This window comes from Chromobacterium vaccinii (assembly GCF_001855275.1).
In the GTDB taxonomy this organism is placed as follows: Bacteria; Pseudomonadota; Gammaproteobacteria; order Burkholderiales; family Chromobacteriaceae; genus Chromobacterium; species Chromobacterium vaccinii.
Window position 1 is genome coordinate 556,729 of record NZ_CP017707.1, and the last position, 54,973, is coordinate 611,701.

General features: G+C 61.1%; 60 protein-coding genes (1 of these 60 cut by a window edge). 33 read left to right on the forward strand and 27 right to left on the reverse strand.

Annotated elements, in window-relative coordinates:
• Positions 1–130: 130 nt before the first annotated feature.
• From BKX93_RS02685 to BKX93_RS02695, 3 genes are all read right to left on the reverse strand, one after another.
• On the reverse strand, positions 131–1,141 hold the full coding sequence (locus BKX93_RS02685) for a BMP family lipoprotein (RefSeq protein ID WP_083340409.1): 1,011 nt from the start codon (positions 1,139–1,141) through the stop codon (positions 131–133).
• Positions 1,142–1,433: 292 nt separating this feature from the next.
• Positions 1,434–2,234, reverse strand: a complete 801-nt coding sequence (locus BKX93_RS02690; RefSeq protein ID WP_070978601.1) for a siderophore-interacting protein — start codon at positions 2,232–2,234, stop codon at positions 1,434–1,436.
• Positions 2,235–2,243: 9 nt separating this feature from the next.
• On the reverse strand, positions 2,244–2,843 hold the full coding sequence (locus BKX93_RS02695) for a PadR family transcriptional regulator (protein WP_052717343.1): 600 nt from the start codon (positions 2,841–2,843) through the stop codon (positions 2,244–2,246).
• 200 nt (positions 2,844–3,043) lie between these two features.
• On the opposite strand from BKX93_RS02695, the gene BKX93_RS02700 reads away from it, so the two are divergent.
• Complete coding sequence (locus BKX93_RS02700) at positions 3,044–4,678, forward strand: methyl-accepting chemotaxis protein (RefSeq protein ID WP_046166687.1); 1,635 nt, start codon at positions 3,044–3,046, stop codon at positions 4,676–4,678.
• A 3-nt stretch (positions 4,679–4,681) separates the two neighbouring features.
• Here BKX93_RS02700 and BKX93_RS02705 read toward each other — a convergent pair whose 3' ends face one another.
• Positions 4,682–5,596 carry a TIGR02285 family protein gene (locus tag BKX93_RS02705; RefSeq protein ID WP_046158108.1) on the reverse strand — a complete coding sequence of 305 codons (915 nt, stop codon included), beginning with the start codon at positions 5,594–5,596 and terminating at the stop codon, positions 4,682–4,684.
• Between the two features lie 282 nt (positions 5,597–5,878).
• Between BKX93_RS02705 and BKX93_RS02710 the strand changes: the two genes are divergently transcribed.
• The 5 genes from BKX93_RS02710 to BKX93_RS02730 all read left to right on the forward strand — a co-directional run bounded on the left by BKX93_RS02710 (position 5,879) and on the right by BKX93_RS02730 (position 11,451).
• A complete protein-coding gene (locus BKX93_RS02710; protein WP_046158107.1) occupies positions 5,879–6,379 on the forward strand; it encodes a metal-dependent hydrolase in 501 nt (166 codons plus the stop codon).
• 171 nt (positions 6,380–6,550) lie between these two features.
• Positions 6,551–7,531, forward strand: coding sequence for a secretion protein HlyD (hlyD, locus tag BKX93_RS02715; RefSeq protein ID WP_070978602.1), 981 nt, complete (start codon positions 6,551–6,553; stop codon positions 7,529–7,531).
• Positions 7,528–9,246: an ATP-binding cassette domain-containing protein gene (locus tag BKX93_RS02720; RefSeq protein ID WP_070978604.1), complete on the forward strand. Its 1,719-nt coding sequence runs from the start codon at positions 7,528–7,530 to the stop codon at positions 9,244–9,246. The genes hlyD and BKX93_RS02720 overlap by 4 nt, the downstream gene beginning before the upstream one ends.
• Positions 9,243–10,355 carry an ABC transporter permease gene (locus tag BKX93_RS02725; RefSeq protein ID WP_046166691.1) on the forward strand — a complete coding sequence of 371 codons (1,113 nt, stop codon included), beginning with the start codon at positions 9,243–9,245 and terminating at the stop codon, positions 10,353–10,355. Before BKX93_RS02720 ends, BKX93_RS02725 begins: the two co-directional genes overlap by 4 nt.
• Positions 10,356–10,359: 4 nt before the next feature.
• Complete coding sequence (locus tag BKX93_RS02730; RefSeq protein WP_070978606.1) at positions 10,360–11,451, forward strand: ABC transporter permease; 1,092 nt, start codon at positions 10,360–10,362, stop codon at positions 11,449–11,451.
• A 6-nt stretch (positions 11,452–11,457) separates the two neighbouring features.
• On the opposite strand, the gene BKX93_RS02735 is transcribed toward BKX93_RS02730, so the two are convergent.
• Entirely contained in the window at positions 11,458–12,069 is a 612-nt protein-coding gene (locus BKX93_RS02735; protein WP_046158102.1) for a TetR family transcriptional regulator, read from the reverse strand.
• Positions 12,070–12,184: 115 nt separating this feature from the next.
• Between BKX93_RS02735 and BKX93_RS02740 the strand changes: the two genes are divergently transcribed.
• The 3 genes from BKX93_RS02740 to BKX93_RS02750 all read left to right on the forward strand — a co-directional run bounded on the left by BKX93_RS02740 (position 12,185) and on the right by BKX93_RS02750 (position 15,819).
• Positions 12,185–13,558, forward strand: a complete 1,374-nt coding sequence (locus BKX93_RS02740; RefSeq protein ID WP_083340410.1) for an MATE family efflux transporter — start codon at positions 12,185–12,187, stop codon at positions 13,556–13,558.
• A 66-nt stretch (positions 13,559–13,624) separates the two neighbouring features.
• The gene (locus tag BKX93_RS02745) at positions 13,625–14,836 is read left to right on the forward strand and encodes a M24 family metallopeptidase (protein WP_070978608.1); all 1,212 of its coding nucleotides are present in this window, start codon (positions 13,625–13,627) and stop codon (positions 14,834–14,836) included.
• Between the two features lie 275 nt (positions 14,837–15,111).
• Positions 15,112–15,819, forward strand: a complete 708-nt coding sequence (locus BKX93_RS02750) for a hypothetical protein (protein ID WP_145929233.1) — start codon at positions 15,112–15,114, stop codon at positions 15,817–15,819.
• A 62-nt stretch (positions 15,820–15,881) separates the two neighbouring features.
• Here BKX93_RS02750 and BKX93_RS02755 read toward each other — a convergent pair whose 3' ends face one another.
• From BKX93_RS02755 to BKX93_RS02785, 7 genes are read right to left on the reverse strand one after another with little or no spacing between them, the layout of a single operon-like run.
• Positions 15,882–16,955 (reverse strand): acyl-CoA desaturase, encoded by a 1,074-nt coding sequence (locus BKX93_RS02755; protein WP_070978612.1) that lies wholly within the window; start codon positions 16,953–16,955, stop codon positions 15,882–15,884.
• A complete protein-coding gene (locus tag BKX93_RS02760) occupies positions 16,943–18,040 on the reverse strand; it encodes a sterol desaturase family protein (RefSeq protein ID WP_070978614.1) in 1,098 nt (365 codons plus the stop codon). The genes BKX93_RS02755 and BKX93_RS02760 overlap by 13 nt, the downstream gene beginning before the upstream one ends.
• Entirely contained in the window at positions 18,037–18,660 is a 624-nt protein-coding gene (locus BKX93_RS02765; RefSeq protein WP_070978615.1) for a phosphatase PAP2 family protein, read from the reverse strand. The genes BKX93_RS02760 and BKX93_RS02765 overlap by 4 nt, the downstream gene beginning before the upstream one ends.
• A complete protein-coding gene (locus tag BKX93_RS02770) occupies positions 18,657–19,946 on the reverse strand; it encodes a F390 synthetase-related protein (RefSeq protein ID WP_070978616.1) in 1,290 nt (429 codons plus the stop codon). The genes BKX93_RS02765 and BKX93_RS02770 overlap by 4 nt, the downstream gene beginning before the upstream one ends.
• Complete coding sequence (locus BKX93_RS02775) at positions 19,940–20,752, reverse strand: MBL fold metallo-hydrolase (RefSeq protein ID WP_070981660.1); 813 nt, start codon at positions 20,750–20,752, stop codon at positions 19,940–19,942. Before BKX93_RS02775 ends, BKX93_RS02770 begins: the two co-directional genes overlap by 7 nt.
• Positions 20,745–21,764 (reverse strand): NAD-dependent epimerase/dehydratase family protein, encoded by a 1,020-nt coding sequence (locus BKX93_RS02780; RefSeq protein WP_070978617.1) that lies wholly within the window; start codon positions 21,762–21,764, stop codon positions 20,745–20,747. Before BKX93_RS02780 ends, BKX93_RS02775 begins: the two co-directional genes overlap by 8 nt.
• Positions 21,752–22,723 (reverse strand): 3-oxoacyl-[acyl-carrier-protein] synthase III C-terminal domain-containing protein, encoded by a 972-nt coding sequence (locus BKX93_RS02785; RefSeq protein WP_046158240.1) that lies wholly within the window; start codon positions 22,721–22,723, stop codon positions 21,752–21,754. Before BKX93_RS02785 ends, BKX93_RS02780 begins: the two co-directional genes overlap by 13 nt.
• A 337-nt stretch (positions 22,724–23,060) precedes the next feature.
• Here BKX93_RS02785 and BKX93_RS02790 point away from each other — a divergent pair, with 337 nt between their 5' ends.
• Entirely contained in the window at positions 23,061–23,939 is an 879-nt protein-coding gene (locus BKX93_RS02790) for a CHAD domain-containing protein (protein WP_083340413.1), read from the forward strand.
• Between the two features lie 277 nt (positions 23,940–24,216).
• Positions 24,217–24,450: a hypothetical protein gene (locus BKX93_RS02795; RefSeq protein ID WP_144408724.1), complete on the forward strand. Its 234-nt coding sequence runs from the start codon at positions 24,217–24,219 to the stop codon at positions 24,448–24,450.
• Positions 24,451–24,570: 120 nt separating this feature from the next.
• On the opposite strand, the gene BKX93_RS02800 is transcribed toward BKX93_RS02795, so the two are convergent.
• Both BKX93_RS02800 and BKX93_RS25025 read right to left on the reverse strand, forming a co-directional pair.
• Positions 24,571–25,173, reverse strand: a complete 603-nt coding sequence (locus BKX93_RS02800; RefSeq protein WP_070978619.1) for a DUF2726 domain-containing protein — start codon at positions 25,171–25,173, stop codon at positions 24,571–24,573.
• Positions 25,174–25,216: 43 nt separating this feature from the next.
• Positions 25,217–25,516: a hypothetical protein gene (locus BKX93_RS25025; RefSeq protein ID WP_070978621.1), complete on the reverse strand. Its 300-nt coding sequence runs from the start codon at positions 25,514–25,516 to the stop codon at positions 25,217–25,219.
• Positions 25,517–25,984: 468 nt separating this feature from the next.
• Between BKX93_RS25025 and BKX93_RS02810 the strand changes: the two genes are divergently transcribed.
• The 10 genes from BKX93_RS02810 (at position 25,985) to BKX93_RS02855 (ending at position 33,635) form a co-directional block, all read left to right on the forward strand.
• Positions 25,985–27,007 (forward strand): replication initiation factor domain-containing protein, encoded by a 1,023-nt coding sequence (locus BKX93_RS02810; protein WP_186009482.1) that lies wholly within the window; start codon positions 25,985–25,987, stop codon positions 27,005–27,007.
• 70 nt (positions 27,008–27,077) lie between these two features.
• Entirely contained in the window at positions 27,078–27,386 is a 309-nt protein-coding gene (locus BKX93_RS02815; RefSeq protein WP_070978624.1) for a hypothetical protein, read from the forward strand.
• A 232-nt stretch (positions 27,387–27,618) separates the two neighbouring features.
• Complete coding sequence (locus BKX93_RS02825) at positions 27,619–27,831, forward strand: major capsid protein (protein ID WP_070978628.1); 213 nt, start codon at positions 27,619–27,621, stop codon at positions 27,829–27,831.
• Between the two features lies 1 nt (position 27,832).
• Complete coding sequence (locus tag BKX93_RS02830; protein WP_070978630.1) at positions 27,833–28,150, forward strand: hypothetical protein; 318 nt, start codon at positions 27,833–27,835, stop codon at positions 28,148–28,150.
• A 58-nt stretch (positions 28,151–28,208) separates the two neighbouring features.
• Entirely contained in the window at positions 28,209–29,615 is a 1,407-nt protein-coding gene (locus tag BKX93_RS02835; RefSeq protein ID WP_070978632.1) for a virulence factor TspB C-terminal domain-related protein, read from the forward strand.
• Entirely contained in the window at positions 29,615–29,893 is a 279-nt protein-coding gene (locus BKX93_RS02840; protein ID WP_021476140.1) for a DUF2523 domain-containing protein, read from the forward strand. The genes BKX93_RS02835 and BKX93_RS02840 overlap by 1 nt, the downstream gene beginning before the upstream one ends.
• Positions 29,894–29,897: 4 nt before the next feature.
• Positions 29,898–31,064, forward strand: a complete 1,167-nt coding sequence (locus tag BKX93_RS02845) for a zonular occludens toxin family protein (protein ID WP_070978634.1) — start codon at positions 29,898–29,900, stop codon at positions 31,062–31,064.
• Between the two features lie 209 nt (positions 31,065–31,273).
• Positions 31,274–31,792, forward strand: coding sequence for a DUF3304 domain-containing protein (locus BKX93_RS24425; RefSeq protein WP_145929234.1), 519 nt, complete (start codon positions 31,274–31,276; stop codon positions 31,790–31,792).
• 4 nt (positions 31,793–31,796) lie between these two features.
• On the forward strand, positions 31,797–33,350 hold the full coding sequence (locus tag BKX93_RS02850; RefSeq protein WP_070978635.1) for a T6SS phospholipase effector Tle1-like catalytic domain-containing protein: 1,554 nt from the start codon (positions 31,797–31,799) through the stop codon (positions 33,348–33,350).
• An 18-nt stretch (positions 33,351–33,368) separates the two neighbouring features.
• Positions 33,369–33,635: a hypothetical protein gene (locus BKX93_RS02855; protein WP_145929235.1), complete on the forward strand. Its 267-nt coding sequence runs from the start codon at positions 33,369–33,371 to the stop codon at positions 33,633–33,635.
• A gap of 196 nt (positions 33,636–33,831) precedes the next feature.
• Here BKX93_RS02855 and BKX93_RS23345 read toward each other — a convergent pair whose 3' ends face one another.
• The 3 genes from BKX93_RS23345 to BKX93_RS02865 all read right to left on the reverse strand — a co-directional run bounded on the left by BKX93_RS23345 (position 33,832) and on the right by BKX93_RS02865 (position 36,314).
• The gene (locus BKX93_RS23345) at positions 33,832–35,271 is read right to left on the reverse strand and encodes an ATP-dependent nuclease (RefSeq protein ID WP_222103281.1); all 1,440 of its coding nucleotides are present in this window, start codon (positions 35,269–35,271) and stop codon (positions 33,832–33,834) included.
• A 79-nt stretch (positions 35,272–35,350) separates the two neighbouring features.
• A complete protein-coding gene (locus BKX93_RS02860) occupies positions 35,351–35,803 on the reverse strand; it encodes a hypothetical protein (RefSeq protein ID WP_145929236.1) in 453 nt (150 codons plus the stop codon).
• A 76-nt stretch (positions 35,804–35,879) separates the two neighbouring features.
• Positions 35,880–36,314 (reverse strand): helix-turn-helix domain-containing protein, encoded by a 435-nt coding sequence (locus tag BKX93_RS02865; protein ID WP_083340416.1) that lies wholly within the window; start codon positions 36,312–36,314, stop codon positions 35,880–35,882.
• 110 nt (positions 36,315–36,424) lie between these two features.
• On the opposite strand from BKX93_RS02865, the gene BKX93_RS02870 reads away from it, so the two are divergent.
• The 10 genes from BKX93_RS02870 to BKX93_RS02915 all read left to right on the forward strand — a co-directional run bounded on the left by BKX93_RS02870 (position 36,425) and on the right by BKX93_RS02915 (position 44,553).
• Positions 36,425–36,769, forward strand: coding sequence for a single-stranded DNA-binding protein (locus BKX93_RS02870; protein ID WP_070978643.1), 345 nt, complete (start codon positions 36,425–36,427; stop codon positions 36,767–36,769).
• Positions 36,770–36,771: 2 nt separating this feature from the next.
• Entirely contained in the window at positions 36,772–36,990 is a 219-nt protein-coding gene (locus BKX93_RS02875) for a hypothetical protein (protein WP_070978645.1), read from the forward strand.
• 2 nt (positions 36,991–36,992) lie between these two features.
• The gene (locus BKX93_RS02880; RefSeq protein WP_083340417.1) at positions 36,993–38,765 is read left to right on the forward strand and encodes a replication endonuclease; all 1,773 of its coding nucleotides are present in this window, start codon (positions 36,993–36,995) and stop codon (positions 38,763–38,765) included.
• An 89-nt stretch (positions 38,766–38,854) separates the two neighbouring features.
• The gene (locus BKX93_RS02885) at positions 38,855–39,067 is read left to right on the forward strand and encodes a major capsid protein (protein WP_070978628.1); all 213 of its coding nucleotides are present in this window, start codon (positions 38,855–38,857) and stop codon (positions 39,065–39,067) included.
• A 1-nt stretch (position 39,068) separates the two neighbouring features.
• Entirely contained in the window at positions 39,069–39,386 is a 318-nt protein-coding gene (locus BKX93_RS02890; RefSeq protein WP_070978648.1) for a hypothetical protein, read from the forward strand.
• Positions 39,387–39,444: 58 nt separating this feature from the next.
• Positions 39,445–40,845, forward strand: coding sequence for a virulence factor TspB C-terminal domain-related protein (locus tag BKX93_RS02895; protein ID WP_070978650.1), 1,401 nt, complete (start codon positions 39,445–39,447; stop codon positions 40,843–40,845).
• The gene (locus tag BKX93_RS02900) at positions 40,845–41,123 is read left to right on the forward strand and encodes a DUF2523 domain-containing protein (RefSeq protein ID WP_021476140.1); all 279 of its coding nucleotides are present in this window, start codon (positions 40,845–40,847) and stop codon (positions 41,121–41,123) included. The genes BKX93_RS02895 and BKX93_RS02900 overlap by 1 nt, the downstream gene beginning before the upstream one ends.
• Before the next feature lie 3 nt (positions 41,124–41,126).
• Positions 41,127–42,278, forward strand: coding sequence for a zonular occludens toxin domain-containing protein (locus BKX93_RS02905; protein ID WP_070978652.1), 1,152 nt, complete (start codon positions 41,127–41,129; stop codon positions 42,276–42,278).
• A 211-nt stretch (positions 42,279–42,489) separates the two neighbouring features.
• The gene (locus BKX93_RS24430) at positions 42,490–43,008 is read left to right on the forward strand and encodes a hypothetical protein (RefSeq protein ID WP_145929237.1); all 519 of its coding nucleotides are present in this window, start codon (positions 42,490–42,492) and stop codon (positions 43,006–43,008) included.
• On the forward strand, positions 43,009–44,553 hold the full coding sequence (locus BKX93_RS02915) for a T6SS phospholipase effector Tle1-like catalytic domain-containing protein (RefSeq protein ID WP_070978656.1): 1,545 nt from the start codon (positions 43,009–43,011) through the stop codon (positions 44,551–44,553). It begins immediately after the preceding gene.
• A 173-nt stretch (positions 44,554–44,726) separates the two neighbouring features.
• Here the strand turns inward: BKX93_RS02915 and BKX93_RS23350 are convergent, their stop codons facing one another.
• From BKX93_RS23350 to BKX93_RS02935, 3 genes are all read right to left on the reverse strand, one after another.
• Positions 44,727–45,851 carry a DUF3800 domain-containing protein gene (locus tag BKX93_RS23350; protein ID WP_145929238.1) on the reverse strand — a complete coding sequence of 375 codons (1,125 nt, stop codon included), beginning with the start codon at positions 45,849–45,851 and terminating at the stop codon, positions 44,727–44,729.
• Positions 45,852–45,921: 70 nt separating this feature from the next.
• Positions 45,922–46,374, reverse strand: a complete 453-nt coding sequence (locus tag BKX93_RS02925; RefSeq protein ID WP_145929239.1) for a hypothetical protein — start codon at positions 46,372–46,374, stop codon at positions 45,922–45,924.
• A gap of 243 nt (positions 46,375–46,617) precedes the next feature.
• Positions 46,618–47,307, reverse strand: coding sequence for an NAD(P)-dependent oxidoreductase (locus BKX93_RS02935; protein WP_046158224.1), 690 nt, complete (start codon positions 47,305–47,307; stop codon positions 46,618–46,620).
• 300 nt (positions 47,308–47,607) lie between these two features.
• On the opposite strand from BKX93_RS02935, the gene BKX93_RS02940 reads away from it, so the two are divergent.
• The gene (locus BKX93_RS02940) at positions 47,608–47,943 is read left to right on the forward strand and encodes a hypothetical protein (protein ID WP_083340418.1); all 336 of its coding nucleotides are present in this window, start codon (positions 47,608–47,610) and stop codon (positions 47,941–47,943) included.
• Positions 47,944–47,958: 15 nt separating this feature from the next.
• On the forward strand, positions 47,959–48,897 hold the full coding sequence (locus tag BKX93_RS02945; protein ID WP_070978663.1) for an acyltransferase domain-containing protein: 939 nt from the start codon (positions 47,959–47,961) through the stop codon (positions 48,895–48,897).
• Positions 48,898–48,968: 71 nt separating this feature from the next.
• Here the strand turns inward: BKX93_RS02945 and fabD are convergent, their stop codons facing one another.
• The 7 genes in view from fabD to BKX93_RS02980 are tightly spaced (at most 52 nt apart) and all read right to left on the reverse strand, a layout consistent with a single transcriptional unit that may run on beyond the window.
• Positions 48,969–50,099 carry an ACP S-malonyltransferase gene (gene fabD, locus BKX93_RS02950; protein WP_070978664.1) on the reverse strand — a complete coding sequence of 377 codons (1,131 nt, stop codon included), beginning with the start codon at positions 50,097–50,099 and terminating at the stop codon, positions 48,969–48,971.
• A gap of 35 nt (positions 50,100–50,134) precedes the next feature.
• Positions 50,135–51,370 (reverse strand): beta-ketoacyl synthase N-terminal-like domain-containing protein, encoded by a 1,236-nt coding sequence (locus BKX93_RS02955; protein ID WP_070978667.1) that lies wholly within the window; start codon positions 51,368–51,370, stop codon positions 50,135–50,137.
• Positions 51,357–51,596 carry an acyl carrier protein gene (locus tag BKX93_RS02960; RefSeq protein ID WP_021476122.1) on the reverse strand — a complete coding sequence of 80 codons (240 nt, stop codon included), beginning with the start codon at positions 51,594–51,596 and terminating at the stop codon, positions 51,357–51,359. Before BKX93_RS02960 ends, BKX93_RS02955 begins: the two co-directional genes overlap by 14 nt.
• 32 nt (positions 51,597–51,628) lie before the next feature.
• Complete coding sequence (locus tag BKX93_RS02965) at positions 51,629–52,378, reverse strand: polyketide synthase (RefSeq protein ID WP_070978669.1); 750 nt, start codon at positions 52,376–52,378, stop codon at positions 51,629–51,631.
• On the reverse strand, positions 52,375–53,163 hold the full coding sequence (locus tag BKX93_RS02970) for an enoyl-CoA hydratase/isomerase (RefSeq protein ID WP_070978671.1): 789 nt from the start codon (positions 53,161–53,163) through the stop codon (positions 52,375–52,377). Before BKX93_RS02970 ends, BKX93_RS02965 begins: the two co-directional genes overlap by 4 nt.
• Positions 53,151–54,410 (reverse strand): hydroxymethylglutaryl-CoA synthase family protein, encoded by a 1,260-nt coding sequence (locus BKX93_RS02975; protein ID WP_070978672.1) that lies wholly within the window; start codon positions 54,408–54,410, stop codon positions 53,151–53,153. Before BKX93_RS02975 ends, BKX93_RS02970 begins: the two co-directional genes overlap by 13 nt.
• A gap of 52 nt (positions 54,411–54,462) precedes the next feature.
• Positions 54,463–54,973: the 3' portion of an MBL fold metallo-hydrolase gene (locus tag BKX93_RS02980; RefSeq protein WP_052729381.1), read on the reverse strand. Its footprint extends 191 nt past the window's final position; only the last 511 of its 702 coding nucleotides appear in the window; its start codon lies off the right edge, out of view — the gene reads right to left on this strand; it ends in the stop codon at positions 54,463–54,465.

Consider the following 54,973-nt stretch of genomic DNA (forward strand, 5'->3'; position numbering starts at 1 on the left):
TGATGAGTGACAGGTCACGGCAAAATAAACGAGGGGGCGCAAGAATACCATAAACAGGGCATTTGCGCTGAAAGCAGAAGCGACTGGGCAATAAAAAAAGCCCCGCATGCGGGGCTTTCCTGCACGAGGCTCAGTTCACCGGGCAGCTGTTGGCTGCGCGGTAGTCCACCACCTTGATCTTGCCGGCGATGATATCCTTGCGCGCGGCGACGATCTTCTTTTCCATTTCCGGCGTGATCAGCGCGCGGTTGTACTGGTCCAGCGCCCAGTCCACGCCGTTTTCCTTCAGGCCCATCAGCTTGGTGCTGGGCTTCCACTTGCCGTCTTTGGCGTCGCGCATGGTTTCGTACACGGCGTTGTCCACGCGCTTGACCATGGAGGTCAGCACGGTGCCGGGCTGCATGTAGTTCTGGTTGCTGTCCACGCCGATGTAGTACTTGCCGGAGGCCTTGGCGGCCTGGATCACGCCCACGTTCGACAGCGCGGCCGCGGCGAAAATCACGTCGGCGCCGCGGTCGAACTGGCTCTTGGCCAGTTCATTGCCGCGGGACGGGTCATTGAAGGCGGTGTGGGTGGTGCCCAGCATGTTCTGCAGCACCACGGCCTTCGGATTCACGTAGCGCGCGCCCTGCGCGTAACCGCAGCCGAAGGCGCGGATCAGCGGCACGTCCATGCCGCCCAGATAGCCAACCTTGCCGGTCTTGGATTTCAGCGCGGCGGCCATGCCGACCAGGAAGGAGCCTTCCTGTTCCTTGAAGGCGATGCTCTGCACATTGGCCCCCTTGGCCACCGAGTCCACCAGCGTGAACTTGGTGTTCGGGAATTCCTTGGCGACGGTCTCGATCGATTGGGTGTAGGCGAAGCCCACCGCCACTACCAGGTCGGCGCCTTTGCGCGCCATATTGCGCAGCACTTGTTCCTTCTGCGCATCGTTGCTGGGCTGACCTTCGCGGTAATTGATCTTGAACTCTTTCTTGAAGCGTTCGGCGCCGGTATAGGCCGCTTCATTGAAGCTCTTGTCGAACTTGCCGGCCTGGTCGTACACCACGGCCACGTTGAAGTCCTTGGCCAGCGCGGAGCCGGCGAGCAGGGCGGCGGCTGCGGCGCATCCTGCGGTCTTGATCGCAAACGTCATTTTCATCAGCTTTTCTAGTAGTAGTTTTCGAGATGGCTTGCCCGCGAGCCTGTCGCGGGCGCTTCAACGAGGGGACATGCCGTGCCGGGGAGAGGGAGGCCTCGCGCGGCAGGATGCGACGAGGCGGGCGCCGCGCCGTCGTCAGACAGCGCATGCAACCCGCCCATTGAAGCGGCGAAATTCTACCCAGCGCCACCCCTCGTGTAAACCAATATAGACGAAACGCGCGCAAAAACCGTCGGCTCAGCCTTTCGGCATCCGCGGCGACCGCTTTGCGATGCGGGTCGCATCGCCGGCGTCACTCCTCGCTGATGCTTTCATGCGAGCCGGCGTCGCCGCGCTTCCAGTAGCCGGCCACCCGCATTCTGTCCTTGGACAAGCCGCGCTGCTTCAGTTGCTGGTGGATGGGGCGCATCTCGCCGCTTTCGCCCGCCGCCCAGACGAAGCCGGCGCCAGAGGGCAGGTCGCGCCCGTCCAGCGCTTGCTCCAGGCTCTCGCTCCGGCTCCGGTAGCGCCAGACGACTTCCACCCCGGCCGGCGCGGCCAGTTCGAAGCGGCAATCCGGACTGTCGGCCAGGATCAGCGCCAAGCCCCGCGCATCGTCCGGCAACTCCTCCAGCCTGCGGGCGATGGCTGGCAGCGCGGATTCGTCGCCGAGCAGCCAGTGCCAGTCGAAACCAGAGGGGATGACGCGCGAGCCGCGCGGACCGCCGATGCCCAGCTTGCCGCCGGGCTTGGCGCTCAAAGCCCAGTCGGCGGCGATGCCGCCCGCATGGACGACAAAATCGATATCCAGCTCTCCGGCGGCCGCGTCGTAGCGGCGAGGGGTGTAGTCGCGCATCGGCGGCTTGGGCTTATCGGCTGGGAAGCGGATGCCGCCATCCTCGGCGATGGCGGGCAAGGCGGGTTGTTCCGCGCCGGGCTCGGGGAAGAACAGCTTCACGTGGTCGTCGAAGGACGCGGAAACGAAGCCATCCAGGTCATCGCCCGCCAGGGTGATGCGCAGCATGGACGGAGACAGCCGCGATACACGCGCCACCTGCAGCAGACGGAAACGCAGGGGATGGCGCAGGCGTTGGATTTCAAGTTCGGTATTCATAAGATTTCCTCAGGATTTTTCCGCGCCGGCGATTTCGGCGACGGCGCGTTGCAGGATGGCCGCGATGCGGCGCTGTTCGTCAGGCTCCGCCTGGTCTCGTAGCAGCAGCGCGTGCTTCAGCGCGCGCCTGGCCTCGATCAGCTCGCGGGTCCAGCCTGCCGCGCCGTCCTCGCCGATTTCCTCGCCGGCGTAGGCGCGCCGCGCCAGCTCCATCTTGCGGCCGATGTGGGTCAGCTTGGCCAGCGTCAGCTCCACGTGTTCGCGATGGAGGGCCAATCGTTCCCGGCCGGCATCCGCGATGGCGTAGCACTTCCGCTTGCCGTGGCTGGCGGCGGTGACCTGGCCCGCTTCCTCCATGCGAGTGAGGGCGGGGTAGGCCACCCCTGGGCTGGGGCTGTAATAGCCGTTGGAGCGGGAGGCCAGCTCCTTGATCAGTTCGTAGCCATGACAGGAGCGCTCATTGATCAGAGCCAGCAGCAGCAGTTGGAGATCGTCGGAACCGAACTTGCGTCCGCGGGCCAGCGCGCCGTCATCGCCGCCGCGACGGTGCGATCCGCGCATCGCCCGCAGCATGCGGCGAATCGGGTATCGGTATGGATTGCATGGCATGGCTGGCCCTCTCTTCTGGATGGTATATTTTAAGATATATATCGTAAGATATAAAGTCAAGAAGGAAAGCCAAGCTGGCGAGCGGATCAAACCTCAGCGCCATTTCCATGACAAAAATCAACAAAATACATTTGAATATTGAAATTGAATAATGGCATCGGTTATCGTTGGCAGTTGTTTACAAATTCCGTGAGCGAAACATGGCCAGAACCCTTTCCTTGAAACGGCGGCTGTTGCTGCAGACCGTCAGCGCGATCGTCCTGGTCTGCGTGCTGGGCGCCTTGCTGATGAATGCCCTGCGCCAGCAGATGATGGACGACAGGCACGACCAGGTGCGCAGCCAGGTGGAAAACGCCGCCAGCCTGGTGGCGATGCATGAAGAACAGGCCGCCGCCGGACTGGTGCCGGAGGCGGAGGCGCAGAAAATGGCGCTGCAGGAGCTGGCGAGGCTGCGCTTCGACGGCGACGAGTACTTCTTCACGCTGGACCGCAATTTGAAGTGGCTGTCGCACGGCATGAATCCCAAGCTGGTCGGCAAGGACATGCATAGCGTCAAGGACGGCGCCGGCGCCAATATCGGCGCGCTGTTCGAACAAACCATGCGCAGCGGCGGCGGCAAGGGCTTCGTCAACTACGTATGGGACAAGCCGGGCGCCAGCTCGCCGCAGCCCAAGCTCGCCTATTTCCAAAGCTCGCCGCGCTGGGGCTGGGTAGTGGGCACCGGGCTGTATCTGGATGACATCAACGCCACGCTGACGCGGCAGCTGCTGAGCGTGGGCGCGCAGGTGCTGCTGTTCATGGCAGTCAGCCTGTCGCTCGGCTGGTGGGTGTATCGCAGCGTGATGCGGGAGTTGGGCACGGAGCCCTCCGAAGCCGCCGACATCGTGCGCGAGATCGCCGCCGGCAAGCTTGACCGGGAGATACAGGTGGGCGCCGGTCATCAGGACAGCCTGCTGGCCCATATCCGGGAAATGCAGGGGCAACTTCGCCAACTGGTGGGCGACATCATGCGCGACGCCGAAGAGCTGGGCCGCCTGAACGCCGACGTGGTGGATGGCGCGCGCATGGTGGCCGGCAACTCCCAGGGGCAGAGCGAGGGCGCCGCGGCGATGGCGGCCTCGGTGGAGCAGCTGACCGTCAGCATCAACCATATCGCCCAGCACGCGTCCGACGCCCGCGCGGTATCTCAGGACTCCGGCCACCTGTCCGAAGCCGGCAGCCAGGTGATCGCGCGCGCGGTGGAGGAAATGCAGGGCATCAGCGCCACCGTGGACTTGACCGAAGCCGCCATCTCCGAGCTGGCCAGCAAGACGTCCACCATCTCCAACATCATGCAGGTGATCAAGGACATTGCTGATCAGACCAATTTGCTGGCGCTGAACGCCGCCATCGAGGCGGCGCGCGCCGGCGAGACTGGCCGCGGCTTCGCGGTGGTGGCTGACGAGGTGCGCAAATTGTCGGAGCGCACGGCCAAGGCCACCGAGCAGACGGCGGACATGATCGCGGAGATCCAGGCCAGCTCGGACCTGTCTCGCAGGAATATGAGCGATACGGTGGCCAAGGTGAAAACCGGCCTGGAGCTGGCGGAGCAGGGCGGCGAGCTGATCCAGCAGATTCGCGGCAGCGCCAGCCAGGTGGTGCAGGTGGTCAACGACATCTCGCACGCGCTGCAAGAGCAAGGCACCGCCAGCCAGGACATCGCCCGCCACGTCGAGCAGATCGCCCAGGTGGCGTCCGGCAACGCGGTCGCAGCCACCCAGGCGTCGGAAAGCATACAGCGGATAGACGAGGTGACCGGCAACCTCAGGCTGTCGGTCGCGCAATTCCAGGTGTGATGCTCAAGGCCTCGCCAGCGAGTAGCGCGCGGGGTCAGCAGCCCGCGCGCGCTGGCGATAAAAGCGGTCCAGTTCGGCGCGATAACGCTGCGCGGATTCGGGAGAAAGCCAGCGATCCTGCGCCTGGCGGTAAGCCGGGTCGGAAACGACCTCGCTCAGAAGCTGGTCTATTTTCATCACCGCCATCCTTCCCCAGCGAGTGCGCGGGCAGGCGATGCCCACCGGGATCAGCGCCGCGCCGGCGATGGGCAGGCTGGTCAGCGGATGCTCCCGGCTCTGCTCGTCCCGGTATTTGAAGTTGGGCTCGTAATCCAGCGTGTAGTCGGCGCGCCCCAGTTCCAGCAGTTTGAACAAGCCGTCGTTGGACGGGAGATTGGGAATCTCCCTGACGTTCGATCCGCCCTTGCTCTCCGCCAGCAGGCGGTCGATTTCAGCGGTGTAGCTTCTGCCGGCGGCGGTGATGCCGCGCACCCCGGGCTTGCGGATCAGCTTGTCGAGCACCGCCTCTCCCGCCTCGTTCAGCGGCGCTTGCGCCGCCGCCTCCTTGCGGATCACCAGCCGCAGCGGCAACTGCATGTGGGTCAGCGTGAAAAAGGCGAATTTCTCCCGCTCTGGCGTCGGAATCAGGTTCATCCTGCATAGCTGGCTGCCGCGCTGAAGTTCTAGCGTGCTGCGCGCGGTGCTCATCACCATGAAGCGATGCTCGGCCTCCGGCCAGCGCGCGATGATCAGCTTCAGGTAGATGTCGTTCTGGCCGGTGGTGGGTTTGCCGTCGCGAATGATGAAGTTGGGCGCCCAGTCGGACAATACCCAGGTGATCTGGTAGGGCTCGCTCGCGTGGGCTGCGGCGGAGGCAAGCGCCAGCAGGGCGAAACGAGCCAGATTGCGCCATGAGATGGCGGGCGGGAACACGAGCATCGACACTCCACGCGGCGCCAAGGCCGCTGAATTCATTCTAGACCGTCGATTTTCAGCAACCAATTCCTCGGCGGACGGTCTGTTCCTGCCTTACTGACGGATTTCGCGCAGTCTGCCTTGCCGCGACGGCGCAGACTGGGCTTTTCAGATGGCCGCTTTTGCTTCCGCCGCCCGACTGCAGTAGCATGTGCGCCCCGCGCGAGCGCGCGGCAGGGCAACGAAGCAACAGGCCGCAAAGGCAACAACAATAATGACTGACAATTTCCGCGGCGGGGTGGCGCCATGATGGTGGCCACCCATGTCGCATTCGGCGCGTTCTGCGCGGTTTCCGCGGCGCTGATCCTGCACTTGCCCGCCATGATGGCGGTGTTGCTGCTGGCCGGCGGGCTGGCCGGCTCGCTGCTGCCGGACATCGACCACCCCCAGAGCTGGCTCGGCCGGCGCATTCCCTTTCTTTCCCGCCCCATCGCCTATCTGTTCGGCCACCGCGGCATCACCCATAGCCTGCTGGCGGTGGTCGGCGTGTTCTACGCCAGCGCCGCCTGCCTGCATGGCTGGGACGTGCGGCTGGGCCATGCGATGCCCATGGTGCTGGGCCTGTGCGTCGGTTACGCCTCCCACCTAGTGGGCGATTGGCTGACGCCCGCCGGCATTCCGCTGCTGTGGCCGATCCGGGTGCGTTTCCGGGCGCCGCTGATGCTGCTGCGCCCCAAAATGGCCGAGCCCATCATGACGGTGCTGCTATGGTTCGGCGCCGGCTTTTTGATGTCCCGCGCGCTCTAGCTGTTGCATCCGCGCCCCGGAAATCGTTCCGGCTCCTGGATCGCACGCGGAATGCCATGCGCGGCGGCTCCGCGCGGGTATGCTATCGGCTAGCCGCCGCATTCTGACTGCTTGGGCGGCGGCGAGGCCGGATGGCGGATGCGCCCGCTTTCGGCCGGAACAGGGGGCGGAATGAAAAAATGGATGGCGCCCGCGGCGGCGTTGCTGGCGGCCGCGCTGGCGGGGGGCTATTACCTTTACCAGAGAGAGGCCGAGGCCGCGCGCCAAGGCACGCTGTACGGCAACGTCGACATTCGCGAAGTGGTCCTGGCCTTCCGCGTCTCCGGCCGACTGGCCTCTGTGCTGGTGGACGAAGGCGACAGCGTGCAGCCGGGGCAGATCCTGGCGCGGCTGGATGTCGAGCCGCTGAAGAACAGCCTGAACGCCGCCCTGGCCAACGAGGCGGCGCTGACGGCGCGCAACGCGCTGATGCGCAAGGGCAATCGCGGCGAGGACATCGCCCAGGCGCGCGCCAGGCTGGAGGCGGCCCAGGCCGCCGTGATCCAGTCCGAGAGCGAATACCGGCGCCAGCTCGACCTGGTGCCGGCCGGCGGCAGCAGCCGGCAATTGCTGGAGGCCGCCCGCTCGCAGCGCGATCAGTCGCTCGCCCAGCGAGACGCCGCCGCCCAACAGCTGAAGGCGCTGGTCGTAGGCTTCCGGCCCGAGGAGGTCGCCGAATCCGATGCCCAGCTGAAGCAGGCCCGGGCCAGCGTCGCCTCCGCGCGCCTGGCGCTGAAAGACGCCAGCCTGCAATCCCCCAGCGCCGGCATCATCCTCGCCCGCGCGGTGGAGGCCGGCAGCATGGTTCAGGCCGGCACCCCGGCGTTCACGCTGTCGCTGCGCCAGCCGGTATGGGTTCGCGCCTATGTCGGCGAATCCCAGCTAGGCAAGTTCTCCACTGGAACCGAAGTGCGGATCTCCAGCGACGGCCGCCCGGACAAGACCTATCGCGGCGTGGTGGGTTTCGTGTCGCCCACGGCCGAGTTCACGCCCAAGTCGGTGGAGACGCCTGATCTGCGCACGGCGTTGGTCTACCGGATACGCGTGGTGGTCGGGGATGCCGACGCCGCGCTCAGCCAGGGCATGCCGGTGACGGTGAGGCTGGCGCAGTGAGCGCCGCGATTCGCGCCGTCGAGCTGGGCAAACGCTTTCCCGGCGCGGCGGCGGACGCTGTGTCCGGCGTGGATCTGGACATTCCGCCCGGCTGCGTGGCCGGACTGGTGGGGCCGGACGGCGCCGGCAAGACCACGCTGCTGCGCATGCTGGCCGGCTTGCTGACGCCCAGCGCGGGGGAGGCGAGCGTGGCCGGGCTGAATCCCGTCGCCGACAGGGACGCGCTGCGGCGGAGCATAGGCTATATGCCGCAGAAGTTCGGCCTGTACGAAGACCTGACCGTGCAGGAAAACCTGGACCTGTACGCCGATTTGCGGGAAGTGCCCATCGCCGAGCGCGAGCGGGACTTCGCGCGCCTGCTGGCGCTGACCGATCTCGCGCCGTTCACGGGCCGCCACGCCGGCAAGCTGTCCGGCGGCATGAAGCAGAAGCTTGGCCTGGCCTGCTCGCTGCTGGGCAGACCGCGCGCCTTGCTGCTGGACGAGCCCGGCGTCGGCGTCGATCCGATCTCCCGGCGCGAGCTATGGAAGCTGATCCGCGCGCTGTCGGCCGACGGCATCACCGTGCTGCTCAGCACCGCCTACCTCGACGAGGCTGAATCCTGCGACAGAGTCTACCTGATGGCCGGCGGCCGGATCCGCGCCGGCGGGCCGCCCGCCGAACTGACCGCGTCGCTGTCCGGGCGCTGCCTGCAGCTGTCCGGCATCGCGGGCAACCGCCGGCGCCTGCTGCAGCGCCTGTTGCGCCAGCCGGCGCTGATGGACGGCACGATACAAGGGCACAGCCTGCGCCTGTTGCTGCGCGACGAAAGCCGCTGGCCCGACCTGGCCGCGGCGGAGGCGGGACCCGATGCCAAACTGCAGTCTGCCCGGCCCAGGCTTGAAGACGCGTTCATCAGCTTGCTGGGCGGCGGCCCGGGCGGGGACTCGGCGCTGGCGGAAGTGATGCCCGACCTGCCGCGCCGCGGCGACGAAGCCGTGATCGAGGCCCGGCGGCTGAGCAAGCGCTTCGGCGACTTCCGCGCCGCCGACGACATCAGCTTCGCGGTGCGCCGCGGCGAGGTGTTCGGCCTGCTGGGGCCGAACGGCGCCGGGAAGTCCACCACCTTCAAGATGGAATGCGGCCTGCTCAAGCCCAGCGAGGGGCAGGCGCTGGTCATGGGGCTGGACTTGAAAGCCAGTCCCAGCGCCGCCCGCCAGCAGCTGGGCTATATGGCGCAGAAGTTTTCGCTGTACGCGCAGCTGACGGTGCGGCGCAACTTGATGTTCTTCTCCGGCGTCTATGGCTTGGCGGGAAAGACGCAGCGCGACAAGGTGGCGCAGATGGAGCGGGTGTTCGGCCTGGGGCCGCACATGGACAGCCCGGCCGGCGAGCTGCCGCTGGGCTTCAAGCAACGGCTGGCACTGGCCTGCGCGGTGATGCATGAGCCGCCGCTGCTGTTTCTGGACGAGCCCACCTCCGGCGTCGATCCGGTCACTCGCCGGGAGTTCTGGACTCACATCAACGGCCTGGCGGAAAAAGGCGTCACCGTGCTGGTGACCACCCACTTCATGGATGAGGCCGAGTACTGCGACCGCATCGCGCTGGTCTATCGCGGCCGGCTGCTGGCGCTGGATACGCCGGACGCGCTCAAACGCCGCGTGGAGAGCGCGGCCTTGCCCGATCCGACGATGGAGGATGCCTTCATCCAGCTGGTGGAGGAGGCCGACCGATGAACCTGCGCCGCCTGGCCGCGCTGTGCCGCAAGGAGAGCTATCAGATCGTCCGCGACCCTAGCAGCATCCTGATCGCCTTCATCCTGCCGGTGGCGCTGTTGTTCATCCTGGGATACGCGGTGAATCTGGACTCCGCCCACATCCGGCTGGGTTTGCTGCGCGAGGATGGCGGCGGCGCCGCGCAACGGCTGGCCGCAACGCTGTACGCGACGCCGGCGCTGGACGTGCAGCCGCTGCGCTCCCGTCCGGAAATGGAGGAGAAGCTGGCCCACGGCAAGATACGCGGCGCGGTGGTGATTCGTGAGGGTTTCTCCCGCGACTGGGGCGCTGGGCGGGGAACGGTTCAGTTGCTGACCGACGGCGCGGAGCCGAACACCGCCAACTTCGTCGCCGCCTATGTCCAGGGCGCCTGGCTGCGCTGGCAACAGGCCGAAGGCGACGAGCGCGCCCAACCCATCACGCCAGCCATCGATATCCGCCAGCGCTTCTGGTTCAACCCCAGCGCGGAAAGCCCCAATTTCCTGGTGCCCGGCACCATCGCCATCGTGATGACCATCGTCGGCGCGCTATTGTCTTCGCTGGTGGTGGCGCGGGAATGGGAGCGGGGCACGATGGAAGCTTTGCTGGCCACGCCGGTGAGCCGCGCCGAACTGCTGCTGTCCAAGATATTGCCGTATTACGCGCTGGGCATCGCCGCCATGCTGCTATGCCTGATCGTCGCCGTATTCGTGATGCGGGTGCCGTTCCGCGGGCCGCTGTGGCTGCTGTGGCTGATGTCCTCGCTGTTCCTGGCTAACGCGCTGGGCATGGGTCTGTTCCTGTCCACGGTGATGCGCACCCAGTTCGACGCCGCCCAGGCCGCGCTGACCGCCGGCTACTTGCCGGCGCTGATGCTGTCCGGCTTCGTGTTCGAGATTTCCAGCATGCCGGCGCCGCTGCAATGGCTGACGCGCATCCTGCCGGCGCGCTATTTCGCCAGCACGCTGCAGACGCTGTTCCAGGCCGGGGTGATTCCGCCCCTGCTGTGGTTCAATGCCGGCAGCCTGATTCTGTTGGGCGCGTTCTGGCTGGGGCAGACCGTGCGCAAAACCCGCCGCACCCTGGACTGAAGCTATGTGGCAACGATTGCTGTGGCTGATCATCAAGGAACTGCAGGCGCTGGCCGGCAACCGCCAGGGGCGGCTGTTGCTGGTGGTGCCGGTGCTGCTGCAGCTGCTGGTGTTTCCCTTCGCCGCCACGCTGGAGGTCAAGCATGCCAGCCTGGCGGTTTACAATCAGGATGCCGGCGCGGCTTCGCAAGAGCTGGTGAAGCGCCTGGCGGCCAGCGCCACGTTCGACCATATCGTGCCGATGCGCAGTCATGAGGCATTGCGCGACTGCGTAGACCGGCAATGCGCGCTGCTGGCGGTGGTGTTTCCGCAGGACTTCTCGCGCGCGCTGGCCGCCGGCCGCCCGGCCACGCTGCAGGTGATCGTGGATGGCCGCCGCTCCAACAGCGGGCAGATCGCCAGCGCCTATATCGGGCAAGTGGTCGCCGCTTACCAACAGGAGCGGGCCGGCCCGGGGCCGCTCCTGTCGGTGCGCAATCTGTACAACCCCAATCTGGAGTTCCAGTGGCACGTGCTGCCCAGCCTGGTGGCTATCATCACCACCATAGGCTGCCTGATCGTCACCGCCTTGTCGGTGGCGCGGGAGCGCGAGGAGGGCACTTACGACCAGTTGCTGGTGTCGCCGCTGACGCCGGCCTACGTGATGGCGGGCAAGGCGGTGCCCGGCGTGCTGGTGGCGCTGCTGCAGGGAGGGCTGATCGCCATCGCCGCGGCCTGGGTCTACCGGGTGCCCTTCGGCGGCTCCATTTTCCTGCTGCTGGCCAGCATGGCCAGCTATGGGCTGGCGCTGGCCGGGGTGGGGCTGTTCATCTCGTCGATCTGCCGCACCCAGCAGCAGGCGTTTCTGGGCGTGTTTTCCTTCATGGTGCCGGCGGTGATCCTGTCAGGCTACGTATCGCCGATCGAGAACATGCCGGACGCGCTGCAATGGCTGGCGCGGATCAACCCGCTCAGCTACTTCATCCCCATCTTGAAGGGGGTGTTCCTGAAAGGCTATGGCTTCGCCGACGCCTGGCCGTGGCTGCTGCCGCTGTGGCTGATCGCCGTGGCCACGCTGAGTCTGGCGCTATGGCGCTTCCGGCGCCATGTCGAGTAGCGGCGCTCAGCGCATGATGCTGGCCGCGTGCGGCAGTCCCTGCAGCGCGCCGCGCAGAATCCGTTCGCAGCGGGGCAGAGCGTCGGGGCTCGCTTCCAGCAGTTCGTACAAGCCCAGAAACAGGCAGACCAGATAGTCCGCCGCCAGCCCGATGTCCAGCGAGGCGGGCAGCTCGTTCTGGGCGATGGCCCGCCGCAGCTGCCTGCGCGCGTAATGCGTGGTCAAGCGGTCCGCCAGTTCGCGCCGCCGCAACACGCTGCGGTTTTCCTCGATCTGCTCGCACTTCTGATACAGGATCTGGTACACCCGCTGCGGCGAACCCGGCTCCAGGAACTGGGCCAGGTAGTAAACGCCGGCCGCCACCAGCGTATCGCCGGCGGACTCGCCTTGAGAGGGGAAGCGCAGCGCGTCCAGCGCGAACGCGCGGTCTATCATCGCCTGGCACACTTCCATCTTGTTGTCGTAATGCCCGTACACCGCGCCGCGCGACACCTTCGCCGCGTCGGCGATCTCGGCCATGGTGGCGTTGGCGATGCCCTTGTCCAAAAACACCCGCTCCGCGCCATCCAGTATCGCGTCCCGGGTTTTCTGCGAGTCTTCCTTGGTTTTGCGGGCCATCCGTCTGTTCTTTCATGTCATTGTCCGTCACATTGTGTCATTAATCAATCAATCATGCATGATTAATTAAGTGCTAGAATGGCCATTCCTCATCGCTCTTTACTGTAACGACGCCATGCACAATACCAATACCCACATCCGTGATCTGGACACGCTTCCGGTCTCCACGCTGTTCTGGCGCTACGCCATCCCTTCTATCGCCGGCATGCTGGTAACCGGCCTGTATGCGGTGGTAGACGGCATTTTTGTCGGCCACTACGTAGGCAGCCACGGCCTGGCGGCGATCAATCTGGCGTATCCGCTGGTGATGCTGCAAGTGGGCCTGGGCGCGATGATCAGCATGGGCGCTGCCACCCGGATCGCGATCCAGCAAGGCGCCGGCGACATGCGCGCCGCGCGCGGCACTTTGCTGGCGGCGCTGGCGCTGCTGGCTTTGCTGAGCGCGCTGATCCCCGCGCTGGGCCTGCCCAATATCGATCTGCTGCTGTCCTGGCTGAAAGCCGACGTTCAGCCCCAGGTGGCGGAACAGGCGCGCGGCTATCTGCTGCTGATGCTGTCCGGCGCCGGCTTGACCATGGGGCCGATGCTCCTGACCTATCTGGTGCGCAACGACGGGCGGCCCAAGCTGTCCACCGCCTTGATGACGCTGGGCGCGCTGCTGAACATCGGCCTGGATTATCTGTTCGTCGGCGTGATGGGCAAAGGCCTGGCCGGGGCGGCCATCGGCACGCTGCTGGCCGAGGCCGTAGTGCTGATTTTGGCGCTGGCGTATTTTTTCAGCCCGCGCGCGGCGCTGCGCATCCAGCTGGGCCGGCTGCGGCCGGATTGGCAGGGGTTGTGGCCCATTCTGGCGCTGGGCGCGCCCAGCCTGCTGATGGAGCTCAACCTGGCCCTGCTGCTGTTCGCGCACAACCGCCAGCTGCTGGTGTGGGGCGACGATCTGAGCGTAGCCGCCTATGCGGTGGCGGGCTACAGCGAGTCGCTGTTCACGCTGGTGATCCATGGCTTGGCGGTGGGCATGCAGCCGCTGCTGGGGCACGCCATCGGCGCAGGCCAGCCCGAACGGGCGCGCGCGGCTTTGCTGCATGGATTGAAAGTGGGCCTGGCCATCGGCGTGGCCGCATGGGCGGCGGTCCAGCTGTTTCCAGCCTGGATCGCCGGCTGGTACAGCGACGGCAGCAGCGAATTGATAGAAGCCGGCAGCCGCGCGCTGCGCCTGCATCTGCTGGCCATGCCGCTGGATGGACTGGTCATCGTCGGCGCGACAGCCTTGCAAGCCATGGCGCTGACCCGCCTCGCGCTGGGCGTGACCGTGGGCAAGACTGCGCTGCTGCTGCCAGCGCTGGCCTTGCTGCCGATGGCCATGGGCCTGGACGGCGTATGGCTGGCCATGCCTCTGGTGAACCTGCTGCTTGGCGCGGCGGTCGCATTGCTGCTATGGAAGCAATTCGACCAGTTGCAAGGCGCAGCCGGCATTCGGCATGCATAACGGACGGAAATGATATTTGATTTATGTCATATTGATATCTCAAATCCAGAAATGGGAGGGGACGATATGGCGCATTTCGAACAGCCACGCCAGCAAGAGATGGCGCGCCGCGACCAACTGTTGCGCAACCGCCTGCTGGAGGCCGGCATCCAGCAATATGTGGCTAGCGGCACGGAGAGCATCTACTACCTGTCGGGCATCAGCTACGAACCGCTGGAGCGCCCGTTCTTCCTGATGCTGGACGCCGCCAGCGGCAAGCGCAAGCTGCTGGTGCCCCAGCTTGAGCATGCGCACCTGAAGCAGGCCTGGAATGTCGCGGAAGAGGATGTTCACAGCTACCGCGAGTACCCGGCGCCGGCGGGGCAGCGTTGGGAGGACGCGCTGATTCCGCTGCTTTGCGACCGCTTTGCCTTCGACCCCGCCACGCCGCTGCACCACGCCGAATTCATGCAATCGGTGGGCGGCCGCGCCGACGACGCGCTGGACAGGATACGGATGGTCAAATCGCCATGGGAGATCGCCAAGCTGGCTCGCGCCGGACGCTACGCGGCGGAAGGAGTGAACCAGCTGCTGCGCGGCGTTTACGACGGCGTGTCCGTGGCGGAGGGCTATGCCACCGGCCAGCAGCTGCTGCGGCGGATCATCCGCGAGGAGCCGGATTTCGACCCGCTGTGCACCCGGGTGCTGCTGGCGCCCTGGCCGGCGCCGCTGAGCGCGCAGCCGCATGCGATTCCGCAGTTGTCGCAACGGCTGAAGGATGGCCCCCACGTGGTGATTTCCGTCGTGCGCCTGGACGGCTACACCGCCGAATGCGAGCGCACCTTCTTCACCCGCCCGCCCACAGCGGCCCAACGCGAGCGCTTCCAGCTGATGGGCGAAGCGCGCAGTCTGGCGATGTCCATGCTGAGGCCGGGCGTCGCCTGCGGCGAGATCGATGAAAAGGTCAACGACTTCCTGCAGGACAAGAGCTTTGGCGATTGGCGCTTGCGGCTGCACCGCTGTGGCCATGGCCTGGGCTTGGGCAATCACGAAGCGCCCTGGCTGGCGCAGGGCAGCGCCGATGTATTGCAGGCCGGCATGGTGGTATCGATAGAGCCGGGCATCTATCTGGCGAATGAGGGAGGCTACCGCCATTCCGATACGTTGGCCGTCACCGACGAAGGCTGGATCAACCTGACCGGCCAGGCGGCGGTGGAGCTGGAGGCGTTGACCATTGCGGCGGCCAAGCCGGCCCAGAGAATGAAAGGCTATTTCATCCGCAAAATGGTTTCAGCCTAGTAGATATATCCTCTTGGATTTTCATCAATAAAATTAAACCCATCAAAATATAACTAGGCCAGTCTTTGACTGGCCTTTTTTCCTATTTCAGTCACTCAAACGTTTGAATTAATATTTGTGGCGAATATTTGCCGTTTTATTGCAATAAATTTCATGTTATTCGCAGTGAAAGTGATATTTTCCATTCAAATAAAATAGGGGCTAACATGTCTGAAATGGGAAAGTCCGTTGTCGTTGCGCCATCCTTGATGGATGCGCCCGACAGGGAAAAACTGGTGGATGAGTTATATCTGGTGCATTGCGATATATTCGATGGCGTCAGCAAGGAGGATTTCGCCAGCTATGTCGTATATTCCAAAGCCAACGAAACGCGCATTCTGATTCACAAGAACGCGCAGGGACAATCGGTTGGTTATTGCGCGATCCATTTCTTCGAACAAAACCTGGAAGGACGGCAGTCCACCGTGATTCGGATGGAGGCAGGGCTGATGCGCGCCTACCGCGGCAAAAACCGCAACGCGCCATTCGTTTGCCGCCAGGTGCTGGCTTACCGCCTGACCCGTCCTGGCCGCCGGGTCTATTACCTGGGCGCTTTGGTGCACCCATCCAGCTACATGCTGCTGGACAAGTACGCCACCCGGGTATGGCCCAGCGCCCAGCAATCCTCTGAGCTGGATTACGGCGGCGTGATCGTCCAGCTGGCGCGCCTGTTCGGCCTCAAGCCGGTGGACCCGGACAAGCCGGGCGTGGTCCACGTGGGCTGGCAAACGCGGGACAACGAGGGCGACCGCAGGCAGTGGCAAGCCAGCCCCAACTCGGCGGCCCAGTTCTACATCCACCGCAACCCCGGCTATACCAAGGGTCATGGTTTGCTGACGCTGGTGCCGATCACGCTGGGTTGCATGGCGCACGCCACCGGACGCATGCTGTTGAACCGTCTGAGCCGGCTGTTCGCGCCGTACCCGCACGGCAGCCGCGGCTAGAAAACGAAACGCCCGCGCAGCTGCGCGGGCGTTTTTTTATCCAGGCGGACATCTCATAACTTTTATTCGGGCCGTCGTCCCATTCCCCGCAAGAAGTTCTGCTGCGCGCGCCAGAGTCCCTGATAACCGATGCGGCGATAGGGCAGGCCATGCCGGCGCGCCTGCTCTTCGACGATGCGGGCCAGCGCCGGATAGTGGCGATGGCTGTAGGCCGGGAACAGGTGATGGGTAAGGTGCAGATGCAAGCCGCCCAACAAATGCCCCAGCGCCCGCGGCCTGGGCTGCCAGTCGCAGCAGGTCAGGAACTGGTGCTCATGCCAGGTGTGCGGCATTTCCGCGCCTTCGGGCCGGAAAAACTCCACTTCGGCCCAGTGGGTGCCCAGGATCATCGCTACCAGAAAACAGGACGCCGCCATCAAGCCGGCCAGATAGCAAAGCAGCAAGCCGCCCCAACCAATCGCGCCAGCCGGCAGGAAATACCAGGGCAACGCCAACAACAGAACCAGATGTCCCAGCTTGCTCAGCAGGAATCCGCCGACAGGAACGGGCTGATTGTCGTATTTTCGCAGCTTGCTTTTGCCCAGCAGGTCCAGCCAATCACCGTACCAGCACAGGTAGGGCAGGGACAGGGCCGCCACTAGCGGCCAGTAGCGGTGCTGGAAGCGGAACTGCGGCGCCCAGTCCTGGAACGGCGTTTGCCGCAGGAAAGGGTTGGGCTCGATATCCAGGTCGTAGCCGTCGATATTGGGGTAGGTATGGTGCAGGTGCACATGCCGCCGGGTCCAGATGTCGGCGTCGATGCCCATCGGCAGGCTGGCAGCGCGGGTCAGCCACTGGTTGAGCCTTGCGTTGCGAAACAGGGCGCCATGGGCGGCATCGTGCAAGGTGTTCATCGCCAGCAGCATCGCCATGACGATGGCTGCGATGTAGGCCGGCGCGAACGACCACGCCGTCGTCGCGCGCAAAGCCAGCGCATAGCAAGCCAGGCTGAGCGCCGCCAGCGCCGCGCCTTTAAGCCCCACGCGCCAATCGGCGTGGCGATGGTCGCCGCGCTCGGCCAGGTAGGCCTGAGCTGCGCGCTGCAGGTCGATGCGGAACGGCAGTTGCGCCGACGATTGGAATCTCAGTTTGCCCATGCGGCCTCCCGCAGGCGCAGCCCGGCCAGACCATGGACAAGCAACAAAGCCAGCAAGGCCAATGCCCAGCCGTCGCGCATGCCGAACAAGCCGGCGCACAGCGCCGGCATCGCCAGCGTCAGCGCCAGCCAACCCATCCAGCCCCAGCGCCGCTCATCCGACATGCCGCCGATGGCGATGGTGCCGGCCACCAGGCAGGCGAATACGCTCCATTGGCCGATGGCGTCCCAGCCGGCCACCCGCTCCACGTAATAGATCACCATGCCGAACAGCAAAATCCCGCCGGTGGCGATGTAGGCGGCGGGCATCCGCATCGCGCGCCACCCGGACGGAGCGAAACGGCGCCGGAACCAGGCTTGCAGCCCCTGGTTGCTGGCCCAGAAAGGGTTGTAGCCGGGCGAAGCCCCGTTCACGCCGTAATGCAGCGGGATGTCGTCGCGCTCGGGCTGATAGCTGCCGAACAGCTTGTCCCAGATCAGGAAGGTGCCGCCGAAGTTCTTGTTCAGGTACACCGGATGGGTGGCGTGGTGGACGCGATGATTGGACGGCGTCACCAGCACCCGGTCCAGCCAGCCGCTCTTGCCGACGAAGGCGTTGTGGTTGTACAGCTGCACCGCGTAGTGGAAGGACGACGCCGCGACGAACATTTCCAGCGGCAGCCCCAGCACCGCCAGCGGCGCGACGAAAAGAAACGAGGTCAGCGACGAATACCAGGAGTTGCGTATGCCCAGCGACAGGCTGAAATGCTCGCCCTGGTGATGCACCACGTGCACCGCCCAGAAGATGCGCCAGGTGTGGTGGGCGCGATGCATGCAGTAAAAGCTTAGGTCCCAGGCGACGAAGGCGAATACCCACTGCCAGAACACCGGCAGCCGGTCCGCCAAATGCAGGTTGGCGTATTGCAGCAGCAAGCCGAAGCCCGCCACCTCCACGCCGCGAAACACCCACATCACGATGTGGCCGGAGTTGAGGTTGAAGATGATTTCGCGCCAGGGGATGGCCTCGCGGCGCCAATGGCGCAAGGCGAACAGCTCCAGCAGCACAACCGCCAGCATGACGGTGAAGGTGAGGGCGAATACGTTCATGTGCGTCGATAGGAAAAAGAGAAAACAGTGGCCGGCCGCGCCGCCAGCAGGCCGCAAAGCAGCCCCAGCGCCACGCCGGCGGACAGGTCGATGAACAGATGGCGGCGCAACTGGATCACGGAGAACAGAATGGCCAGCGCCCACGCCAGCGACAGCCATGAGCTCAGCTTGCGGCGGCCATCCCACAAGGCCCAGGCGGCCAACGCGGTCAGCGCGCCATGCAGGGAGGGCAGGCAGTTGTGCGGCGTGTCGAAACGCAGGAAGAAGCGCAACGCCTCGGCATGCCATCCATCGCCGAGGATGGGCGGATAAGCCAGCGTGGTCGGACACAGCAGGAAGGCCGCGCCTGCGGCCAGCGCGCACCACTGCATCGAACGCTGCAGCCAAAGCAAGCGTTCCGCACGGGCGAACAGGTAGGCCGCGGGCACGATCAGGAAAAACGACGCGTACAGCCAGATCGCCACCGGATCAAAGGGAATCCAGCGATCCACGGCCAGCTCGGGCAGGACGATCGCGCGCCGGGGCCACAGGCTGCCCAGCGAGTACGCGCAGCCAACCGATGCCCAGCCCAGCAGCATGTGGCGCAGCCTGGGTGGCAGCCAGTCCAGCGCGCGCCTCATGCGAACTCCCTGACGATGCGCCGGCGCTTGCGCGTGGCATCCATCGGCGGCACCTGATCCGACAGCCGCCACCGCAACGACTCGGCGTCCACGCCCAGGTCCGCCAGCGTCCGCTCCAGGCGATGGCGGATGGCCGGCAATGCCGCTGCCGGCACCTCGGCGTCCAGCGCCAGTTCGGCCGGCCCGGTCTGACGCAGCCGGTAATCGGCCTCTAGCGGCAGGGCGGTCGCCAGCGCGCGGCCCATCACGTCGGCGAACACCGTCAGCTCGCCGCCATCGCGGCCCGGCAGGCGCAACATGTCGTCGCAGCGGCCTTCCACCGCGTCCAGCGCCATCGCCGCCCGCCTACAGGGACAGGGCTCGGCGCGCGCCTGCAAAACATCGTTCAGCCGATAGCGGACGATGGGCTGGGTGCGGCGGCTGAAGTCGGTGATCACCGGCACGAAACGGCGCTTTTCCTCATCCAGCCATTCGGGCTCGACATGGATGTATTCCTCGTTCAGATGCAGCGTGCCGTATTCGCAGCTGCTGGCCAGGAAACCCTCGGTCGCCTGGTAGATTTCGTGCACGCAGCCGAAAGCCTGCTCGATCACTGCGCGATCCTGCGGCTCCAGCACCTCGGCGATTGAATACGCCCGCTTGGGGGACAGGCGCAGCCGTCCGTCCAGCTGCGCCAGCGCCAGCGCGCGCAGCACCTGGGCCGGCGCCAGCAGAATGGTGGGCGCGTAAGCGTCAAGCGGCGGCAAATGCCCATCCAACGGCTGGAACAGGTCGAAAAAACGGAAAGTCAACCAGCGGCTGCGCACCGCGCCGTAGAGATTGCTGTTGGCGCGCAGGAACAGCGCCACTTTTTCGCCTGCCAGCAGGCCATCTGGCAACGCCTTGGCCAGCATGATGCCGGCCCATCGCGCCTGCTCGCCCTTGCTGACGACGAAAGCGCCGCGTTGGCCGGAGGTGCCGGACGACAGGCCAACCGTATGGCCGTTCAACGCGGGGGAAAAGTCTCGGCTGCGCTCAGCGCGCAGTGCGGCGTCCATCACATCGGCCAGCCTCAGTCCCGCGGTGTTCATATCGTCGAAATGCTCGAGCATCGCGGCTTTGTCCATCTGGGGCCACTGCGTGAAGGGCAGGGCGCCCAGCCTGGCGAAATAGGGGCTGCGCCGGCGCAGCCCGGCCAGAAAGCGGCCCATCTGCCGGGCTTGATGGCGCTCCAGCGCCGCGCGGTCGCGAAAACGCAGCCGCCGCGTCCGCCAGTAGGCGGCCAGGATGCGGATCAGCCTCAGCATGCGGTGTCGGCCTCCTGGTGCGTCAGCAGAATCTCCACGCGGCCGCCCCGGTGCAGCGCGTGAAGCCTGGCCAGCGTGTCGTAATAGGCGCGGCGGCTGTGTTGCACCAGGAAAGACAGCTCGGACGGACCGCGCATCTCCCGGTAGCCTTCTTCCGCCCAGGACGCGTCCGACGCCAGCAGCGTCCAGCCTGAATCGCCCAGCACAAAAGCGCCCAAGTGCCCAGCCACATGTCCCGGGAGATCCACCACGAACACTTCTCCGCTGCCGCTGACGTCGCGGCCATGGCCGAACGGCGCCAGCTCTGCGGGCAGCGCCTGCAAGGGAAGCGTCTCGATAAAGGACAGACGGTTTTCCATATCGGCCGGCAGCAGGCCAGGCAGAAAGGCCTGCCGCACCGCGGCCAGCCCGCTCAGACCCCGCACCGCGCGCCAGCCTTGCTCCGAGGCCATGACGCGGGCCTGGGGAAAGTCCCGCAGGCCCGCGATATGATCGGCATGAAAGTGCGACAGCAATAATGTGTGTATATCGTTTGGGCTTATGCCGCGTCCGCGCAGTTGCTCGCGCAGCGATCGGGCGTCGTCGAAATGCACTGGCGTCACCATCGGATACAGCCGATAGGCGCCGCGGCGGCTGGCATCGAAAAAATGCTCGGAATAACCGGTGTCCCAAAGCAATAGGCGATCCCGGGTTTCGATCAGGTAGGCGCGCGAAGGGAAGCAGCGGCTAGCCAGCCCCGCGCCTTTCAGCGCCATGCAGGCCGGATGGGTGCAATGCCCGACGCTGAACGCGGTGACGCTAGCCATGTCCATGCTCCCTCAACCAATTCGCCGTGCGCGCCAGGCCTTGGTCCAGACTGTACGGCGGCAGATAACCCAGCACATCGCGCGCGCGAGTATTGTCCAGCGTCATGTCGAAATGGATCGCGCCCAGGCTGTAAGGCGTCAATGCCGGCTCCTTGCCCGTGACTGCGGCCCACAGCTGCGCGAGGCGGCTGGCCGCGCTCAGCAAAGGGTAAGGCAGGCTGACGATGCGCAAGGGCCGGCCCAGCTCCTGGGCGAACACCCGCGTCAGCACATCGCGCAGCACGGCCGGTTGCTGATTGGTGATGTTGAACGCCTGCCCGCTGGCAAGGCTGGGATGCGCGGTGGCCAGCCACATCGCGTGGACCACGTTGCCGACATAGGTCAGATCCAGCGTCACCGCGCCGCCTCGCGGCAGCGGCAGGCGTCCGCCGCGTTGGCTCAGCATGCGCGCCAGCCTGGGCATCAACACCTGGTCGTGCTCGCCGAAGATGGCGCGCGGCCGCAAGATCGTGGCACGCAGCGCGGGATAGGCGCGCGTAGCTTGTAGAACCTTGTCCTCGGCCAGCGCTTTGGTCCGCGCGTAGGCGTTGACGTAACGGCGCGGCCGGAACGATTCCGGCACCGTGTAACGGTGCTGAAAGTCGAAATACAAGGCTGGAGTGGAAATATGGATGAAGCGGTTGGCGCGCGATTGCCCCGCGGCCTTAAGCAGCTTGTCGGTAGCATGAACATTGGCGGCGACGAAATCGACCTCCCGGCCCCAAGGCGCGGAAAGGGCGGCGCAGTGCCATACCGCGTCCACGCCCTCCAGCAGGCCGGCCAACTGGCCTGCATCGGCGGCAGCCAGGTCCAGCGCGACGAATTCAGCCCCCAGGCCAGCCAGCTCGACGCCCGCCTGCCGATTGCGGCCGGTGGCGCGCACCGCGCAGCCCTTGCCCAACAGGCAAGCGACGGCGTTGCGCCCTAGGCCGCCCGTGGCGCCGGTGACCAACACCCGCGTCACAGATCCCATACCAACCCGCCCAGATTCAATCCCGCCGCGGTGCCCACCATCAACAAACGCTTGCCGGCGCAGGCGCGGCCATCGACAAAGGCCTCATGCAGGGCGGTCGGCATGGAAGCGGCCACCTGGTTGCCGTGCGAGGCGTAGATGTCGACGATGCGGCCAGCCGCGATGCCCAGCCGCTTGGCCATGTGCTGCATGCCCAGGTGGCTGGCCTGGTGCGGCACCACGCAGTCTATGCTGTCCAGTCCGCCCGGAGTGGCGTCCATCAACGCGTCCAGAAAATCCGGCATCAGCCGCGACGCCAGCTTGAAAACGGCCTTGCCGTTCATGTCGAACAGGAAGTCGCCGTCGACGACGCCCCGGCGCGGGTTGCGCTGGGTGCCGCCGGCGCGAATCTCGCAGAAATTGCGGCCTTCCGGATAGGTGGCCAGCTTGAAAGTCCGCAAGCCGCGCCCAGCCGCGCCGCGCTCGACGATGGCGGCGGCCGCGCCGTCGCCGAAAATAAGCGAGGCCTCCGGATTGGCCCAGTCCAGCCCGCGCGAGGCCAGATCGGCCGATACGATGGCGATGCGGCGATACGCGCCGGAGAGCAGCAGGCTGTCCGCCACTTGCAGCGCGGACAGAAAGCTGAGGCAGCTGGCGTTGACGTCGAAGGCGGGCAGTCCGGCTGGCAAGCCAGCCGCATGGGCAATGAAGCTGGCGGTGCCGGGCAGCGCCTGCTCCGGAATGCCGCAAGCGCCGATCAGCAGATCGATGCCGGCCACGCTTATTTCCGCGCGGTCCAGCGCATCCTTCAGCGCGCGGGCGCCGAGTTGGCTCTGGGATTCATGATCGCCGGCGAAATGCCGGGTGTGGACGCCGCTTTTTTTCAAACTTTGGCCGCGGCGGCAGCCAAGCTTCACATCGAGGTCATCAGCGGTGACGAGCTGGCTTGGCAGCGTCTTGCCGGTTGCAATCAAATTCATTCAGGTTCAAGGTGCAGTTTAGATTTGCTTGCATTTTCATGTATTGCAACATTCTCACACAAGCTTATCCATATCAAAACCATGTGGGTGCAACGATAAATCCTGAGTAAACCGCTGACGGGCAATGCCAATCATCATAACTGTCAATTAGTACAGTTGTAGGCTTGTTGTTATGGTTTTAAGCATTGTTTTCAGCCACGACGGCCATGCAGCAGTCGGCGACGATTCGCAATACATTGAAAAATACTCATGAATCAAAACGAGGACAGGAAGGGTCTCCTGGGGGAGCAAGCTCAGTCATGAATACCCGCATCGCCGATCAGTCGAGACAGGCGCCATGGCAAAAAAACACTTCGAACGACAACAGCGTCCATTTTTCTACTCGATGCGCAGCCGCACCCTGGCGCGCATTCCACGCTTGCGCCCCGCAATGAGCTGCGCGGCGGCGCTGAAACGCATCGTTCTGGAGTGCTTGCGCCAACTCATGGCCAACACGCCAAGCATTTGCGAAGGGAATGACGCCGAGCCTATCCATCAGGGCAGGGTAGCCATCCGGCGGCTGAGAACGGCTCTCAAAACCTTTGCGCCGCTGATCCGCGGCCGGAGGTGGAAAACCATAGCCGGCGACCTGAAATGGCTGGCGGGCATATTCGGCAAAGCGCGCGATCTGGATGTGCTGACACTGGAAACATTGCCGGCCATTCAGGTCGGCCTATCCAGCGAAACGATGAAACCCGCCCTGGTCGCCCTGAGCGCCGCCCGACGGGATGGCCGGGCGGCCTGCCGCGTGGCGCTGGCTTCCCGTCGATGGCGCACGCTTCCAACCCGCCTGCTGGATGGTCTAACCAGCCTGCCGCCCTCGCATCTCGACAATCTGCCGCGATTCGCCAGCCACGCGCTGGAACGCCAGCGGGCGAGCATGCACAAACTATGGAAACAAAAAGGACATTCCGCCGAACAGCTGCACGAACTACGCAAGCAAGGCAAAAAACTACGCTACGCCATCGAGTTCTTTTCAGACCTGGAACTCGATGGCAACCACAAGCGCTTTCTGAACAAGTTGCGCGGCTTGCTGCAAGCCTTGGGCGATTATAACGACGCCGTTTCCGCCAAAGAGTGGTGCAAACACCTTGAACCGGAAGGTCTCCGGATTCTTCTGGAACAACGGTTGGACGAACGAGCCGGCCAAGCAAAGACGAAGATGCTTGCTTACTAAAACAATCAAGCATCAGCGTGACCCACGGGCAGGCAATTCGCTTGTCCTTTAAGACTGGCTAGGATAAGAGTCCGCCAGCTCTAAGCGAGACATCGATGGCGGGAAAGTTGCAGCTGGTTACGACCAGACTAACTGAGAGCAGGGCGCTAGCATCTAGCCGGCAACGATTTGAAAGCAACGCCCCGCCTTTGGCGGGGTTTCATAAGTGTTTCCTCGTACATCCCTATGCTTTCGCCAGCGCTAGATTGGAAGTATGTCCTCACAAAAGGTGGGCACCATGCAAGGCTTGATTGTTGATTTCATGGGTGGCGCATCTGACAAGCAGCACCGGGTCGTGGCTGATGAGGCCGAGCTAGATCGGCTAGGGTATCGGGCTTATCTGACTACGCGCGACAAGGCTGGAGAAATTCATACCCTTGCCGTCCCGCTTGCGTGGACTGAAGACGAAGCAAGCTGGGCCATCCTGGAAAAGATGTCCTTCAAGAGCCTGGGCAATCCGGTGATGTGGTGACATTGCCGCAGAGCCGGCGAAGCCGGCCTAGACGGGTGACTGGTATTACCCGTCTTTTTCCCCATTTTGACCAAAATCCGCCCGTTTTTGCCCTGGTTTTGAGTGATTAAAATTCCAATGTCATCTACCAGTATCCCGCTCCACGGCGCGCAGCGGAACCGGGTCACGGCGCGGGGCAGGGGGCTGTAACGTCACGCCTGCCGCCATTGGCTGCGGGCTGGCCATGCCGCGCAGCCTCATGGCGATCCGTGCGATGTCCTCTTGCTTCGCCGGGCCGGCAATCCGCAGCGCCTTCAGTCCAACGCTTTCCACAACGCCATCCCGCGCGCGGTCTTTGTCTTGCTTGCCCTGGTGCGACCGATCATCCAATTCCAAGATGGCCAGCATGGTGAGGTCGTCTTTGCAGATGACGAAATCGGCCACTTTCTGGCTCATGGTCATCCACAGCTTTCTGTTTTCGGACTGCGTGCCGCCTGTCACGTTGAGGATCTGGCTAAAGGCGACTTGCGGGAACACGATGAAGTCTGGCCCCAACTCCTTGACCAGCAGCTTGTAGCAATCAATCTCGCGGCCTGTCAGCAGTTGCTTCCTTTTGAGGAAGAAGCGGCTCTTACTGGCTTGGGCATGGCCTGGGCGGGGCGTTCCTGATGTTTTCTTTAGGGCCAGAACGATGAAGGCGAGAAGGGCCAGAAGCAGCAGGACAAAAACAAGTAGGTAGCTCACGATAGGACTCCGGCAAGGAAAACCTTCATTGTCTACCTTTTTGTCATTGCCAATCCTGGGCGATCCCCGCCTTGACGCCGAACTTTTTCCGAAAATCAGCCCAAATCTCCCGCCGTTCCTCGTTTTTCTCGCGCTCCATCTGAGCGGCTGCAATCACTTCCATCCCGTCAATACCAAGCGTCTTTGCGACCATGATGCACGTGAAGTCATCCATGATTCGCTCGCCCGATCTATAGCTGCAGATGGCTTGTTTGCTGATCTTCAGGGCCGCTGCCGCTTTCGAGTCGTTTTCAACTCCTAGCTTTTCAATCGCGTCCTGTAGGTATTCGATGCTCGGCTTCATGGTGTCAGTACCCCCTTGTGTTGTCCTCATGTGTGGACTTAGCATTGCGCAAAGTCCTCACCCGTGGACTTGAGCATATTACCAATTCTAGCAGGGGAGGAAGATATGGGGCGCAATAGCCATGTGGTTCTTGAGGCGCATGATGTCCGCCGCGAGACAGGCACAGAGCCGCGCTATCGCGCCATATTCGACCCCGACATGCCGATTGCCATGCCGAACATGGCCAAGAAACGCGATCTGCGCTACTGGCTTTCGTTGCCGCGCATTGGCGCATGGGGCGGCGCGGGACGTGATAGCGAGCGCCAGCGAGCAGCACGGCGCGCGCTTCCCCCCACTAGTAACACGGGGGGAAAGTCTGCACCGCAGGCAGAGGCGCAGGACCTCAGCCCGGAACTGCAGCAAATCAGCCTCGTTTTGGAGAATGGCGAGATCAAGCAAGTGATGGTGCGGGCAGGGTGGGGCGATGACTTGGCGCACATCGACCAAGTGTCGTTCACGATCCATGAATCGACCTGTCACGTCATCGCCGGCCACATGATGGTGGCGGATGATGAATACATCCTGACCATGTCACAGAGGCTGTTCCAGATATTCGGCTTCGGCGTCTCCCACAAGCGGCCGAAGGGGATGAACTTCTACCGGGACACCTGGGTGCTCGGCCAGGAAGACGTTTGCTACGGCAATCTGTCCTTCGGCGGCCAGCGCAATACGATGTTGATCCAGCTGACAGCCACCGGCTGCAATGCGGCTAACTCGGGCTGGGAAAAGCGCCTGTACGACTTCCTGCAGCATGAGGCTGAAAATCCGCGCCTGACGCGGGTGGACTGCGCTTACGACGACTTCAACGGCGACTACAACGCCGACGTGATGAATGAAGAGGTGAGGGCGGGCCGATTCAACTGCGGCGGACGCAATCCCTTCGTGGAACGGCACGGCGATTGGGACAACCCGGACGGCTCCGGCCGGACCCTCTACGTCGGCAAACGCAAGAACGGCAAGTTCTGCCGGGGATACGAGAAGGGCAAACAGCTGGGCAGCCCGTCCAGCAACTGGTTCCGCGTCGAGGTCGAGTTCAAGGGCGTGGACCGCATCATTCCGCTGGAGATCCTGCTCAACGCCGGCAGCTATCTGGCCGGAGCCTATCCCGCCTTCGCCCGCTTCAAGGGCATGAAAACCCCGGAACGCATCGAGACCATCATCAAGGGCCAGGAATACAGCCTTGACCATCACTTGCACTATGCGGCGCTGCAGGTGGGGCGGCTGGTGAATTACATGCGAGAGGTGGCGTCCTGGTCGGTGGAATCCATCGTCGAACGCCTCGCCCGGCCCGAAGCCGGCTATCCGCAACGCCTGAAGCTGGCGCACATCAGCTGCGAGCTCGGCAATCAAGACTTCGTCCACGACTACGCCCATGTCGATTACGACACCGACGCCTTTGTCAGGATGGCGCGGGAAGAGTGGCACGCCGGCGCCCGCTTCGCCCACGCCTAACCCATCACCCTCAGCGATTACGGCGGATCGCTGGCAGCAGGGAAGACGCCATCCATAGGAGATTTCCAGCATGCGTTTCCAAACTCAAATGAAGGTCATCGGCGCGAAGCGCTTCAAAGACACGGTAGACGGCACGCTCTACGACAACACCAAGCTGTTCGTCGAGGTGCCGCTCAATGACCAGAACGGCAACGCCGTCGGCACGGCCGCGCAAGAAATGGCCTGGGGCGACTCCGCCAACTTCGAAAAGATCAAGAACTTGCCGTTCCCGTTCCTGGCGATGTGCGAGCTGGAGATGGTGACCAACGGCAAGACCTCCAAGACCGTGATCGTCGGCGTGACGCCCGCCAAGGGCGCAGCCGCGCAAGGGCAGGGCTAACCATGATCGGCCCCGTCTGGGTAGTGCAGGACAAGGACACGGGACAGTTCCTGTGTCCATTGGATGGTGACGTCGGGTTCACCAAGTTTCTGTCGGGCGCGGGTCGATTTGACAACCCCGAATCAGCGATCGACACCGCTCGCTTCATTCTCGGCAATTCGTTTGTGGTGTGTAGTTTTTTCGATGATGTGTCCAAGTGCTACTCGTAGCACGCCAACTCTAGGAGAAAAACATGAAATTCCGTGAAATCGCTCGCCGCTACGGCTCCCGCGCCGCTCTGGCCGCCGCCATGACCACCGTCGCCGCCTCCGCGCTGGCGGAAGTGCCGGAAGAGGTCAAAGCCTCCATCACCAGCGCCGGCAAGGACGCCGCCATCCTGGGCGGCTTGGTGCTGGCGGTGATCGTCGGCATCTTCGGCTTCAAGTGGCTGCGCAAGGCGCTGTGACATGGGCTACAGCGTCGGCACGGCCTGCTATTCGAATCTGGCTGACGCGGCAGACGCCTACTACAGCGCCACCGCGCCGCACCTCTCGGATGACGGCTATTCGGCTTTCGAAAAAACCGGGGCCGGCTGGCAGCTGAACACCTACCAAAACGGCCCGCAACGGGCCGTTTTAACTTCCAGCGTCGGCATTTCGCCCCAACTGCCGGAATGCAACCCGGCCGAACAGGTTCGCGACGGCGTGGCGCTGGGCTGGTTGGTGCTGCTGCCGGCCTTCATCGCCTGGGGCATCGTTGTGCTGAGAAGGACCTTGCAAACATGAGCGTCTACTTCCTGGCGGGCTTCCTGTCCGTAATCCTGGCTGGCTGGGTGATCCTCAAATGACCACCCCGCCCATCCTGTTCCTGGCCGTGCTGCTCGGCCTTCTTGTTCCCCCGGCGCAGGCCGGCGGCTATCAGGTCGGCACCTATTACCGCTACGGCGACCAGATCACCCGCAAGGCCACCACCGCGGCGGATAAAGAACGCCTGTCCGGCACCATCATGAAGGTGTATCTCGACGACCGAAAATCTCTCGGCGTCACGACGCAGATCGCTTACGGCATGGAATCCAATATGATTCAGGGCCGGATGTTCGATCACTACAAAATCCCGGCGAAATCCTTGTCCGAACGCATCGGCCCGGCACTGCGCAAGAACATGCGCGGCGGGCTCGGCGGCATGATCGGCGGCGCGGCGGCCAGCATCGCCATCGATTACGCCATCGAAAAGGGCTGGGAGTGGATGGGCGACGCCCAGGAATGGACCCGGCCCACCAATGCCGGCTCCACCGGCACCGGCAGCGGACGCGATCCTTACCAGGGTTACAACCCCGACTATCCGGTGGCGTGCTGGGATTACCCGAAGGCGAAATCGCTCTCCACCTGCCTGGATCGGTTTTACGACGATCATAAAAACAGCTGCAACCGACAATACTACTTCCCCTCATACGAGACCAAACCCGACGCGGTGGTGGTTTCGATATGCGGCGGCGTCGTGGCCGATCTCCACTTCAAACAGACTGACCCCAGCATTCCCCTCCGCACGCCGGTCCCGCGAAGCAAGGTGAACGACGCCGATGTCGATGCGATGGCCGACGATGTCATTCTGAAGCTGTACAAGCCGCTGATTGAGGCGGTGGCCAAGGATGGCACGATCTTGGAAATGGACGATGCCGGCGAATCCAGCGTCAGCGGCGATCCGGTGACCGGCCCCAAGACCGTCACCGGCTCCAGCACCGAAACCCGCCCCGACGGCTCCACCGTCACCACGCAAACGCAGACGCAAACCACCTACAAGCCCACCGGGGGCGGTCTGATGGGCAAGCCCATCGGCTTCGAGCAAACTACCACCTCGACCACCACGGTCAACAGCTGCACCGGGGCCGGCAGCTGCTCAACGTCCACCTCGACCAGCACCACCAACAAGCCCGCGCCGGAACCCTCCGCCCCGGAAAAGACCGATTGCGAGAAATTCCCGGACTCCATCGGCTGCAGCAAGTGGGGCGATCCGCCTACCGTGCCGATCCCGGAGGAAAAGCGGGAAGTCTCGTTCTCCCCGAAAAGCTTCTCCATGCCGGCAACCTGTCCGCCGAATTACGAATTCACGCTGTCGAACGGCCAGCATTTCTCGTACTCATTCGAATGGTTCTGCAAGTACGCCAGCGCCATCCGGACCTTGATCATCCTGGCCGCGCTCATCAGCGCCTACTTCATCATCTTCAGCGCCAGAAAGGGGGAGGGTAGCTAATGGCCACCATGAGTTCGTTCCTGGTCGGCATGGTCAAGCCCATCATCGGCCAGATACTGGTCAGCCTGGGCCTGTCCGTCGTCACCTACACCGGCATTCAACTGATCGTCGATCAGCTCAATCAGGCGATACAAGCCAATCTCAGCGGCATTCCGTCCATCGCAGCCAATCTGCTGGGCCTCGCCGGCCTGGGCGAAGCGCTGGGCATTGTCATCGGCGCGTTTGCCTTCCGCCTGTCCATGAACGTGTTCAAACGCATCGAATTCAAACGGAGCTAGAGCCATGCTGACGCTGATTACCGGAGAGCCAGGGGCGGGCAAGACCGCGCTGGCCGTATCGCTGCTGATGGAAGAGGTCGGCAACCGGCCGCTGTTCGTGATGGGCATCCCCGAGCTGAAGATTGCCCACGAACCGACGCCGCCCATTGCCGAGTGGACCAAGCTACAGCCGCTGCCAGAGGACCCGAGCCTGTTCCGCCCCGTCTTCACCTTCCCGCCGAACGCCATCATCGTCATCGACGAAGCGCAGAACGTCTACCGGCCGCGCTCGGCCGCCTCCCGCGTGCCGGACATCGTCGCCGCGTTCGAGACCCACCGCCATACCGGCGTCGACTTCTGGTTGATCACCCAGGGGCCGCACCTGATCGACTCCAATATCAAATCGCTGATCGGGCGCCATCTGCATATCCGCAATATGGCGCTCGGCCGCCAGCTGTATGAATGGTCGGAATGCGGCGACCCCAAGTCCAAGGCCTCGCGCGACGTTGCCGCCCGCCGACGCTACAAGCTGCCCAAGAAAGCGTTCGAGCAATACAAGAGCGCCAGCTTGCACCTGAAGCAAAGCAAGAGCATCCCTGGTTACGTCTGGCTGCTGGGCGCTGCCCTGGTGACCGTGCTCGCCCTGGGCTGGCTGTCGTTCCGCTCCATCAGCAGCAAGATGGACCCGGACGCCGGCAAGCCGGCTCCCGCCGCCCAGGCCTCGCCCGATGCCGCGCCACCGCTGCCACAGCCCGCGACTGCGCCACAACCCGCGACTGCGCCACAACCCGCCGTGACCGCCGCCAGTCTGTTTGAAGCGGAAAACCCCCGACTAGCCGGACGGCCCGAAACCGCGCCGGCGTATGACCAGATGCGCCAGGTCAGGCAGATGCCGCAAGCGGTGGCCTTCATCGCCAATCGCCACACCTGCCACGCCTACACCCAACAAGGCACGCGGATTCAAATGTCGGAAGTGCAATGCCGAGAAGAGATGAACGCCCCGCGCTTCAATCCTTATATAGAGGTGAACAGGGACGCCCCCGCGCCCGTGGCCAAGATCGAGCCCACGCCGGCGCAGAAAGAGCAGGGCGGCAACATCCAGATGCTGGGCGACAGCTCGCACAAGCCGAACATGTTTGATCGCCATCGTCAGGATTCGCCGGCAGAGAAGCGCCAGGATAGCCATTCATAAAGGGGAGGGGGTAGAGATGGAATTCTATTTGTGGCTCGCATGCTTCGTGATTGCAGCCGTCGGCGTGCCGGTGCTGCTCGTCTACTTGATCAAGAATGTGCGGTAGCTGAGTAGCCAAAACCCATTCACCATTCACAAAAGGACAGGTGCACGAATGCGGCATTGTGGTATGGTGCTAGCTTGCTTATAACTGCCGCAACTATAAGACAATGAAACAAATCTCCTCCCCCCTGGCCAGCATATTGCTGGCCTTTGTCTTGACCTCCTGCGCCACCACCAATGCAGCGGAATCCAATGATCCTTACCTGAGGAATGGCATTGGCTTAAGCGTCTATTCTGCGAACTATGTTAATCGGGCAGTGTTCTTCCGTTTGGATGATGGGGTCAATGGAGGAGGAGCCCCGACGGCCGCAAAAGATGGAAAGCCAGGCACGGGCGGTTCTATGTGTTGTTTCAACATAACCGACCTGAAGAAGCCGGTGAAGGTTGAATTGAATTGGGATGCCGTTACCGAGCCGCTTGTAATGGGCCCTAATCATCGATACATAGAGGGAAAGGTTTTAATTCCTCCTGAGAAAAAAGTGGTAACTGTAAGTCTTCCTCAGCGCCTGCCGCGCATTATTCCGAATGATCACATAAACAGTGAAGATGTGATGTGCGTAGTAATCAGAGGCCTTGAAAAGGTTGAATTGAAGTACGCTGACAAATACGACTGCGGGGATAAATAAATAAATGACTCTCAGGCAGGCGGGAAAATATATTGAAGATGATGAATTAGCAATTGCTCACAAGACTGCAAAAATGGCAAGGCTGTCTTGTGAGCTCGGCGGTAAAACTTGGAAAGAGAAAATTGAATGCAAGTTCTTTCCGAAGTTCACCATCTTTTTTGATGGCACAATGAACAATATGAATACCTCGCCAGATAATAAGTCCAATGTGGCCCGCTTGTTCTTGGCCGCCTATGACGACAGAGGCAAAGAATACTATCCCCGCTATATAACCGGGGTTGGCACCTTATATGAACCCAAGGACAATCCCGAAGTTGGCGTAGATAAAGGCGGCAATATGGGTGCCGGCTTCGGCAAGGGTGGCGATATGCGCCTGAAGGACGCCATCCTTTTTATTGAGAAGACATTAGGCAAAAATTACACAACGGCCATTGCGCATATCAAAATGCTCCGGGTGGATGTCATTGGTTTCTCGCGCGGGGCAACACTTGCCCGAGCATTCGTAAACAAGCTACTCAACGAGAAATCCGGAACAGATTCGAATGGCCGGCTGGTTTACAAGCTCGACTACTACGGCATGACTGTTCCCTTGGAAATCGGCTTCCTCGGCCTGTTTGATACTGTGGCCTCGGTGGGCGGGCCGCAGCTGCACGCGGATTGGGCCAAAGACTTGCGAGTGCCGTCCGCTGTAAAGCGCTGCGTCCATCTCGTTGCCGCGCATGAAGTCCGTAAAGCCTTCCCGTTGGATTCCATCGAATACAAAAACAACTATCCCGACAATAGTGAAGAAGTTATCTATCCCGGCGTGCATTCTGATGTAGGCGGCGGCTATTATCCGAACGAACAAGGCCGCAGTCTGGAATACACCAAAATACCTCTGCGGGAGATGTATTTAGAGGCGCTAAAAGCCGGTGTAGGACTGCAATCGTTTGATGAAATGTCAAAAAGCCGTAGAAGCGAGTTCACCCCGATCGATCAAGACGATCTCGTTAATAAGTATCATCAATATATGGAATATGTGAGAGGTCCGTCCGACAATCTGGTCGCGGCAGTGCTAGCGCATCGCCCTGTATTCTTTAGATGGCATGCGGATGTGGAGCGTAGCAAGAATCAAACTAGGCTGTTTGCCGGGCTAGCCGCTGAAGCCGACTGCTCCGCGTGCTTATCCGCTCCTGCGGAACGCATTAAGGTCGAGAAAAATGAAAAGCTGTGGGCGAGCCGCAAGCTGAAGGATGCGACAGGGCAGGGCAAAGAGTTGGTTACAGAGCATAAGCGTCTTGTAAATCGCATTCCTTTCATCAAAGACCCTTATGAGCGCGTAGGCAATGAAAACGTCGATCGGCCAAGGACAGATTATGAGGAACTCATATACAGTGCCTGGACTAATCCGAATCCGTTGCCTAAATACATTAGCGAGTTCTTTGAAGAGTATGTGCATGATTCCGTCGCCGCATTTGATAGCTGGCCATGCGCGCTATATGATCCACGGAAAATATTCATGCATGAAGATACCGTAATGGCTCAGATAGCAAGACCTGAGACAGATGCAATTGCCTAGGTCGCACTATACAGAGCGATGAAACCTGCTTTGACACTGGCGGCGCTTGCCGCCCTGGCTGGATGCTCCTCGCCCGACACAGATGCAACCGTGACTCGAGATACCGCAGTCTATGCGGCGATCAATGATGCGCGCGACAAGCCTGCGTTCACGGGCAAATCGGGGACTGCCTGCAAAGTAGGGGAGACTGTCTACGGTAAGGTGGACGCCTACACCGAGGTAATTTGCGGGGATAGAAAAGGGTGGGTGCTGGATGCAGAAAATCTGAAGGTCACGAAACCCTAACGTCTTGTCTTTGCCATCAGTCGCGCCATCGAGCGCGCTAGACGCCTTGCTGGGTGTCAATGACCGGCTCGGGAGACCGCATTCTTTGCGGCGGCCGGTCATTGATGCCCCCACTAACTGAAATACCCTGCCGGACAGCCGTCCGGGGTGATGGCAAAGCCAATCATCCCCGGAGCGGATGCTCCCGGCGAGGGGGTTAGTTACTAACTGCCTTTATGAGACTTTGAACTCGAGTGGCTAGTTCTTGGCAATACTCTTGGTTTGTTCTGACCCACAAAGTCAAAAATGCACCTCGAACTATCGGCTCTGAAATAAAGCCAATTTTTATGCCAAGCTGATTGTATAGAAGATGAGGATCTCTGTTGGTTCGTATTATCTCTTCAATACTTCTGCGGACTGACTCCTGCGCTTCCGGAGCCCGTTGACACGAAACAGTAAGGACAGCCAAAATTTCATCCAACTTCCCACGTATACTTTCAAACACAGTCAATTCGGGCTGCGTACCTGGGAGGCGGATAATGCCCGCATCTTTATCTTCGTGCTGCGATGAGTCACCATCTATAACGCATAGCGACTTAAAGGTGACAGCAGGGTTTGTTGAGTGGCTGCGATGTGTAGCTACTGCATTTCCATCCCCATGAACTGCATGCACCTCTATCTGATCATAATCAGCAGCCAGTTTTTCTCTAAGGATAGTATCAACCCACGCCTTGGCAAATTCATCCTCCACAAAAATAGCAAGTTTTTTATCAACCCGGCCTGAAACTGCCCTCAGTGCCTCTACAGATAACCTTCCTTGCCTGAGCCTACCATCAATGCATGCCCAAATAGCTTCATCAGGCAGTACTGAAAGGGCGTAGTCGCTATGCGTGGTAAAAATTGCTTGAATAGATTTCCTCTCTGCAACCTCGATAAGATACTCAACCATTCTCCGAGTTGCTACCGGGTGAAGTCCATTCTCAATTTCCTCAATTAGAATTAAACTATTTTCTGGAGCTTGCTCTATGCGGGTAATCATTCTAATAATAGAGGACTCACCAGCACCAAAGTGAAACTCAGAATAGTTGTTGTGACCTGTTTTTCCTACAAAAAAGGTATCATCAAATCCGTACTGGGTTACTCGGTAATCTGCTACCGATTTCCCTAAAACATGTTCAACCTGAGTTGCCACCTCTCCATTTAGTTGCTTAAGAGGTAGCTTGTGAATATAAGTTGATCGCGCGAGTGCTTTATATCTAGTTTTCTCACCGGCAGGGACTGTTCGCTCAATGCCAAAAAAGAGAACCTCTCTATCTACAACATCACCGCGCACCCATTTTGCCTGCCTGAAGTTTGATGTTCGTCGGATTAGCTGCCTAGGATTGAGCCGCTTATCAATTAAATCGTACTCAACTCTCCAGCCACCCATTGACTCATCCCCAACCGCACTTTTTGGGAAAAAGGTTCCTGGCTTAACGGGCTTATATGCACATCCGGCAGCTCCAAGGACGGCTGATTTCCCACTACCATTGGGACCAATAAGTGCCGTGACAGGAAAATCAAATGTGATGTCTTCGCCTGAGAATCCTCTAATACGAACGATACTGGCTTTAAATAGATACTTGCCATAATCATGACCACGGACTTTGTCAAGCAAACGAATTCTCGTCGAGTTTCGAATTTCACTGTGCGACATAGGCCCCCCTAGGTTGTGATGCCTTTGTCATTCTAGGGTATTAGTTACTTTCAGGTGGAAAAATCTGATTGATCAGCCAGCCGGCGCGAGCCTGCTGGTGGCAATTCGACTGATAGAAATCACGCTCGGTCATCAGACGTTCAATCAGCTCGACTTGCTGCTTCACCAGCCGACTCAAGCGCCGATACTCCGGCAACATGGCGATTTCGTCGTAGGGGATGCGAACGCCGGTTGCCGGACACTCGAGGGCCTCGCCGTAACGGCTGAGGCGGAAACCCCAGAACGGGCCGAACTGCTTGCCCAGGGTCGTATCAGCGCGATGATTCAGCCACAGAAAGACCGCCTTCGGCACCGGCTCGCGTCCACGTCGCCAGTAGGCCAGTTGTTGCGCGCTGACGCCGAGTTCGGCGGCCATTTCCTCAATGTCACCAAAACAGAGCGCCCGGTAGAGGTCGTCCGGGCGGCAATGGAAGTTAGCAAACGGCCTAGTCATGATGCAGAAACCGACGCGAGGTAAGAGACCTGTGTCAGTTTCTGCTGAGTGTTGCGTAGGAGCGACATGACTCGTGTCACCAGTAAGCGTCTGGTTTGCTTACAAATGGCACGTACAAGATTTGACATAATATAGAAATGTCATGGGCGTTGCGCTCAACATATGCCGAATTAGCCATTGCTTTATCCGGAGTGAGGCTCCCCAGTGCCAGGGCTAGGCTTAGTCCGACGATCCCCACCTTGGCGTCGAACTTTTTCCGAAAATCCGCCCAAATCTCCCGCCGTTCCTCGTCTTTCTCTCGTTCCATTTGCGCTGCCGCGATGATTTCCATGCCGTCGATGCCAAGAATTTTGGCAACCATGATGCATGTAAATTCATCCATCGTTCGCTCGCCATTCAGATACCGGCTTAAGGCTGTCGGGGTGATTTTGAGCACTTTCGCGGCCTTTGCTTGGCTATCTTCGCCAATCTTTTCCATTGCTTCTTTCAGATAGTCGGTGCTTAGACGCATGTCAGTCCCCCGTTGAGCATTACCAGTTGGTCATGCTAGCCTATTTTTGCCATGACCAGCTGGTCATGATTCGTGATTTTCGTTACCAATTCTAGCAGGGGAGTCCCGACATGATCGTCATCGAAGTAGAGCGCGCCGACGTGCAAGAGCGCACCGGAACCCGCGATAACGGCCAGCCTTGGAAAATCCGCAACCAGGTCGTTTACGCCCATCTGTTCGATCCCGATACCAGCAGCCTCAAGCGCTACCCGACGGAAGTAAAGCTGCGCCTGCCGGATGATCAAAAGCCCTACCAGCCGGGCTTCTACATGCTGTCCCCGACATCGATCTATTCGGACCGTTACGACTCTCTGGCCGTGGACGCCCAGCTGGTCGCAGTGGAGGAGTGCACCAAGCTCATCGGCCAAGCTGTCACCCAGCGCGTTCCGGCCCCGGGTAAGGACAAGGCGGCCTAACCATGAACTTCGCGCCCAATCTGCCCGAGCTGATGCCGCATAGCCCCCGTTTTTGGGACTGGAACCGCGTCCATTTCAATCAGCTGACGGCTTCCGAAAAGGTCGAGCTCGACAAGCTGGGCGCGCAGTTCTTCAACGAGTACACGCCCGAACAGCTGGCCATCTATCGCACACCCAAGGGCCTGACCTTCCTGACCCCCATGGAATTCGTGGAGTTGTAACCGTGAACATCCATTCGCTTTTGATCCCGAACCGCGCCTACCTCAAGCCGCACCTGAAGGGCTTGCCGTCGGCGCTGACGGATACCATCAGCGATGAATGGCTTGCCCGGCTGGCGCAACCCGCGACGCCGGCATCCTGGCTGCGCAGCCCCGAGGCTAACGCGTGGCTGAACCTGACGACAGAGGCGATCCGGGAAATCGGCATGCCTCGCCGTCTGCTCCTGGACGAGGACTCCATCCATGAAAAGGCGAAGGCACTTGCTCGGCGTGCGACTTGGTTGCGGCGGTGTGGCGCTTCTCTTGCTGATGTCGAAGCGCTGGCCGGACTCTACCATCTTCACCTACCGGACTGGACACGACAGCCGCACACAGAAGAAAGCGTATGGAGTCGCGCCGCTGACCCATCATTCTGGCGTCGCCAGATTAGGACGGCTCACGCTCGTCTTGCGGAGCGAGGAGCCCGACTTGCCGGACGTGTGCATAATCGCGCCGGGCTATACGCCTCAGACGACGCCGTAAAGCGCAAGCGCGCCCGCAAGCGCCGCAACAATGAATTGCTGTCCACGCTTCTTGTCGTCAACGAGCTGGGACAAGAATTCAGTCTTGCCGATCTGGCGGCGGTGTCGCCGTCGAACCCCATCATCCGCCGCGCCGAACTGATGGTCCGTCTGCGCGGCTTCGAGACCTACGCGAAAGAGCAGGGCCACGCCTGCGACTTCTACACGCTGACTTGCCCAGGAGCTTACCATGCGCGGCTTTCCAAGTCTGGCGCGCCGAACCCCAACTATGACCCCAAGGTTGGCCCGCGCGAGGCGCAAGCCCATCTGCAACGGGTCTGGTCCCGCGCCCGCGCCAAGCTCCACCGCAAGGACATCCGCGTGTACGGCTTCCGCGTGGCCGAACCGCATCACGACGGCACGCCGCATTGGCACATGGTGCTGTTCTTCGATGAAGCCGAACGCAAGGAAATCCGCCGCATCCTGCGCCACTACGCCTTGCAAATAGATCCGCTGGAGAAGGGCGCATGGCGTCGCCGCTGCACCTTCAAGCGCATCGACATGGTGCGCGGCTCCGCCTGCGGCTATGTCGCCAAATACATATCCAAGAACGTGGACGGCCGCGCCGCTTCCGGCCAGGACCTGCCGGACTTTGACGGCGAGTCGAGCCCATCCAATCCGGCCCGCTTCTGCGAAACCGCGCTCCGGGTCGAAGCCTGGGCAGGGTGGGGCATTCGCCAGTTCCAGCAAATCGGCTGCGTGCCGGTCACGGTCTGGCGAGAGCTGCGCCGGCTGGACCCCGACGAAGTGCGCGCCGAACTGGCGCCCTTGGCGCATGCCGCCGATGCCAGCGACTGGGCGGAATACGTCCGGCTCCAGGGCGGGGCGCAAATCTCCCGCAAAGACCTGCGGTGCCGGCCATACCGTGAAGCCGTCACGAATCGCTATGGCGAGGAATCCGCCATCGTGCGCGGCGTCGAGCTCAGCCTCGGCCAGCATCCCGCTTTGGATGTTCCGATGACCGACATCACGATTTCGCGCGTACACACATGGACGTTGACGACACAGACAGGCGCAGCCGACGGCCATGTGACGCGAGCGCAGCGAGAGGCATATGGCGGCGCAAGCCGCCCTTGGACTCGTGTCAATAACTGTACGCGATCCGAAATCCGGATAGCCAGCCGGACCGCATTCCGGGACGGACTGCTAGATGAACAGGACTCCAGCGCTGACTTTGATGGCTCCTCTCCGCCATCGGATTCACCCTGGATTCACTAACTGAATTCGATTGGCCACGCCAATTCGATGTGCACCGTGCTACCTCGTAGCACATCCCGCGCTCAGCGCGTAATCGTAAGGAGAACAACATGAAATTCCGTGAAATCGCTCGCCGCTACGGCTCCCGCGCCGCCTTGGCCGCCGCTATGACCACCGTCGCCGCCTCCGCGCTGGCGGAAGTGCCGGAAGAGGTCAAAGCCTCCATCACCAGCGCCGGCAAGGACGCCGCCATCCTGGGCGGCTTGGTGCTGGCGGTGATCGTCGGCATCTTCGGCTTCAAGTGGCTGCGCAAGGCGCTGTGACATGGGCTACAGCGTCGGCACGGCCTGCTATTCGAATCTGGCTGACGCGGCAGACGCCTACTACAGCGCCACCGCGCCGCGCCTCTCGGATACCGGTTATAGCGCCTTTGAAAAAACCGGGGCCGGCTGGCAGCTGAACACCTACCAAAACGGCCCGCAACGGGCCGTTTTAACCTCCAGCATTTCCATCTCGCCCCAGCTGCCGGAATGCAACCCGGCCGAACAGGTTCGCGACGGCGTGGCGCTGGGCTGGTTGGTGCTGCTGCCGGCCTTCATCGCCTGGGGCATCGTTGTCTTGCGCAGGACTTTGCAAACATGAGCGTCTACTTCCTGGCGGGCTTTCTGTCCGTAATCCTGGCGGGCTGGGTGATCCTCAAATGACCACCCCGCCCATCCTGTTCCTGGCCGTGCTGCTCGGCCTTCTCGTTCCCCCGGCGCAGGCCGGCGGCTATCAGGTCGGCACCTATTACCGCTACGGCGACCAGATCACCCGCAAGGCCACCACCGCGGCGGATAAAGAACGCCTGTCCGGCACCATCATGAAAGTCTATCTGGACGACCGAAAATCCCTCGGCGTCACGACGCAGATCGCTTACGGCATGGAATCCAATATGATTCAGGGCCGGATGTTCGATCACTACAAAATCCCGGCGAAATCGCTGTCCGAACGCATCGGCCCGGCGTTGCGCAAGAACATGCGCGGCGGGCTCGGCGGCATGATCGGCGGCGCGGCGGCCAGCATCGCCATTGATTACGCCATCGAGAAGGGCTGGGAATGGATGGGCGACGCCCAGGAATGGACCCGGCCCACCAATGCCGGCTCCACCGGCACGGGCAGCGGGCGCGACCCGTACCAGGGCTACAACCCCGACTATCCGGTGGCCTGCTGGGATTACCCGAAGGCGAAATCGCTCTCCACCTGCCTGGATCGGTTTTACGACGATCATAAAAACAGCTGCAACCGACAATACTACTTCCCCTCATACGAGACCAAACCCGACGCGGTGGTGGTTTCGATATGCGGCGGCGTCGTGGCCGATCTCCACTTCAAACAGACTGACCCCAGCATTCCCCTCCGCACGCCGGTGCCGCGAAGCAAGGTGAACGACGCCGATGTCGATGCGATGGCCGATGACGTCATTCTGAAGCTGTACAAGCCGCTGATTGAAGCGGTGGCCAAGGATGGCACGATCTTGGAAATGGACGATGCCGGCGAATCCAGCGTCAGCGGCGATCCGGTGACCGGCCCCAAGACCGTAATCGGCTCCAGCACCGAAACCCGCCCCGACGGCTCCACCGTCACCACGCAAACGCAGACGCAAACCACCTACAAGCCCACCGGGGGCGGTCTGATGGGCAAGCCCATCGGCTTCGAGCAAAGCACCACCTCGACCACCACGGTCAACAGCTGCACCGGGGCCGGCAGCTGCTCAACGTCCACCTCGACCAGCACCACCAACAAGCCGCCACCGTCAGAGCCTCAGCAAACCGACTGCGACAAGTACCCCGACTCCATCGGCTGCAGCAAGTGGGGCGACCCGCCTACCGTGCCGATCCCAGAGGAAAAGCGGGAAGTCTCGTTCTCCCCGAAAGCCTTCTCCATGCCGGCGACCTGTCCGCCGAACTACGAATTCACGCTGTCGAACGGCCAGCACTTCTCGTACTCGTTCGAATGGTTCTGCAAGTTCGCCACCGCCATTCGCGCGCTGATCCTCCTGGCCGCCGTCATCGTCGCGTACTTCATCATCTTCGGTGCCAGAAAGGGGGAGGGTAGCTAATGGCCACCATGAGTTCGTTCCTGGTCGGCATGGTCAAGCCCATCATCGGCCAGATCCTGGTCAGCCTGGGGCTGTCCGTCGTCACCTACACCGGCATTCAACTGATCGTCGATCAGCTCAATCAGGCGATACAAGCCAATCTCAGCGGCATTCCGTCCATCGCCGCCAATCTGCTCGGCCTCGCCGGCCTGGGCGAAGCGCTGGGCATCGTCATTGGCGCGTTCGCCTTCCGCCTGTCCATGAACGTCTTCAAACGCATCGAATTCAAACGGAGTTGATCCATGCTGACGCTGATTACCGGAGAGCCCGGGGCGGGCAAGACCGCGCTGGCCGTCTCCTTATTAATGGAAGAGGTCGGCAACCGGCCGCTGTTCGTGATGGGCATTCCCGAGCTGAAGATCACCCACCAGCCGACGCCGCCGATTGCCGAATGGACGGAACAGGTTGCGCTGCCGGAAGACCCGACGCTCACGCGCCCGGTGTTCACCTTCCCGCCGAACGCCATCATCGTCATCGACGAAGCGCAGAACGTCTACCGGCCGCGCTCGGCCGCGTCCAAGGTGCCGGACATCGTCGCCGCGTTCGAAACGCACCGCCATACCGGCGTCGATTTCTGGTTGATCACCCAGGGGCCGCACCTGATCGACTCCAATATCAAATCGCTGATCGGGCGCCATCTGCACATCCGCAATATGGCGCTCGGCCGCCAGCTCTACGAATGGTCGGAATGCGGCGACCCCAAGTCCAAGGCCTCGCGCGACGTTGCCGCCCGCCGACGCTACAAGCTGCCCAAGAAAGCGTTCGAGCAATACAAGTCGGCCTCGCTGCACCTGAAGCAAAGCAAGAGCATTCCCGGCTATGTCTGGCTGCTGGGCGCTGCCCTGGTGACCGTGCTTGCCCTCGGCTGGCTGTCGTTTCGCTCCATCAGCGACAAGATGGACCCGGACGCCGGCAAGCCGGCTCCCGCCAACGCCCAGGCCTCGCCCGATGCCGCGCCAGCACTGCCACAGCCCGCCGCTGCGCCACAACCGGCCGTGACCGCCGCCAGCCTGTTTGAAGCGGAAAACCCACGCCTAGCAGGTCGCCCCGAAACCGCGCCGGCGTATGACCAGATGCGCCAGGTCAGGCAGATGCCGCAAGCCGTCGCCTTCATCGCCAATCGTCACACCTGCCATGCCTACACCCAACAGGGAACGCGGATTCAGATGACGGAAGCGCAATGCCGGGAAGAAATGAACGCCCCGCGCTTCAATCCTTATACAGAGGTGAATAGGGAAGCCCCCGCGCCCGTGGCCAAGATCGAGCCCACGCCAGCGCAAAAAGAGCAGGGCAGCGGCATTCAGATGCTGGGCGACAGCTCGCACAAGCCGAACATGTTTGATCGACATCGCCAGGATTCGCCGGTAGAGAAGCGCCAGGACAGCCATTCATAAAGGGGAGGGGATAAGGATGGAATTCTATTTGTGGATTGCCTGCTTCGTGATTGCCGCCGTCGGCGTGCCGGTGCTGCTCGTGTACTTGATCAAGAATGTGCGGTAGCGGCCCAGCCGGACCATCCGTTTATCATTCACAAAAGGACAGGTGCACGAATGCGGCATTGTGGTATGGTGCTAGCTTGCTTATAACTGCCGCAACTATAAGACAATGAAACAAATCTCCTCCCCCCTGGCCAGCATATTGCTGGCCTTTGTCTTGACCTCCTGCGCCGCCACCAATGCAGCGGAATCCAATGATCCCTACTTGAAAAAGGGAATCAACCTAGATAACGCTGCCCTAAACTATGTCGAGCGGGGTGTTTTTTTTCGTTTAGATGATGGCCATAATGGCGGAGGCTTAGCAGATGCCGCCAAAGGCGGAAAACCTGGAACGGCTGGCTCTTCGTGCTGTTTCAATATAGTAGATTTAAAAAAGCCAGTGAAGGTTGAGCTGAGATGGAGTCGAATTACTGAGCCGCTCGTAATGGGGAAGGATGGTAACTATATCGAGGGTAAAGTCCTAACTCCCGCAGTCACGAAAGAAGTAACCGTTAATCTTCCTAAGCGCTTACCTCGCATCATTCCCAATGACTACAAGAACAGCGAGGACGTGATGTGTCTAGTAATCAAAGGGCTCGAGGATGTAGAGCTCAAATACTCTAAGAGCTATGATTGCGAGGATAGGTAAATGGGACTCAGGCAGGCTGGGGGATATATTGAGGACAAGGAACTAGATGAAGCCCATGCTTCGGCACGAATAGCAAGACTCAAGCGCGAAGCACCCACCATCGGAAAAGTAGAGTGTAAATTTTATCCGAAATTTACCATTTTTTTTGATGGAACAATGAATAATTTAAATAACTCGCCCGACAACAAATCCAACGTTGCGCGGCTATTCTTGTCCGCCTACAGGGACCGGGGAACAGAGTTCTATCCTCGATATATCACTGGCGTAGGAACTGAATACGCCCCTAAGGACAATCCAGAAGTAGGTGTGGACAAAGGCGGCAACATGGGTGCTGGCTTTGGCTCAGGCGGAGAGATGCGCTTAAAAGATGCCATCCTCTATATTGAAAAAACGCTTGGCAAGAACTACACAACAGCAATATCGCATATCAAAATGCTCCGGGTGGATGTAATAGGTTTCTCGCGTGGGGCAACACTTGCCCGAGCATTCGTAAACAAGCTGCTCAATGAGAAATCCGGAACAGATTCGAATGGCCGACTGGTTTACAAACTCGACTACTACGGCATGACTGTTCCCTTGGAAATCGGCTTCCTCGGCCTGTTTGATACTGTGGCTTCGGTGGGTGGGCCGCAGTTGCACGCGGACTGGGCCAAAGACTTGCGCGTGCCGTCCGCTGTAAAGCGCTGCGTCCATCTCGTTGCCGCGCATGAAGTCCGTAAAGCCTTCCCGTTGGATTCCATCGAATACAAAAACAACTATCCCGACAATAGTGAAGAAGTTGTCTATCCCGGCGTGCATTCCGATGTAGGCGGCGGCTATTACCCGAACGAACAAGGCCGCAGTCTGGAATACACCAAAATACCTCTGCGCGAAATGTACTTAGAGGCATTGAAAGCTGGCGTCGGCTTGAAATCCATTCCCGAAATGGACGCAGACTTATCGCCAGAATTTCGCCCTCAGGACAAAAATATATTAGTCGAAAAATATAAAGCTTACATGGACTATGTTAAGGCTCCTGCCAATAACCTAGTCGAAGCAGTGCAAGGGCATCGACCTGTATTCTTCAGGTGGCACGCGGATGTAGAACGGAGTGGCGATAAGACTAGATTGTTTACTGGCTTGGCAAAAGAGGCTGACTGTTCCGCATGCTTATCAGCCCCTGCGGAACGCATCAAGGTCGAGAAGAATGAAAAAATGTGGGCTAGTCGTAAGATGAAGGATGCGACAGGGCAGGGCAAAGAGTTAGTCACAGAGCACAAGCGCCTTGTAAATCGTATTCCGTTCATTAAGGACCCTTATGAGCGTGTGGGCAGTGAAACAGTAGGTCGGCCAAGAAACGACTACGAGGAGCTAATTTATAGCGCTTGGATCGATCCCAAGCCATTGCCCAGCTACATCAGCGAGTTCTTTGAAGAGTACGTTCACGACTCCGTCGCCGCGTTCGATAGTTGGCCATGCGCGCTATATGATCCACGGAAAATATTCATGCATAGAGATACCGTCCTGGCTCAGCGGACAAACCCGGAAACAGATGCAATCGCTTAATCGCGCCATCGGGCGCGCCAGTCACGCTTCAGGGTGTCAATGACCGGCTCGGGAGACCGCATTCTTTGCGGCGGCCGGTCATTGATGCCCCCACCAGCTGAAATACCCTCCGGACAGCCGTCCGGGGTGATGGCAAAGCCAATCATCCCCGGATGGATGCTCCCGGCGAGGGATTAGATTTTAAATAGCGCCGACACATCCAAGCCAGGAACATCTTCAGTTTCCAAGGCAATGTTTAGCGTATTTATAATGGCAGCTGCCATTTCATCCTTATGGCCACGCTCCTCCGGGAAATTTAATTTCCTATGAACGGCTCCAGCCACGACATCCGCAAGTTGAATTAATGGACTTTTTTGCGAAGGAATCGTTCTAACTTCAGCAATAGTTAATTGATCGCCATATCTGTGCCGAATGCTTTGATTTGCATTATTTTTTATCTCTTCCAATGCAATAGCATCCAGCGATTGTTCTTCATCAAGCGTCACATCAACTTCCCTGGGCAGGGTTATTCTGTTTTGTGCCACCTCATGCTCAGCTCCCTTTACAAGCATATACTCATGCAGCTTCGCCACAACGTCTTCGATGCTTCTTCTGGTTCGAGCTCGCTGAACAGCGATTACTTTAAAACTTAAAAATTCACTGTTGCTGGCGATTACATTCAAATACTCTAGCAATGGCTCCATATCCCTATTGCCAAATTTGGCAAAATGAATTTCTCTCTTCGCCCAAAGGGAGTTTTCTTTCCATTTTTTTATGGCATCTGCAATCTTAAAAGTTGCTCTACCACCCAGAACCCAAACAGATGCAACAATTACAAAGTCATGCGTTTTTCCAGTCTCGTCTGAAAAAATGCTTATTACGTTTTTAGGAGCGGGATTTGAAATTACCGCATCAAGCATCGCCTCTTCATTTTTCTTCCGAAACCTTGAGACTGCTTGACTTGCTGGAAATAATCCATACTCGTTTTGTATTTTTGCTCGCGCGCGCACGATATAATGCAACCGTTCGAGCTTGAATAGGTCCTGCGGCAAAATCCCAGCTGGATTATATATCTCCGGCTGAAAGGTTTCCCAATATTTAATCGTCAAAGTAATGTCACTATTTCGTGCATCTGGGTACAAATTCAATATTCCGGCAACTCTAGTTATTTGATGACTGTAATTGCAACCTGCCACATTGTTGAGCAACTCCTTTTTTTCTCTTTCTATTTTTATTTGCTTGGCAATAGCTGGATCATCTGCCGCCTCACCTACACCATCTTCAGGGTTATCGATTGCATCTTGGTCAGCATCTAACATTAGTCAGCCTCCTGTGGGGTTGCGGAGTAGTGTGGCAAGCATCTTGGAATGACTTCGTCATTCTAAGATATCAATCCCCATCAGTCGGAAATATCTGATTGATCAGCCAGCCGGCGCGGGCCTGTTGGTGACAGTTCGACTGGTAGAAGTCGCGCTCGGTCATCAGGCGTTCAATCAGCTCGGCTTGCTGCTTCACCAGCCGACTCAAGCGCCGATACTCCGGCAACATGGCGATTTCGTCGTAGGGGATGCGAACGCCGGTTGCCGGACACTCCAGGGCTTCGCCGTAACGGCTGAGGCGGAAACCCCAGAACGGACCAAACTGCTTGCCCAGGGTCGTATCAGAGCGATGGTTCAGCCACAGAAAGACCGCCTTCGGCACGGGTTCACGGCCACGACGCCAGTAGGCCAGTTGTTGCGCGCTGACGCCGAGTTCGGCGGCCATTTCCTCAATGTCACCAAAACAAAGCGCCCGGTAGAGGTCATCCGGGCGGCAATGGAAGTTAGCAAACGGCCTAGTCATGATGCAGAAACCGACGCGAGGTAAGAGACCTGTGTCAGTTTCTGCTGAGTGTTGCGTAGGAGCGACATGAATCGTGTCACCAGCATTTTTGCTGTTTGCTTGAAAATCCGCTCCATACAAGATTTGACATAATATAGATTATGCGAATCAATGAGAGGCAGGATGTCGTCGAGTCCGATGGCAAAATTCGTATCCACGAACAGACTGTACGGGGCTGGCATGGCGGGTTACCGGCTGTTTTGACTAAGTTGCCGACGCAGCTGTCAGAGCGGACGGCGTCTGGCAGCCCACAATAGCCGGCGCTTGCTGGATTAGCTCATCATTGCTCAGCGCTTCCACCATGAACATCGCGAAGTCAACTCGACGCGTGATGTTGCTGGCCAGAATGGCGTCGCCCACGTGCTGGCTCCAAACCGGCAAGCCCTGGCTTGCGCCCTCTTCTAGATTGCTTCCTCGAACCACGGTCCAACGCGTATTACTGGAAAATATGCGCCGGAACGCTTCAACTTGGTCATTGATTTCGCCGATGCGAAGCACTCTCATCAGCCAGCCGCCGATGAGGACCGCAGCTCTGATGGACAAGGGATAGACGTCGCGCCCATCACGCGTGATGTGCCAGCCGCATGAAAAAACCAGCCGTGCGCGTGGCGGTGCGAAATCAAGAACAGCCTGAGCGGTTCCCGTGGAGTATTTTTGCATGCCCCATGGCACCAGTACGGTCAGGACTCCATCGCACCCTGCCACAGCCTGTTCCACTACGCGCCGATCATCCGTCGCGCCAGGAAGAATCGCAATTCGATCCTTGAAACGCTCCAGCTTCCCGACGCTTGCCGCGCGGCAGACTGCGACGACCTCGTATCCGCGGTCCAGCGCATGCTGGACCATGTATTGCCCGAGCTTGCCAGATGCTCCGATGATGCAAATTTTCTTCATAGCCTTACCCGCCAATTTGAACGTGAAACATTGCGTTCTGCTACTCAAAATACTTCGCCGCAAGTTAAGAGACGATTGGATCCTGTCTCGAATCTAACTCGGACCTGAAACAGATAGGACGGTTCCAGCGAAGCGCCGCGCAACGACGCGAAACGTTGCGGCTTCGCTTTGCCATGCATTCATTCATCTGTCCGCCTGCAAGCGGAAACGAATTTGCTAGAGTCTGCCGCAAGCGCGAGTGCTCAGCGCGGCCATGCCGTTTTGAATAATTGTTTCTCCAGCACTTCGAAAGGACGAGCCATGCATACGCCCACCACTTCGGTTCGTTACCGCATTTACGGCGCCAGCCCTGCCCGGGAATGCACCTTGCTGATCGATTACGTCCCCGCCTCGTCGGATCTGGATAAGATCGCCCTGCTCCGCCACATTCAGCTGGCGGCAGATGAACCGCTGCGTAGTTGGCCGGCGCGAGATGCCCTGCAAACAGATGACTTGTTTGAAATCGAATGCGTAAGCGGCCAACAGGCCGCATTGCGCGCGGTCGAGTTCTGGCGCGCCTATTTCCGGGCATTGGGCGAACCGGTGATTGAGTCTGGCCACCTGCCTCCGATGGACGCTGTTCGCGAACCGGCTTGATTTGGGTGGGCGTCGATGATCACGATATTCATGTTTTCGGGACAGGGATCGCAATATTTTCAGATGGGCCTGGAGTTGTTTGGCTCAAACCCGGAATTCCGCAGTTGGATGGAAACGCTGGACTGCCAAGTCAGGGAGCGAACCGGCGCATCGGCGTTGGAAGCGATCTACTCTCGCGGCAAGAACGAGACGTTCGACCATATTCCGCATACCCATCCAGCGATCTTCATGCTGGAGTACGCGCTGGCTCAGTGCCTGCAAAGCGAGGGGCTGCATCCGGACCTGACGCTTGGGGCCAGCATGGGGTCGTTCGCCGCCGCCGCGGTTGCCGGCTTTGTTTCTGTTGAGGATGCGCTGGATGCGGTAATCAGCCAGGCAGGCGCTTTCCACGATAGCGCCATGCCCGGCGGCATGCTGGCAGTCCTTGCTCCGATGGACAAAACGGTCGGTCGCCTGGATGGACTGCAATGGGAGCTGGCGGCCGATAATTTCGACGGCCACTTCGCCTTATCGGCTCCCGCGGCGCAATTGACGGAAATCGAAGCCAGGCTGCGCAGCCTGGACATCGCTCATCAACGGCTTCCAGTGCGCCACGCCTACCATTCGCGCTGGATAGACGACGCGCGGGACGATTTTCTGCGGCGCACCTCGCATCTATCTTTCAAAGGAGGCGCGCTGCCGCTGATCTGTTGTGAGCAAGCCGACCCGTTGCGGCGTCTGCCGGCCGACTTTTTCTGGCGCGCAGTGCGCAACCCCATCCGCTTGCGCGAAACCATCGCGCGGTTGGAACGCGATGGCGGCTGTCGCTATATCGATGTCGGTCCGTCCGGCACCATGGCCACATTCGCTAAATATCTGCTGCGAAAAGATGGCGGCTCCAGCGCGCATGCCATCCTGACCCCTTACGGACGCGACCTGAACAACTTGGCTCGTTTGCGCGAAACCATGGTCTGACCCGCTGGTTTCAACGCATGAGAAGCCGCGGTGAACCTCACCGCGGCTTCTCTATCCGCGCCAACGCCGGATCACGCCGGCGACACTTCGTCGAGATCGAAATAGCCGTTGTAACCCTTCATATAAACTGCCGCGCGGTGACCGAACAACACCATGGCTTCGGTGCGAGTCTCCAGTTCCGGATAGCCTTCCATCGAGGTTTTCACCTTGCTGCCGATCGGATGTCCACGATTCCAGGCGGCGACTTTGTCGGCTGCGCTCTCCGTGGCCTGCCCGGAGGCGGACTGCTCCGCTTGAGCCGCCTCCTCGGCTGGCTTCTCCGCAGCCTGGCCGGTGGAAGCCGGCATCTGCTGTTTGATGCCGTAAACCAACCGGGTCAGCACGTCGCCGGCGCCCATTTCCTCGAATGCCGCGTCTTGGCCGCGCTCCGCGGCCGTTTCCAGCAGGTACTGGATGCTTTCGGACCAACGCACCGTGCTGGCGATCTGCCGCGACAGCGTGTCGGCGATCTTCTTGTCCTCGTAGGGACGAGCCGAGTAATTGGCGATCACCGGAATCTGCGGCTTGGCGAACTTGAACTGCTTCAAGAATTTAGAGAACGCCTCCTTCGCCGGCAGCATGAAGCGGGTATGGAAGGCGCCGCTGGTATTGAGCGGGTAATAACGCATCTTGCCGCGTTGGAACAACTGCTCGGCCCGGGCGATCTCGTCAGCCTGGCCGGAGATGACGATTTGCGAGGGGGTATTGTAGTTGGCGATGAATACGTTGGAGAGCCCGTTCTCGGCCAGCGCGCTTTCAATCTCCTCCTTGCCTGCGTTGACGATGGCGGCCATCGCGCCGTTGCTCACTTCGCCCATCAGCTCGCCGCGCTTCTGCACCAGTTTGAGCCCGGTTTCGAAGTCGTAGCACCCTGCCGCCATCAGTGCGTTGAATTCGCCCAGGCTGTGGCCGGCCAGAAAGTCCGGCTTGCCGCTTCCCTCTTCCAGCTTGCGGAAATAGCTCAGCGCATTGACCACGTACAGCGCCGGCTGGGTGAAGCGGGTCTGATTCAGCTCGCCGCGCGGGTCGTCGATGCACAGTTCGCGCAGCGAATAACCCAAAATGCCATCGGCCTTGTCCGCCAGGTCCTTGAAACCGTCGAACAAATCGCCGCCCATGCCCTTGTACTGAGAGCCCTGGCCGGGAAACATGAACACTTTCATCCTATTTCACCTCCACTGAATCATTGTTTTACAGATCAGACGCGGCTAAAACAGACCGCTGTGTTGATGCCGCCGAAGCCCATGCTCAGATTCAAGGCATGCCGCATTTCGTGCCGCGCCGCCTCCGAGCCGGTCCAGCCCAAATCCGGAGCCATCGGACTATCCAGGTTGCGGGTGGGGTGCAAGCGCCCTTCCCGCATTTGCAGCAGGCCCGCGATCAACTCCACCGCGCCGGCGGCGCTCAGCCCATGGCCGACCAGAGCCTTGGTGGCGTTCAGGCGAACGTGGTCCAGTCCGCTGGCGCGCAGCGCTTGCAGCTCAGTGGCGTCGCCCAGTGCGGAACCTGTGCCGTGGGGATTGATGTAATCGATGTCCGCTGCGCGCAAGCCAGCGGTTTCGAGCGCCTGCCGTATCGCCTCCACCTCGCCCTCGAGTGAAGGATTCGGATTGCGGTTGCCATCCATCGCGATGCCCCGGCCGGACAGCCTGGCATAGGGGTTGATGCTCTTGCGCCCCGCGCGCTCCACCACCACCGCGCCGCAGGCTTCGCCGTAGATGAAGCCGTCGCGCCCCTCGTCGAATGGCCGGCAAGCGAGCTGGGGCGCGTCCGCGTAACGATCCGACCCCATCGCGCCCAGCGAGCGGAAGCTCTGGCACTCCCAATAGGACAGATCCATCAGCGCGCCCAGCGCGATGCAGACATCCACCCGGCCGCTTTCAACCGCCTCGCATGCCTGCAGCACCGCCAACTGTCCGCTGGCCGACGCGCCGCCCGCCGTATACGCCATGCCCCGTATGCCGAAGGCCTCGGTGCACAATCCGCAGATGTCGCTATCCATGAAGGACAACGCATAGGCCGGCCGTAAAAAGGATTCGCGGCCCCGATAGGCTTCCCGCGACAGCATCAACTCGCGCTGCTGGAGGTTGGAGCCCCCCACCACCAGGCCGATCCGGTGCGGCGGGACCTCATCCAGGCAAGCATCCAGCCAGGCTTCGCCCAGCGCCGCCAGCGCCGCCTTGCCCGACCAGGATGCGGCGCGCTGCAGCGATGGGGAGACTCGATCCGGCAGGCTGAGCTCGCCGATTTCCGCGCCGATGAACGGCGACAGGGCTGGATCGGCCTCCGGGCGTTGCCGGCCAGGCCGCTGCATGGCCGCGAAACGCTGACGGCCCTCCATCAAGCCCTGAAGGAAGTCCTTCCTGCCCTGGCCGATGGCCGAAACCACGCCCAAGCCGCTGACGAACAGATCCCGTCGCTCAAAGCTTCGCATGGATGATGCGGGCCAGTTCGCCGATGTTTTCCGCCTTGGCCATTTCGATCAGCGGGGCGTTGAGCGACAGCGACTCCAGCGTCATCATGATGATGTCGGCGCGGTCCACCGAATTGGCGCCCAGCGCGCGCAGCGAGTCGGACTCGCTGAACGCGTGGCCTTGCAGGTCCGGCACGATTTCCCGCGCGTGACGGGCGATGATTTCCAGCACGCCTTCCTGATTCATTCGTTTGCTCCTCTAGATTAAGCGATTGCGTGTCAACGCCCGAACAAGGCCTCGATCCGTTCCCGGACCTCGGGTTGGTGAAAGGTCTGTTCGTGCAACTCAAGTTCCTGCTCGATGAACGCCGGCAGCCTCGCGCGCAAAGAGGCGCTCAGGTGCCGTTTCAGCGCCACCAGCGACTGCCTGGGCTTCTCCGCCAGCGATGCGGCCAGCTCCAGCGCATGCGGCAGCACCTGCTCGCGCGGCAGCACGGGAAACGGCGCGCCTCGCCGCTGCAGCTCTTCGCCGCGGTAGTTGCCGGCTCCCAGCATCATTTCCTGGGCCAGCGCCGGTCCCAGTTTCTCCGGCAGCACCAGCGTCGCGCCCATGCCCGGCGTGAAGCCGTATTTCATGAAATTGGCGGTGTAGACGCTTTCCCGCGCCAGCACCGCCAAATCGGCGAACAGCCCTAGCACGAAACCGCCGCCGATGCCGTGGCCCTGCATCGCCGCCACCACCGGCAGCGGGCAATTCAGCGCCACACTGTACAGGTCCTTGTCGGTGAAGCGGTAGCGGCCCTCGAACAGGTCGCGCAGCCCTTCCTGGGTGCCGCCGCTGGAAAAATAGCTGTCGTAGCCGGTCAGCACCACGGCGCGGACATCCTGCCGCGCGCCGGCTTCGGCAAAGGCTTCGGTCAGCCGGTCTATCATTTCGAAGGTGAAGGTGTTCTTGTTGGCGCGGTCCTGCATCCGGATCAACGCCACGCCGGGCAAGGCGTTCTCCACCGCGACGACAGGCCCGCTCATGGCTGGCCTTCCCACGGGAAGCGGCCGGTCCTGACGAAGCGGGCGATCTTTTCCAGGTTGTCCGCGTCGGAAAACACTTCGACGTTGGCGGCCAGCGCCGGCGCCATAGACCGCTGCAGCGAATCGTCCAGCTCCGCGGCATAGCGCTTGTAGCGCGCGATGCCGGTCTTGCCCATGCGGCGCAGCCGCAGCAACTGGGCGCGCAGCAGCTTGTCGCTGTTTTCGTCGCAGGCGTCCACCAGCCCCCACTCTCTCGCCAAGGCCGCGGAGACCGGCTGGGTGGTCAAGGTCATGTAATTGGCCTTGGAGAAACCCACTCTCCGGATCAGGAAAGGCAGCACGCAGGCCGGCATCAGGCCGAATAGCAGCTCGGACAGGCCGAAAGTGGCCTTGTCGTCGCTGAGCACGATGTCGCAGGCGGAGACGAAACCGATGCCTCCCGCGTTGGCCTTGCCCTTGACATGGGCGATGGTGACGTAAGGTCCGCACGCCAACCTCTGCCACAGCCGGTACAAGGGTTCCGGATGCTGGCCCCCGCTCGCGTCGCCCGCGCCCAGCCTTTGCTCGATCTGGCGGAAGTCGGCGCCGGCGCAGAACACCTCGGGCTGCCCTTCCAGCACCACCACCTTGGCCGCCTCGTCGCAGGCGGCCAGCGCCGCGGACATTTCCTCTACCAGCATGTCGTTTATCGCGTTGCCGGCGTCCGGCCTGTCGATGCGGATGAAGCAGACCTCATCCTCCAGCCGAACCTGCAGCGTTTCCCAGCTCCGGTTCAGGAGATCCATTCGTACTCCCGATGGAACTCCTTGATTTCTTTCAGGAACAATACCGGGCGGCCCATCGTCTTGCGCGCTTCGGACAAGAAGCTGGTATCCACCATCAGGTTGCGGGTGCCGAATTTCAGCCTCAGATTGCGTTCCAGCAATTCGTCGTACTCCGCGATGGTCAGCGCGCGGCGGCGGTCCAGATGCTCGCCTATCCTCATCCCGCGCAGCCGGCGCTGACCTTCCGGGGTGGCGATGCCACTGAAAAACTCGGAGCAGCAGCCGGAGCCGTAGGAAAACACGCCGATGCGGCGCGGCGCATCGATTTCCGCGTGGTCTATCGTGCTGGCCAGCGATAGCGCCGCCGTCGCGCCCATGATGTTGCCCACGCGCTGGCAGTGCGCCATGCCGGGCATCACGCGGCGCTGGAAATCGGCCTCGATGTCGGCCGGGGTGGCCTTGGCCAGCTTGCGCATCATATTGCGGTGCGCGCCTTTGACCATGCCGCCAAACGGCGTGTGATAGGCCAGATAGGAAAAGGTTTGGGCGAAATCGGCCCCCGTCACGCGCTTCTGGTATTCCAGGAAAGCGTTTTCGCAGCAATTCAGATAGGACAGCAGCGACAGGTCGGTGTCGCCGGCATCGGTGTCCGGCGAAGGGCGGCAGGTGTCCATCACCTCGTAGCCGTAATAGCCGTTGGCGCCGACATCGATCTGGAAAATATGCGGCCGGTCGCTGACCAGCATGGCCACCGCGCCCGAGCCGCTGCTGGGCTCGGCGAACGACCAGTCGGCCGACAGCGCGTCGCCGCCCGCTTCCACCATGAAGCGCGACACGTCGGTGGCCAGCACCAGCGCCTTGGCGCCCGGCGAGGCCTGGGACAGCACGAAGTTGATCGCGTTCTGCAGGCCCGCCACGCCCGAGTAGCAGGCGTTTTTCAGCTCGAACAGCCGGCAGTTGCGATTCAGCCCCAGCAGGTCGTGGCAATAGGTGCTCATCGATTTGCCGAAGTCAAACGCGGACTCGGTGCAGGTGATCACCATCTCGATCCGGTCCTTCTCCTCCGGACTCAACGCGTCGATGATGGGCTTGGCCGCGTTGACCGCGAAGGTGATCGGGTCTTCGTACGGCAGCGCCACCGACTTTTCCTTCATCAGCAGGTTCTCGAACCGGCTCATGTCCAGTCCCCTATGCTCCGCCAGCTTGAACACGTCCAGACAGACCGTGCCGGAGAACACATTCATCGCTTCGATTCCAACAATACTCACGTCATTCCTTTCGAGTCACTGTGGTCGGCCGCGCAGGGCAGGCGCGCCGGATCTAACGGAAAGCGAGCAGCTTTTGCATGCTCTGCCCGCTGCGCAGCCGGTATGCCGCGAAGCTTTCCCGGTCGCGAAACTGGAGATAGATGTTGCAGGCCAGCACCTTGGACAGCGGCTGGCCGGGTTCCAGTTGGTAGGTATGGCCCGGATAGATGCGCGTATCCCTGGGCAATGTCCCCTTCAGCCGCTCCAGGCTATCGAACATCTGATGGGCCGCCGCTTCGTCGGGACAGATGCCGCAACCTTCGATGAACAGCACATCGCCGGTGAACAAATGGCCGCCAATCAGATAGCAGGCGCAGCCAGGCGTGTGGCCCGGGGTGAGGATGGGCTGGATGCGCAGCCCGCCCACCTGCCATGGGGTTTCGTCTATGGCGGCGAGGCGGGCTGCGCGGTAACCTGAGGCCGCGATCTCCCGCTCAGACATCCATACCGGGCAGCCGTGCCGTTCGGACAACTGCTCGGCCAGATGAATGTGGTCGAAATGCGCATGGGTGAGCAGGATGCCT

Coding starts and splice junctions, on each gene's coding strand:
- BKX93_RS02685 (WP_083340409.1), bottom strand. CDS start 1,141: ATGAAAATGACGTTTGCGATCAAGACCGCAGGATGCGCCGCAGCCGCC.
- BKX93_RS02690 (WP_070978601.1), bottom strand. CDS start 2,234: ATGAATACCGAACTTGAAATCCAACGCCTGCGCCATCCCCTGCGTTTC.
- BKX93_RS02695 (WP_052717343.1), bottom strand. CDS start 2,843: ATGCCATGCAATCCATACCGATACCCGATTCGCCGCATGCTGCGGGCG.
- BKX93_RS02700 (WP_046166687.1), top strand. CDS start 3,044: ATGGCCAGAACCCTTTCCTTGAAACGGCGGCTGTTGCTGCAGACCGTC.
- BKX93_RS02705 (WP_046158108.1), bottom strand. CDS start 5,596: ATGCTCGTGTTCCCGCCCGCCATCTCATGGCGCAATCTGGCTCGTTTC.
- BKX93_RS02710 (WP_046158107.1), top strand. CDS start 5,879: ATGATGGTGGCCACCCATGTCGCATTCGGCGCGTTCTGCGCGGTTTCC.
- hlyD (WP_070978602.1), top strand. CDS start 6,551: ATGAAAAAATGGATGGCGCCCGCGGCGGCGTTGCTGGCGGCCGCGCTG.
- BKX93_RS02725 (WP_046166691.1), top strand. CDS start 9,243: ATGAACCTGCGCCGCCTGGCCGCGCTGTGCCGCAAGGAGAGCTATCAG.
- BKX93_RS02730 (WP_070978606.1), top strand. CDS start 10,360: ATGTGGCAACGATTGCTGTGGCTGATCATCAAGGAACTGCAGGCGCTG.
- BKX93_RS02735 (WP_046158102.1), bottom strand. CDS start 12,069: ATGGCCCGCAAAACCAAGGAAGACTCGCAGAAAACCCGGGACGCGATA.
- BKX93_RS02740 (WP_083340410.1), top strand. CDS start 12,185: ATGCACAATACCAATACCCACATCCGTGATCTGGACACGCTTCCGGTC.
- BKX93_RS02745 (WP_070978608.1), top strand. CDS start 13,625: ATGGCGCATTTCGAACAGCCACGCCAGCAAGAGATGGCGCGCCGCGAC.
- BKX93_RS02755 (WP_070978612.1), bottom strand. CDS start 16,955: ATGGGCAAACTGAGATTCCAATCGTCGGCGCAACTGCCGTTCCGCATC.
- BKX93_RS02760 (WP_070978614.1), bottom strand. CDS start 18,040: ATGAACGTATTCGCCCTCACCTTCACCGTCATGCTGGCGGTTGTGCTG.
- BKX93_RS02765 (WP_070978615.1), bottom strand. CDS start 18,660: ATGAGGCGCGCGCTGGACTGGCTGCCACCCAGGCTGCGCCACATGCTG.
- BKX93_RS02770 (WP_070978616.1), bottom strand. CDS start 19,946: ATGCTGAGGCTGATCCGCATCCTGGCCGCCTACTGGCGGACGCGGCGG.
- BKX93_RS02775 (WP_070981660.1), bottom strand. CDS start 20,752: ATGGCTAGCGTCACCGCGTTCAGCGTCGGGCATTGCACCCATCCGGCC.
- BKX93_RS02780 (WP_070978617.1), bottom strand. CDS start 21,764: ATGGGATCTGTGACGCGGGTGTTGGTCACCGGCGCCACGGGCGGCCTA.
- BKX93_RS02785 (WP_046158240.1), bottom strand. CDS start 22,723: ATGAATTTGATTGCAACCGGCAAGACGCTGCCAAGCCAGCTCGTCACC.
- BKX93_RS02790 (WP_083340413.1), top strand. CDS start 23,061: ATGGCAAAAAAACACTTCGAACGACAACAGCGTCCATTTTTCTACTCG.
- BKX93_RS02795 (WP_144408724.1), top strand. CDS start 24,217: ATGCAAGGCTTGATTGTTGATTTCATGGGTGGCGCATCTGACAAGCAG.
- BKX93_RS25025 (WP_070978621.1), bottom strand. CDS start 25,516: ATGAAGCCGAGCATCGAATACCTACAGGACGCGATTGAAAAGCTAGGA.
- BKX93_RS02815 (WP_070978624.1), top strand. CDS start 27,078: ATGCGTTTCCAAACTCAAATGAAGGTCATCGGCGCGAAGCGCTTCAAA.
- BKX93_RS02825 (WP_070978628.1), top strand. CDS start 27,619: ATGAAATTCCGTGAAATCGCTCGCCGCTACGGCTCCCGCGCCGCTCTG.
- BKX93_RS02830 (WP_070978630.1), top strand. CDS start 27,833: ATGGGCTACAGCGTCGGCACGGCCTGCTATTCGAATCTGGCTGACGCG.
- BKX93_RS02835 (WP_070978632.1), top strand. CDS start 28,209: ATGACCACCCCGCCCATCCTGTTCCTGGCCGTGCTGCTCGGCCTTCTT.
- BKX93_RS02840 (WP_021476140.1), top strand. CDS start 29,615: ATGGCCACCATGAGTTCGTTCCTGGTCGGCATGGTCAAGCCCATCATC.
- BKX93_RS02845 (WP_070978634.1), top strand. CDS start 29,898: ATGCTGACGCTGATTACCGGAGAGCCAGGGGCGGGCAAGACCGCGCTG.
- BKX93_RS24425 (WP_145929234.1), top strand. CDS start 31,274: ATGAAACAAATCTCCTCCCCCCTGGCCAGCATATTGCTGGCCTTTGTC.
- BKX93_RS02850 (WP_070978635.1), top strand. CDS start 31,797: ATGACTCTCAGGCAGGCGGGAAAATATATTGAAGATGATGAATTAGCA.
- BKX93_RS02855 (WP_145929235.1), top strand. CDS start 33,369: ATGAAACCTGCTTTGACACTGGCGGCGCTTGCCGCCCTGGCTGGATGC.
- BKX93_RS02860 (WP_145929236.1), bottom strand. CDS start 35,803: ATGACTAGGCCGTTTGCTAACTTCCATTGCCGCCCGGACGACCTCTAC.
- BKX93_RS02865 (WP_083340416.1), bottom strand. CDS start 36,314: ATGCGTCTAAGCACCGACTATCTGAAAGAAGCAATGGAAAAGATTGGC.
- BKX93_RS02870 (WP_070978643.1), top strand. CDS start 36,425: ATGATCGTCATCGAAGTAGAGCGCGCCGACGTGCAAGAGCGCACCGGA.
- BKX93_RS02875 (WP_070978645.1), top strand. CDS start 36,772: ATGAACTTCGCGCCCAATCTGCCCGAGCTGATGCCGCATAGCCCCCGT.
- BKX93_RS02885 (WP_070978628.1), top strand. CDS start 38,855: ATGAAATTCCGTGAAATCGCTCGCCGCTACGGCTCCCGCGCCGCCTTG.
- BKX93_RS02890 (WP_070978648.1), top strand. CDS start 39,069: ATGGGCTACAGCGTCGGCACGGCCTGCTATTCGAATCTGGCTGACGCG.
- BKX93_RS02895 (WP_070978650.1), top strand. CDS start 39,445: ATGACCACCCCGCCCATCCTGTTCCTGGCCGTGCTGCTCGGCCTTCTC.
- BKX93_RS02900 (WP_021476140.1), top strand. CDS start 40,845: ATGGCCACCATGAGTTCGTTCCTGGTCGGCATGGTCAAGCCCATCATC.
- BKX93_RS02905 (WP_070978652.1), top strand. CDS start 41,127: ATGCTGACGCTGATTACCGGAGAGCCCGGGGCGGGCAAGACCGCGCTG.
- BKX93_RS24430 (WP_145929237.1), top strand. CDS start 42,490: ATGAAACAAATCTCCTCCCCCCTGGCCAGCATATTGCTGGCCTTTGTC.
- BKX93_RS02915 (WP_070978656.1), top strand. CDS start 43,009: ATGGGACTCAGGCAGGCTGGGGGATATATTGAGGACAAGGAACTAGAT.
- BKX93_RS23350 (WP_145929238.1), bottom strand. CDS start 45,851: ATGTTAGATGCTGACCAAGATGCAATCGATAACCCTGAAGATGGTGTA.
- BKX93_RS02925 (WP_145929239.1), bottom strand. CDS start 46,374: ATGACTAGGCCGTTTGCTAACTTCCATTGCCGCCCGGATGACCTCTAC.
- BKX93_RS02935 (WP_046158224.1), bottom strand. CDS start 47,307: ATGAAGAAAATTTGCATCATCGGAGCATCTGGCAAGCTCGGGCAATAC.
- BKX93_RS02940 (WP_083340418.1), top strand. CDS start 47,608: ATGCATACGCCCACCACTTCGGTTCGTTACCGCATTTACGGCGCCAGC.
- BKX93_RS02945 (WP_070978663.1), top strand. CDS start 47,959: ATGATCACGATATTCATGTTTTCGGGACAGGGATCGCAATATTTTCAG.
- fabD (WP_070978664.1), bottom strand. CDS start 50,099: ATGAAAGTGTTCATGTTTCCCGGCCAGGGCTCTCAGTACAAGGGCATG.
- BKX93_RS02955 (WP_070978667.1), bottom strand. CDS start 51,370: ATGCGAAGCTTTGAGCGACGGGATCTGTTCGTCAGCGGCTTGGGCGTG.
- BKX93_RS02960 (WP_021476122.1), bottom strand. CDS start 51,596: ATGAATCAGGAAGGCGTGCTGGAAATCATCGCCCGTCACGCGCGGGAA.
- BKX93_RS02965 (WP_070978669.1), bottom strand. CDS start 52,378: ATGAGCGGGCCTGTCGTCGCGGTGGAGAACGCCTTGCCCGGCGTGGCG.
- BKX93_RS02970 (WP_070978671.1), bottom strand. CDS start 53,163: ATGGATCTCCTGAACCGGAGCTGGGAAACGCTGCAGGTTCGGCTGGAG.